The organism is Dyella flagellata, from assembly GCF_030160275.1.
Lineage (GTDB): Bacteria > Pseudomonadota > Gammaproteobacteria > Xanthomonadales > Rhodanobacteraceae > Dyella_B > Dyella_B flagellata.
Map to the genome: position 1 here is coordinate 1 of NZ_BSOA01000014.1, position 57,671 is coordinate 57,671.

Consider the following 57,671-nt stretch of genomic DNA (forward strand, 5'->3'; position numbering starts at 1 on the left):
ACTGGCTGTCTGTCTAGGCACTGGGGCACAGCCAGACGCGCATACAGTGCGGCCCCAACATTTTAAATTTTGATGACGGGGTGACGTCCAGAAGGCCCGCAGGCAGTGCCCCGCGGCTTGAACAGACGGCCAGTCTGCCCTGTGCCGCGCGGCACTGCCTGCGGGCCTTCTGGACGTCATGCCGGGTGCGCAGGAAGGAATCATAGACTCCCTGGCGCCGCAGGATCGGAGAAGCCGTCGCACAGGCGACAACGATCGGCGATGGTTTGGCGCACGCGCGGCGACAGCAGCGCGGCAAGTTCATCGGTATGCCGGTAGTGGGCCATGCTTTCGGTAAGCTGGCCGTGCGAAGCGGGATGCAAATAAACCTCCGACAGGCCGTCCGGCAGCTGTTCGAGTATTTCCAGCATCACCGCTTCGTCCATGCCACCGCTGTGGCGAAGGCCGAACACGTGATCGTTATAGGCGACGCCGGCACGGTCCAGGCGCCAGCGCATCAGAGCCAGCCACGGGCCCAGCCATGGCCCCATGCCCGGTTCCGACGGCAGGCGAATGGCATGGAGACCGTATTCGCGCCCTATGCTCAGCATCAGGCTCAAGATGGTGGGATGGAGATGGAAATGCTTGTGCGCGTTGACGTGATCGAGTCTTAGTCCGGTGCTGGCGAACGCTTCGAACTGCGCACGAATTTCGTCGGCCAGTTGGCGACGCACGTGTGGCAGGAAAAAGAAGCGGAAGCCGTTGCGCACCATGTTCGAATCGAACGTGCCATGGCCATCGACCAGATCGGGGATGCGCACAGGCGGCAGCATCGCTCGACCGTCGGCGAGAACCAGGTGCAAACCCACGGCAAGGCCGGGGTTCTGCTTGGCGCGGGCTACCGCGTCGGCCACTGCGGGCGCGGCCACCATCAGGCTGGCTGCACGCAGGACGCCGTCACGGTAGCCGCGTTCGACGGCTTCGTTCACGGCTTCGTGCAGACCGAAATCGTCGGCGGTGACGATCAGGCGCGGGCGGGGCTGGGAGGGTGATTTCATGCGGGCATTCAAGGGGTTCTATGCGACGCTCAATCTTGCCCGGCCATCAGGCCCGCGCTGGCGGGAAGATGGCCGGGAAAAATTGGGCATTGCGAATGTCATGGCGACACCCATGCCCAAGCAAGCGGGAATCAGGCTTCGTGCGCGCGCAGGAAGCGGAAGAACTCCACCCCTTCGCGCAGACGGCGCTTCATCATGTCCCAGCTCATCAGCATTTCCTTGACGATCTCCCAGATCTTCGACGGGCGGAAGTAGAACGCCCGGTAGAACTTTTCCACGCCGTGGAAAATTTCCTGCTTCGACAGATGCGGGTACTCGATCAGAGCCAGCTGCACGCCCTTGTCGTTGACCAGGTTGACGGCTTCGTTTTCCTTCAGCCAGTTGTTCTCCACCGCCTGCTTGTACAGCGCGGTGCCCGGATAAGGAGCGGCCAGCGACACCTGGATGGTGTGCGGGTTGATTTCCTTGGCGAACTGGATCGTCTTGTCGATCGTTTCCTTGGTTTCGCCCGGCAAGCCCAGGATGAAGGTGCCATGGATGGTGATGCCCAGCTTGCGGCAGTCTTCGGTGAAGCGGCGTGCGATGTCGGTGCGCAGACCTTTCTTGATGTTATGCAGGATCTGGTCGTCGCCCGACTCGTAACCGACCAGCAGCAGGCGCAGGCCGTTTTCCTTCATGATTTTCAGCGATTCGTACGGCACGTTCGCCTTGGCGTTGCACGACCAGGTCCAGCCCATCGCGCCGAGGCCGCGCGCGATCTCGTGCACGCGTTCCATGTTGGAGCTGTCGGTGAAGGTGTCATCGTCGAACATCAGCTCCTTCACTTCCGGCATGTTCTCCTTGATCCACTTCGCTTCGGCCAGCACGTTCGCCGCCGAACGCGTGCGGTAGCGATGACCGCCGACGGTTTGCGGCCACAGGCAGAAGGTGCATTTGGAGCGGCAACCACGGCCCGTGTAGATCGACACGTAGGGATAGTTGAGATAGCCGATGAAGTAGTTGCTGATCTTCAGGTCGCGCTTGTAGATCGGCGCCACGAACGGCAGGTCGTCCATGTTCTCGATCATCGCGCGCGGCGGGTTGTGCTGCACGCTGCCGTCGGCGAGCTTGTAGCTGATGCCGGTGATGCTTTCGAACGGGCGGCCTTCGGCTACTTCCTTGCAGGTGTAGTCGAATTCTTCGCGGGCGACGAAATCGATCGCGGGCGAGGCCGTAAGCGAAGCGGTAGGGTCCACCGCGACCTTCGCGCCGACCAGGCCGATCAGGACGTTCGGCTTGCGCGCCTTGAGCAACTCGGCAAACTTCGCGTCGGTCGGGAACGACGGCGTGCTGGTATGGATGATCACCAGGTCGTAACCCTCGGCGATCTTCAGGCTGTCTTCCACCGAGATATCGTCGGCCGGGGCGTCGAGCACGCGCGAATCGGGCACCATCGCCGCCGGCTGCGCCAGCCAGGTCGGATACCAGAAGCTCTTGATCTCGCGTTTGGCCTGGTAGCGCGAACCCGCGCCGCCATCAAAGCCATCGAAGGAAGGAGCTTGCAGAAAAAGCGTTTTCATTACGAATGACTCCTGCGGGGCGGTCGGTGCCCGTGAACAGCAGATTGTTCAGAAATTCAACCCGATATTATGGTCTACGGCGCTGAACCGTCGCCTCGTGCGTGCAGTACCTGTCCGCGCCATCTTACCTGCCATCCGGCCAGGGCGGCTGCCCATTCCATCAGCAATAAGGTGTCGCGGAGGGGAATCAACAGGGCCTCATGCCAGGCGAAGGCTTGATCACTGATGCGCCGCTGTAAAAAGTGTAGCAAAACCCGCGCTGCGCCACCGAGCAGGGCGAGGCCCAGGCTGACCGGCCCGGGTGCCAGGCACAGGCCCAGTAGCAGCAAGGGTGACGTAAAGCACACAAAAGTCAGGGCAAAACCCGCTGGCGCGATCGAGCGGATGGTGCGCAACCAGCGCAGCTCATGCGACCACAAATCTTTCAAGTGGCTTTCGCCGACATCGGTACCGACCATCACGTCCGAGAGCACCGTGCGCAAACCGGCGCGGCGAGTCAGTTCGCCCAGCCAGAAATCATCGGCCAATGTGTCGCTCAAGGCAGCGAATCCGCCGATCGCTTCGAGCGCGTCGCGGCGCAGGGCAATCGTCGAGCCGAAGGCGAAGCGCGTCGAGCCAAAGGCATGGGAAAGCCGCACGGAAGGCGCGAACCAGTCGTCGATGAAAAGACGGCCAAGCCGCGACCACAACGAAGGTCCTGGCCTGCCGTAGTACAGGCAGGTGACGATGCCCACCTCTGGATCGGCCAGCGGTGCCGTGACGCGCGTCAGGTAATCGGCTTGCACGTGGATGTCGGCATCGGCCAGCACCAGCAGGTCGTGTTGCGCGTGCGGTAGCATGTTCATCAGGTTGCTGACCTTGAAGTTCGCACCATGCACGCGAGGATCGACCGCTAGTGCGATCGAGCGCTGCGGGAATTCTTGGCGCAGGCGCTCGACCACGGCAATAGCCGGGTCATCGGCTTCGCGTACACCGAATACCAGCTGATATGCCGGGTGTGTCTGCAGGCAGAAGCTGCGCAGGTTTTCATACAGCCTGGGCTCGGTACCATGCAGCGGCTTGAGTACACTCGCCGGCTGCGGTGCGCCGACCGGGGCGGAAATCGAGCGAATCTTTCGCGACCCTTTCATCACGGCCCATAGCGCGACGCAGGCATAGCCCGTCGCGGCGAAAGCCAGCGCGATGCCCAATGTCTGGGCCAGGGTGTCGACCAACCAGTAAGAGGACATAGACGTTTATGCTACCGGCAATCAGTCGACACGAAGCGCGCACATATGGGGGCTGCTCCCGGCGCGTGCAAGAGGGCGCTCGATGAAAGGCTGGTGCCGTGCATGGCCAGGTATCCTGGCTGCTTTCCTGTTGTGGGGGCTTACCAGCCAGGCTGCGGCCGCAGGCGCAGCCTCCTATGTACCAGCCTCGTCGGACATTGTCGGCGACTGGCTGGTGGAGAGCCGTGATGCGGTCATTCGCATCGAGCAGGTCGGCGACGAATTTCAGGGGCATATCCTGTGGCAGTTGCATAACACTTATGGTCCTGAGGATGGCCCCGACCTCAACGGCAAGATCGTCACCGACCGGCAAAACCCCGATCCGGCCTTGCGCGACAGGCCGCTGACGGGGCTGAGGCTGCTTACGGGCCTGCGCTTCGAAGCGGAAAAGAAGAAGTGGGAACACGGTCATGTCTATAACTCCGACGATGGCCGCACATATAATTGTTGGGTTCGGCTGCGCGGCCTGAACCGGTTGCAGCTGCATGGCTATATCGGGATCAGTCTGTTCGGCGGCAGTACGGTGTGGAGCCGGGTCACGATGAGAACGCCGGCTCCGGGCCAATTGCCTTACGTGATGGATGCGCCGGTCAAATAGATCGGCCCCGTACCGATCCCCTTTCCTCAGCGAGATGTTATGAATCGCAAACCCAGCACCGATGCATCCGGTGAACTGTGTGCTGCCTCCCAGGCACAGCCCAACATCGCCCTGGTCAAGTACTGGGGCAAGCGCGACCTCGCGCTGAACCTGCCGGTCGTGGGCTCCATCTCCATCACGCTGGAAAGCTTGTGGACGCGCACGTCTGTTCGCTTCGTGCCGGGACAACAAGGCGACCGCGTCAGCCTCAACGGCCGCAGCGACGAAGCGGAAGCCAAGCGCATCAGCAAGTGCCTCGACCTGTTGCGCAAACGCGCCGGGGTCGGCTATGGCGCCGAGGTTGCCAGCCGCAACAACTTTCCCACGGCGGCGGGCTTGGCTTCTTCCGCTTCCGGCTTTGCCGCATTGGTGCATGCCGGCGCGCGTGCGTTGGGTTTGGACTTGAGCCTGGAAGAACAATCCGTGTTGGCGCGCCGTTGCTCGGGCTCGGCGGCGCGTTCGATCTTCGGCGGCTACGTGGAATGGGCGCATGGCAGGTTGGCCGACGGTACCGATTCGGTGGCCATGCCGCTGCTTGACGCCGAGGCATGGCCGCTGCGTGTCGCGGTGGCGATCACGTCCACGGCGGCCAAGCAGGTGGGCTCCACCGAAGGCATGCGCCGCACGGCGGAAACCTCCCCCTATCAGTCTGCATGGATCGACACCCAGGAGGCAGACCTTGGCGTGGCACGTGATGCCATCCGTGCGCGCGATTTCGACGCGCTGGCGAGCATCTCCGAGTACAGCTGTCTGAAGATGCACGCGCTGGCGCTCGCCGCGCAGCCGGGTCTGCTCTATTGGAACGGCGCCACGGTGGAATGCATGCATCGCGTGCGCGCCTTGCGTCAACAAGGCGTGCCGGTGTTCTTCACCGTCGATGCCGGTCCGCAGCTCAAGGCTGTGTGTGCGCCGTCGGCCATCGAGCAGGTGAAGGCGGCCTTGCGCGACGTGCCGGGTGTGCTCGATGTGCTTGACACCGGCCTTGGCGAAGGCGCGCGCGCATTAGCTTCGGACTGGGTGGACGCATGATGGAAGTCACCGCCGAAGCGCCCGCCAAGCTGGTGTTGCTTGGCGACTACGCCGTACTGGAAGGCGCCCGCGCCTTGGTGCTGGCGGTGGATCGTCGCGCCCATGTGCAGATCGTTTCGCGTGCCGATCGCGTGTGCAAGGTCAGTGCGCCGGATCTTGGTATCGGCGAGGCGTGCGCTCTCATCGGTAGCGACGGGCAGTTGCAATGGCAATGCGATGAGGCGATCAGCGCCAAGCTCACGTTGGTCGACCACGTGTGGCACGGCATGCTGCGCGAAGGCCTGGCGCCAGTATCGACCGGCGGTTTCGACCTTGCGCTGGACACGTCCGGCTTCTTTCACGTGGATGGCGGCGTGCGCTCCAAACTGGGGCTCGGGTCCAGCGCGGCGCTGACCGTGGCCCTCGCCTCCGCCTTGGCGACTTATGCCGGCCATGGCGAGGTCATGACCGACCGCACGCAATGGATGCGGCGGCTGCTGCACATGCATGGTGGCTGGCAAGGCGGTCGAGGGAGCGGCGTGGACGTGGCCGCCAGCGTGGCGGGTGGCTTGATCGGCTATCAATTGGTCGGCCCCGTACGCGAGCCCACGTATGAAGCGATGCCGGCCGACGGCCTCAATTGCCTGTTCGTATGGTCGGGGCAGTCGGTTTCCACCAGCGATTCGCTGCAGCGTCTTGCGCTATGGCGCAAGACCCATGCGGCCGATTACATGGCGCACATGAGCGAACTGGGCATCCTTTCCGCTGCCGCGCTCGATGCGCTGAAGCAGGGGCGCATGCCATCTTTCATTGGCCTTACGCGTGAATATGCCCTTGGCTTGCAGCGTTTTGCCGCTGCCTGCGGACTGGAAATCTATTCCCCTGCACAAAAACGGCTCGCGGATATGGCTTCCGGTGGCGATGTCAGCTATAAGCCTTGCGGCGCGGGTGGCGACTTCGGCGTGGTGTTTGCTGAGGAGCCGGAAAGGTTGGCGACATTTGAACGCGCCATTGTGTCGGCCGGTATGCACGTAGTTCCCCTGGGTCTTGATACTCGCGGGGTCAGTTGCCATATGCGCCCAGATGCGACCCCTTCCCCCGCAAGGATTTTGACGTGATCACAGTCCGCTTGACCGTCATGGCTTATGGGCCAGGTGCCAAGTCGTGACGCGGCCTGTGACTTTCGACCTATCACGGAGTGCTTAAGGCTTATGAGCGCCGAATCTTCGAGTGCCGAACGGTCCCGATTTCCCGCTTTCTACAAACTCTCGGTATCGGACCGTGTACGCGTTATCCATGAGCGCGGCTGGGTCTCGGCCGAGGACTATCAGGCGCTGGTCTCCGGCGAGCACACGCTGAAGGTCCACAAAGCCGACAAGATGATCGAAAACGTCGTCGGCGTCATGGGCTTGCCGGTCGGTCTCGGCCTGAACTTCCTGGTCAACGGCCGCGACTACATCGTGCCGCTGGTGGTGGAAGAACCCTCGATCGTCGCGGCGCTGTCGTCGGCGGCCAAGCTGGTGCGTGGTACCGGTGGCTTCACGGTGGAGAGCACCGAGCCGGTGCTGATCGGCCAGGTGCAGGTAGTGGACGTGCCGCATCTGGCGCACGCCAAGGCCACCCTGCTTCAGCGCAAGGACGAACTGCTTAACCTCGCCAACAGTCTGCATCCGCAGATGGTGGCGCGTGGCGGTGGCGCGCAGGATCTGGAAGTGCACGTGCATCCGCGCCCCGAAGGCGGCGACATGCTGGTGTTGCACCTGTTGGTCGATACGCGCGACGCGATGGGTGCCAACCTGGTCAACACCATGTGCGAGGGTATCGCCTCGCTGGTGGAAACGATGACCGGCGGGCGCGTGTTCCTGCGCATTCTTTCCAACCTTACCGATCGCTCGATGGTGCGCGCACGCTGCGTGATCCCCGCCGACCAGCTCACCGGCAAGGGTTTCGAGGGCGAAGAGGTGCGCGATGGCATCGTGCTCGCGAACGAATTCGCCAGCATCGATCCCTATCGTGCGGCCACGCATAACAAGGGCATCATGAATGGCGTCGATGCCGTGGCGCTCGCCACTGGCAACGATTGGCGCGCGATCGAAGCGGCGGCGCATGCCTATGCGGCGCGCGGCGGCCGTTACACCTCGCTTACGCGCTGGTATAAGGGCGAGAAGGGTGAGCTGATCGGCGAGCTGGATATTCCGATGAAGGTCGGCACCGTTGGCGGACCGCTGCAGTCGAACGCGACCGTGGCGCTGAACCTGCGCCTGCTCGGTGTGAAGACGGCCCGCGAGCTGGCCGAGATCATGGGCGCGGTCGGCCTGGCGCAGAATTTCTCGGCCCTGCGCGCGCTGGTCACCGAAGGCATCCAGCAGGGGCACATGACTCTGCATGCACGCAGTGTTGCCGTGGCGGCAGGCGCCACGCCGGAAATTTTCGACACCGTGGTGGAGCGCCTGGTGGAAACTGGCGAGATCAAGATCTGGAAGGCGCAGGAGATCGTCGAGCAGGTGCGCAAGGAGTCGCGCGGCGTGCCGGCGACGACAGCGGAACAGCCTTCGGTCGACCATCGGGCCTGCGGACACGGCAAGATCATTCTGCTCGGCGAGCATGCGGTGGTATACGGCAGCCATGCTGTTGCCGCACCGGTGCCGCTTGCAGTGCGCGCGGTGGCGCAGGACACCAAGTCCGGCGGCGTCGACATGTTCATCCCGCGCTGGGGCGTGGAATACCGCTTGCACCGCGATCCGGCGCATCGCGATTCGTTCCAGCGTTCGCTCGGCATCATTTTCGACGAACTGCAGTTGACCGATCGCTCGATGCGCATCGAAGTGTTCCCGAACGTGCCGCGCGCCATGGGTCTGGGCGGTTCGGCTGCGATGGCGGTAGCGGTGATCCGCGCGCTCGATCAGCACTACAAACTGGGCCTGAGCGACGAAGAGATCAATGCGCTGGCCTTCCGCTGCGAAGAGGTCGCGCATGGCTCGGCTTCCGGCATCGACAATACGGTGGCCACCTACGGCAAGCCGCTGCTGTACAAGCGCGCCGGCAAGAAGGGCGAGCTACCGATGGTGCGCGAACTCCATCTGCCCAAGCGCATTCCGCTGGTGATCGGCATCAGCGGCAAGGAAAGCCTCACCGCCGTAACGGTGGGTAAGGTACGCACTGCATGGCAGCGCAATCCTGCACTGTACGACGGCATCTTCCAGCAGATCGACGCGCTGACGCTGCAGGGTGTGGAAGCCATGCAGCAGTACGACCTGGAGCGCCTTGGCGACTTGATGAACATCTGCCACGGCCTGCTCAACGCGTTGCGCGTGTCAAGCTGGGAAGTGGAAGAACTGGTGCAGATCGCACGTGAACACGGCGCGCTGGGTGCCAAGCTCACCGGTGGCGGTGGCGGCGGCTCGATCGTCGCGCTGTGCCCGCAAAACCGCGAAAAGGTAGCTGCCGCGATTCGCGACGCCGGCTACCAGGCGATGGAGGTCGACATTGGATAACACAGAGCACGAGCGCCAGGAGTGGCGCGATACGAACGAAGTAGTGTCGTTCGACGACGAGCCGTTGATCCTGGTCGATCACGACGACCGCGACATCGGCTTCCTCGACAAGGCCGCCGCGCACGTCGGCAAAGGGACGCTGCATCGCGCGTTCTCGCTGTTCGTGTTCAACGCCAAGGGCGAGCTGCTGCTGCAGCAGCGCGCGCCAGGCAAGCGTTTGTGGCCGGGTTACTGGTCGAACACCTGCTGCAGCCACCCCCGGCGCGGCGAGACGGTGGATTCGGCCATTCACCGCCGCCTGAAGGAAGAGCTGGGCCTGGCCTGCGAGCTGAAGTACCTGTTCAAGTTCGAGTACCAGGCGCAATTCGATGCCGAAGGTGCCGAGCACGAGCTGTGCTGGGTGTATGCCGGTCGTAGCGACGCTGCGCCCACGGTGAATGTGAACGAGATTTCCGGCTTGCGCTACATCGCGCCGGATGCCCTCGACGCGGAGATGGCGGCCAAGCCCGAAGCGTTCACACCCTGGTTCAAGATCGAATGGGAGCGGATTCGCCGCGAACATCCCGACGTGTTCGCGCCGCTTTAGAAGCTAAACGGCCGGACGCGAGCCAAAGCCTTGGCTGGCGTCCGAATGACTTATACTGTACCGAGCAGTTAAGATTTCCAAGCGCCGCGTTGCACAGGCGTACTGACATTCCGGAGAAATCCCTTGGGTATCCCTCTTATTCAACAGACCACGATCGCACAGTACATTCTGAAGAAGAAGCTGACCGGTCAGAAGCGCTACCCGCTGGCGATGATGTTGGAGCCGCTGTTCCAGTGCAATCTGGCCTGCGCCGGTTGCGGCAAGATCGATCAACCGAAGGAAATCCTGCAAAAGCGCATGAGCGTCGAGCAGGCGCTGGCGGCCGTGGATGAGTGCGATGCGCCGGTGGTGTCGATTCCCGGCGGCGAGCCGCTGATCCACAAGGATCTGCCGAAGATCGTCGAGGGCATCGTGGCGCGCAAGAAATTCGTGTACCTGTGCACCAACGCGATCTTGCTGCCCAAGCACATCGACGAATACAAGCCGTCGCCGTACTTCACTTGGTCGGTGCACCTGGATGGGCTGGAAAAGCAGCACGACAAATCCGTGTGCATGGACGGCGTGTTCGAGAAAGCAGTGACTGCGATCAAGCTGGCGCTGTCCAAAGGCTTCCGCGTAACGGTGAACTGCACCTTGTTCAACAGCGAGCCGCCGGAAGAGGTTGCCGATTTCTTCGACTACGCCATGGAACTGGGTGTGGAAGGCATCACGGTGTCGCCGGGCTATAGCTACCAGCATGCGCCGCGCCAGGACGTGTTCCTGGGCCGCACCGAGAGCAAGCAGCTGTTCCGCGACATCTTCAAGATCGGCAAGGAACGCAAGCGCAAGTGGGCGTTCAACCAGTCGGCGATGTTCATGGATTTCATCGCTGGCAACCAGGCCTATCAGTGCACGCCGTGGTCCAACCCCACGTACAACATTTTCGGTTGGCAGAAGCCGTGCTACCTGCTGGTCGACGAAGGCTACGCCAAGACCTACAAGGAGTTGATGGAAGACACCGAGTGGGAAAAGTACGGTGTGGGCATCAATCCGAAGTGCGACAACTGCATGGCGCATTGCGGCTTCGAAGGCACCGCGGTGGACGACATGTTCGCCCATCCGCTGAAGGCGCTGAAGGTGTCGATGTTCGGTCCGCGTACCGATGGCCCGATGGCGCCTGATCTGCCGGTGAAGTATGGCAATCGCGCCGACGCCACGGCGATCCATATTCCGATCAGCTCGATCCAGCGCCGCAGCGCCGAGACCACTAACGAAGCGAATCACTAAGCATCAAAAGCGTCGACAACGATGGGCATACTGGGGTGGATTGCCGCGTTGCTGCCGGCATTGATGTGGGTGGGGTTGCTGCTGACGCCGTGGCGGCCATGGAGCACCCGCGAACGCATCGAAGCCGATCCGCAGGCCGGATCGGCCGATCTCAGCCAGATCACGGTGCTGATTCCGGCGCGCAACGAGGCCGATGTCATCGGCCTCACCCTTGCCGGGCTGCAGGCGCAGGGGCATGACCTGCAGGTCGTGGTGGTCGACGATCAATCCACTGATGACACGGCCAATACCGCCGCATCCTATCCGAACGTACGCGTGATTCGTGGTCAACCATTGCCGGAAGGCTGGGCGGGCAAACTGTGGGCGCTGGAGCAGGGCAAGGCGCAGGTGCAAACGCCGATCACCTTGCTGCTGGATGCCGATATTCAGTTGCAGCCGGGTTTGCTGCCCGCGCTACTGGCGCACAAGCAACGCGAGAATCGGCAATTCGTCTCGCTGATGGCGGACCTCAGGCGCACCAGCTTCTGGGATCGTTTGCTGCTGCCCGCGTTCGTGTACTACTTCAAGCTGATCTATCCCTTCTCAATTTCCAATTCGTCTTCACGCTGGGTAGCGGCGGCGGCAGGCGGCTGCATCCTGGTTGACACCGAAGCGCTCAAGCGCGCGGGTGCCTTTGCCAGCCTGCGCAATGCCTTGATCGACGATTGCACCCTGGCGCGACAGGTGAAAAACGCTGGCTATCGCACCTGGCTGGGCCTCAGCCGTGGCGTGGTCAGCCTGCGCCCCTATGGCAGCCTGGGCTCGATTCACGACATGGTGGCGCGTTCGGCCTTCACCCAGCTCGGTTATTCCACCGTGCTGCTGCTGGTGGTGACGCTGCTGTTCGCGATCTCCTACGGCCTGCCTTTCTTCCTGCTGGCCTCGCCGGCCACCTGGCGCCTGGGCCTGCTAGCGCTCATCGCCATGATGCTGAGCTACCTGCCGATGCTGCGCTACTACCACATGCGGCTGGCTTGGGCGCTGCTACTGCCGTTCGGCGCCGTGCTGTACCTGGGCATGACCTGGAGTTCGGCGATCCGCTATTGGCGGGGTGTCCGTTCGCGCTGGAAAGACCGCACCTACAGCACTTGACAGGTGATCCGGGCAGCCTGTGTCGTCCGGCAGGCTTGGAAGATAGGGAAGCTCTGGCTAGAGTCGGTAGCTAACCTTTCTCATTCCTGCCCCCGGGCAGTCATCTTCGGGAGCCTTCATGCCTCGTTTCCGCCTGCTTGCGATCGCCATGTCCGTAGCGCTTGCCGCGTGCTCACAATCCCCTAACGAAAACCACAGCGCGCCGGCTGCCTCAGCCAGTGCACCGGCCAAGGCTTCCAGCACCGCCGCCGAGGCGCAGGCCAGCAATCCGTTCTTCACCGTCAGCACGCTGCCCTACCAGGCGCCGCCGTTCGACAAGATCAAGGACAGCGACTACCAGCCGGCCATCGAAGAAGGCATGCGGCAGCAATTGGACGAGGTCGAGAAGATCGCCAACAATCCCGAGTCGCCCACGTTCGAAAACACCTACGTGGCGCTGGAAAAGTCCGGTGTGCTGCTCACTCGGGTGATGGCGGTGTTCAACGCGATCACCGCAGCCAACACCGACGACGCCTTGCAAAAGGTGCAAGAGGAGGAGGCGCCCAAACTTGCCGCGCATGCGGATGCGATCCATCTCAACGGCAAGTTGTTCCAGCGCATCCAGGCCGTCTATGACCAGCGTGATTCGCTCAAGCTCGATCCGGAATCGCAGCGCCTGGTCGAGGTGGTGCACCGTCAGTTCTTGATGGCTGGCGCCAAGCTGTCCGATGCCGACAAGGCCAAGCTCAAGGACTACAACAAGGAAGAGGCTGCGCTGCAGGCGCAGTACAACAACAAGCTGCTCGCCGCGGCGAAGAATGGCGCGCTGGTCGTCGATGACAAGGCCAAGCTCGCCGGCCTTTCCGACGAAGATATCGCCGCCGCCGCGCAAGCCGCCAAGGACCGGCATCTCGATGGCAAATGGGTGCTCACGCTGCAGAACACCACGCAGCAGCCGGCCCTGCAGGATCTGACCGACCGTGCCACTCGCAAGGCCCTGTTCGAAGCCTCGTGGACGCGAGCCGAAAAAGGCGACGCCAACGATACCCGCGACATTGTTGCGCGCCTGGCTCAATTGCGCGCGCAGGAAGCCAAATTGCTGGGTTTCCCCAATTACGCGGCATGGACGCTGCAGGACCAGATGGCCAAGACGCCGGATACGGTGATGAGTTTCATGGAGAAACTTGCGCCTGCGGCGGTTGCTCGCGCCAAGACGGAAGCGGCGGATATCCAACAGCAGATCGACAAGGACCAGGCTGCGCTCAAGCAGCCCAGCTTCAAGCTGGAGCCATGGGATTGGGAACACTACGCGGAGGAAGTGCGCAAGGCCAAGTACGACCTGGATGAGTCGCAGATCAAGCCGTACTTCGAGCTCGACAACGTGCTGCAGAGCGGTGTGTTCTACGCGGCAAACCAGCTTTACGGCCTGACCTTCAAGGAGCGCAAGGACATTCCGGTCTACAACCCGGATGTGCGCGTGTTCGAAGTGTTCGACAAGGACGGCAAGTCGATGGCGCTGGCCTACTTCGACTACTTCAAGCGCGACAACAAGAACGGCGGCGCGTGGATGGACAACTTCGTGCAGCAATCCAAGCTGTTCGGCACCAAGCCGGTGATCTACAACGTCGCCAACTTCACCAAGCCCCAGCCCGGCCAGCCGGCGTTGTTGTCGACGGATGACGTGGTCACCATGTTCCATGAATTCGGCCATGGCCTGCACGGCCTGTTCGCCGACGAGCAGTACCCCACCCTGTCAGGTACGCAGACCGCGCGCGACTTCGTCGAATTTCCCTCGCAGTTCAATGAGCACTGGGCATTCGATCCGAAGGTGTTCGCCAACTACGCCAAGCACTACCAGACCCATCAGCCGATGCCGCAGGAATTGGTCGAGAAGATCAAGAAGGCACAGCTGTTCAACAAGGGCTACGACATGACCGAGCTGGTCGCTGCGGCCATGCTCGACATGAACTGGCACATGCTCAGCGCTGACGAGCCGAAGCAGGATGTCGATGCGTTCGAAACCGCCGCGCTCAAGAAGGATGGAGTGGATCTCTCGTACGTGCCGCCACGCTATCGCTCCACCTACTTCCTGCACATCTGGAGCAACGGCTACTCGGCGGGCTATTACGCTTACCTGTGGACGCAGATGCTTGCCGACGATGCGTTCGAAGGCTTCAAGGACAAGGGCGGCTTGACCCGCGAAAATGGCGATCGCTTCCGTGCCATGGTGCTTTCGCGCGGCAATACCGAAGAGCTTGCCAAGCTGTACAAGGATTGGCGTGGTGCGGATCCTAGCATCGAGCCGATGCTCAAGCATCGCGGCTTGAAGCCGGAGCCGACCAAGTAGATTCCCGCGCAAGCGATGCAAAGGGCCGGCTAAATGCCGGCCCTTTGCTTTGCGCAAGACACAGGAATGTGAGCGCTTTACCAGTTCAATTGAGTTGCCATTGCTGCGGCGGCAAGCCGTTGTCGGTCCAGATCTGCAACTGCGTGCCGTGAGTGGTGGAACCGCCGGTGTCGTCCAGCATCAACGAACCGGAAGCCTGGTTCATCAGCTTGTAGGTGCCGTTGCCCAGATCCATGAACTGCCAGGCCTGGTTGGCGTTGCCCACGCAGCCCCATAAGGTGACCTTGTTGCCGGGCGCTGTACTGCCGCCGGTGTTGTCCACGCACAGGCCGGAATACTGGTTCTGGATGCTGTACCAGCCGCCGCCTTCGGCATGCACGGTCCAGTTCTGCACCGACAGGCCGTTGCAGTCCCATAGTTCGGCGCTGGTGTTGTTGGTGGTGCCCCAGCCGGTATCGTCCAGGCATAGCGCGGTGTTTTGCATGTTGTGGAACGCATGCGTCGAGCCATCGGCCGGCAGGTTGTTCCATGATTCGCTGCCGTAATACGTAATGCAGCCACCGTTGTTGTAGTCCGAAGCCAGCTCGAGAATATTCGAGCCATCCGTTGCCGGCAGCAGGGCCGAAGAGTAGTTCGGGCAATAATTGTCGTAAGCAGTGGGAACCTGCACGGGAGCGTTGATGGTGTACCAATTGCCGGCACCGTCGACGTTGGTGTTCACGAACAGCACCTTGCCGTTATAGCTCGACACGCTGCCGTTGGATTCGTACATCACCTGACCCACCAGCAAGATCGCACCGTTGCTGGAAATGACCGAAGGACTCCACACGTTCACCGGCGCGTGTTCCAGGTACTGGCCGCTGGCCGTGACGATCTTCGTGCCGGTGTTGCTGGGATCGCCGAAATTCCAGCCGTCGGTCGAAGTGCGATCGAACACCGAGCAAGAGGCAGGGCCGCACAGTTCATAGCTCATGAAGAAATGACCATTCGGCAATTTGCTGACCGTGGCCATGCCGGGACGATCGGATTGGACGGTGCTGGCGACGGTATTGCTCTGGTCGGCCCAAGTTTGCCCGTCATAGCTGCGGATTTGCGCGAGCTTCTGGCTGCAGCACGGATCGGTCTCGTCGGACCAGAACATCACCAGCGCGCCATCGCTGGCCACCTCGAACTGGGGCTCCCATAGTCCGTGCGAGCTGTCGCCGCGCTGCACGGGCGTGCTGTGATAGCTCCAGCTGACGCCCTGATTGGTGCTGGTGTACACCTCGATCGCCGGCGTAGTGCCGTTGACCGTATAGGTCGCGGCAAATATCAGCGTGCCGGCGCCAAGCGCGCCTACCTGTTGCGGAAGCTCGTATAGCGTTGCACAGCAATGCTCGGTACTGCCGCTGATGGTCGGCACGGGGCCGATCAGATTCCAGTTCGCGCCATTGTCAGCGCTCTGGAAGATGATGCCGTTGGTGCTCGCTACCAACATGCCGTTGAAGCCTGGATTCTGCTGCAAGCGAACAACGCGAGGATAAAGCGTACTGCCGGTAAGCAAGGTGCCGGTGGCGGCATATGCAGGCCGTGTGCCCATGACAAGCAACACGGCCAGCATCAGCAGGCACAAGGAACTCCAAGCCGACCAAAGCTTCGGGTGTTTCATAAAACATCTCCTGTGTCGCGTCAGCGACAACGTGATGTGATTGAAGAAAAAGCCGAATAGTCGTTCTTGTTGTGTTGTTACCGGCCGGCATTGCGCCGGCCGGGAGTTCCCCTCTACGAAGTGGTAGAGCTACTGCCAGGGATCAGCGGCCGATTTCGCGCAACCGCTTGCCGCCCAGCAGATTGCGCTCGATCTGTTCCAGCGTGATGCCCTTGGTTTCCGGCACCAGCCAAAGCGTGAGCATGATAAACACCACGTTGAAGGCGGCGTAGAGCCAAAACGTTGCTGCATTGCCGATGCCGTTGAGTAGGCTCAGGAAGGACACACCTACCAGCCAATTGGCTGCCCAGTTGGTGAAGGTGGAGCAGCCGATGCCGAAGTCGCGGCCCTTGAGCGGCTGGATCTCCGAGCACAGCGTCCAGATCAGTGGGCCGGCGGACATCGCGAAGCCGACGATGAAGACCAGTAGCATGCCCACGGTGAAGGTCTGCTCGCCGTGCGTGTGGATGCCGAGGTGCATCATCGTCCCGACTACGCCCAGGCCCAGCGCCATGACCACGAAACCGATGTACAGGATTGGTTTGCGGCCCAATTTGTCGACCAGGCCGATCGCGATGAAGGTGGCCAGCACATTGACCAGGTCGACGATGACCGTGAACCACATCTGTGCTTCGGTGGCATAGCCCATGCCCTCGAAGATGCGTGGAGCGTAGTACATCACCACGTTCATGCCAGTCAGCTGCTGCATGATCTGCAGCAGTACGCCCAGGCCCACCGAGCGGCGAAAGTTCGCGTTCTGGAAGAACATGTGCACGCCGCGCTGCGGCGTCTTCAGCTGCTCGCGGATCTCGCCGATCTCGCGTGCGATGGCGTCATTGCTACCGAGCAGCCGGTGCAGCACCTGCTCGGCCTCGGACTGGCGGTTGCGCATCATCAGCCAGCGCGGGCTTTCCGGCAGGAAGGCCACGCCGAGCAGGAACAGTGCGCCAGGGATCGCGATGATGCCCAGCATCCAGCGCCAGCTACCGGTGTAGCTTAGGGCGGCATTGGAGAGGGCTGCGGCGAGGATGCCGATGGTGATCATCAGCTGGTACAGCGAGATCATCGCGCCACGGACTGATTCGGGCGCGATCTCAGCCAAGTAAAGAGGTGCGGTGAAACTGGCGATGCCGATCGCCAGTCCAAGCACCAGGCGGCCCGCGATCAATGCGCTGGGTGTCCACGCTACGCCGCACAGCACTGATCCTGCTACGAACAACACCGCTCCAAGAATCAGCGAGCGCTTGCGGCCCAACTGGCTCGACAACCAGCCGGCGCTCAGCGCGCCCAGCGCGGCACCAGCCATCATGATCGAGACAATCCACTCGATGGTATTGTCGTCGATCATGAAATCCTTCTGGATGAACTGCTGCGCGCCGGCGATCACGCCGATGTCCAGGCCGAACATTAGTCCGGCAAGCGCAGCGAGCACGCAGGTGAAAATGGCAGTCGCCTTGGCGTGCGTTGGTGTAGCGGTCGCGGATGTTGAAATGGCACTCATGAATGACTCCCCGGTCGGTCGCATCGTGCGGATGTTTTCATCTTTTTCACGACATATAAATAAAAAAGCCGGCTTATGCAGGCCGGCCGGTGAAACGCGGTTCGGGCATGCCGGTGAAGGGCACCTCGATGGCAAACAGGCCACCGGCCTGCGGCTCTTTCGCCAGTGCTTCGGCGCTGAGTCCGTCCCGCGCGCTGGTGATGTAGAGCATGTTGAGTCTCTCGCCGCCGAAAGCCACGCGCGTCGGCTGGCTGGCTGCTAGGGTGATGACAAGGTCTTCCCTGCCATCAGGCGTATAACGCACCACGCGATTGGCACCCCATTGCGCATTCCACAGGCCGCCTTCGCTATCGACCGCGGAGCCGTCTGGTTCGCCTTGCGCTTGCGACAGGTCGATATGCACCCGGGGCGCCGTGGCATTGTCGCCATAGCTGCAGCAATTGACGATGCGAGTGAACGAGTCGCAGTAATACATCGTGGCGCCGTCGGGACTGAACGCGATGCTATTGCTAATCGCGACCGGCCCAAGCGGCAGCTGTTCCAAGGTCAGATCCTTGTGCAGCCGGTAGAAAGCACCAGCCGCACGTCGCGCTTCGCTGCCGACGGGTTCATGCAGCGTGCCGAACACGAAGCGCCCCTGACGGTCACATGCGCCATCGTTGAGCCGCGTCGGCAGGCCAGTTTCGACTGCGGCCAGGCGGATCAACTCGCTGCTTTCCAAGTGGAAGAATGCCAGACCGCTCGCCAATCCCAACAGCAGCCAGCCATCTTCGTCGCACAATGCAAACGATGCCAGGCGTTCGGGCATCGGCCACTGATGCGTGCTGCCATTGGCCGGGCGATAGCGCCATAGCACCGAGGCATGGATGTCCGTCCAGTACAGCGACTGGCTACGCGCGCACCAGGTTACGCCTTCGCCAAGCGTGTTGTGTGCGTCCAGTACCAGAGCGGCATGCAGGCTCATGCCCAGCCACCGTCGACGATGAAGTCGTGGCCAGTGCACATGCCGCTGTCATCGGAAGCGAGGAACAAGGCTGCACGTGCGAGATCGTCCGCGCCAAGATAACCGGGCAGGCATTGCTTGTTGCGAATTTCTGCTTCGCCCGCTTCATCCAGCCACAGCTCGCGCTGTTTCTCGGTGATTACCCAGCCTGGCACCAGCGCGTTGATGCGGATGCGGTCCTTGCCCAGGTCGCGCGCCAGCCCGTTGACTAGGCCGCGCACGGCTGACTTCGCCATCGCGTACATCGGATAGCCGGCATTCTTGATCATCCAGCCGGTCGAACCCAGGCAGATGATCGAGCCGCCGCCCAGCTCGCGCATCCCCGGCACGACCGCCTGGGTGGCGAAGTACTGGTGGCGCAGGTTGACGGCGATGCTCTGCTCGAATTCCTCCGGCGTGGTGCCCTCCAGGCGATGGCGTCGATCGTTGGCGGCATTGTTGATCAGCACGCCGAAGCTGCCGACGCTCTGGCTCGCCGCTGCGATGGTTTTGCGCAAGGCTGCGATATCGGTGACGTCGCACGGCAGAAACAGCGGTGCATGGCGTACCTGCGGCAAGCTTTCGCGCAGGGCTGTAGCGCCCTGCTCGTCGATGTCGAGAAAGGCCACGCGCGCGCCTTGTTGCGCGAAATGCGACACGAAGGCGGCGCCAATGCCGGTGGCGCCGCCGGTGATCAAGACGGCGCGGTCGACCAGGCTGGGGTAGGTGGCGAACATGGGCATGTTGGATCTCGTCGAGGACATTACCATTCCGCCACGCTGCCGTCGTTATGGCGCCAGATTGGATTGCGCCAGCGGTGGCCCACGACGGCGCGTTCGGCAACATAAGCTTCGTTGACCTCGACACCCAGGCCGGGGCCGTTGGGCATGGATACGAAGCCATTTTCGTAGGCGAACACGCTGCGATCAGTGATGTAGTCGAGCAGGTCGTTGGTGGCGTTGTAGTGGATGCCCAGGCTCTGTTCCTGGATGAAGGCGTTGTGGCACATCGCATCCAGTTGCAGGTTGGCTGCCAGTGCGATCGGTCCCAGCGGGCAGTGCAGCGCCAGCGCGACGTCGTAGGCTTCGGCCATCATCGCAATCTTGTGCGTCTCGGTGATGCCGCCGGCATGCGAAGGATCGGGCTGGATGATGTCCACGCCGCCAATGGCGAATACACGCTTGAAGTCATAGCGGGAATACAGGCGTTCGCCCAGCGCGATCGGTGCGGGCGAAATGCTGGCGAGTTCCGGCATGCATTCCAGGTGATCGGAAAGCACCGGCTCCTCGATGAACATCAGCTTGAACGGCGCCAGTTCGCGCATCAGCACCTTCGCCATCGGCTTGTGCACGCGGCCGTGGAAATCCAGCCCCAGGCCGATTTCCGGCCCCACCGCCTCGCGCACGGCCTGCACATTCTCCAGCACGCGCTGTACCTTGGCGTGTGTATCGACGAAATGCATCTCTTCGGTGGCGTTCATCTTTACCGCGGTAAAGCCACGCGCAACCGCTTCCTTGGCGGCCTGGGCGGTATCGGACGGACGATCACCGCCGATCCATGAATACACGCGGATACGGTCACGTACCGGCCCGCCCAGCAGTGCATGCACGGGAACACCCAGATGCTTGCCCTTTATGTCCCATAGCGCCTGGTCGATGCCGGCGATCGCGCTCATCAGAATTGGGCCGCCGCGATAGAAGCCGCCGCGATACATCACGTTCCAATGATCCTCGATGTGGCGCGGATCCTTGCCGATGAGGTAATCGGACAATTCCTCGACCGCTGCCGCGACCGTGTGCGCGCGGCCCTCCACGACCGGTTCGCCCCAGCCGCTGATGCCTGCGTCGGTATCGATGCGCACGAACAGCCAGCGTGGCGGAACGAGGAAAGTGGTAAGACGGGTGATCTTCATGCGGGGTTTCCTTGAGAACTTGATTTCCAGGCTTGAGCGAAGGCGCGGGCGCGACGAGCGACATCGCTCGCATCGCGGCCAGGTGCGTAGAGCGCGGAGCCGAGGCCAAAGCCGTTGGCGCCTGCAGCGACATAAGGGGCCATGCTTTCGGGCGTGATGCCGCCTACCGGCAGCATCGCCAGGTCACGCGGCATCACCGCTCGCCAAGCCTTGAGCACCGGCGGCGTCAGCGATTCGGCGGGAAACAGCTTGATGGCGTCTGCGCCAGCCTCGATGGCGGCAAACGCCTCGGTAGGCGTAGCCACGCCAGGCACGCAATACATCCCTGCACGCTTGGCCGCCGCGATCACGCGGACGTCGGCGTGCGGCATCACGATCAGACGGCCTCCGGCGTCGGCGACCCTCGTGACTTGTTCGGGCTGCAAAACGGTTCCGGCGCCAATCAGGCACTGCTGGCCAAGCTTGGCCGAGAGCTGTTGAATGCTTTCGTACGGCTCCGGCGAATTCAGCGGCACTTCGATCAGGCGGAAGTCTGCGCCGGCCAGCGCGCCACCGATATCGTCCGCTTCCCGCGGCCGGAGACCGCGAAGAATCGCTACCAGGGGGAGGGCATCGAGCCACGCGCGTATCATGTTGTTACTCCGAAGTAAGAATGAAGTCGGGCTTTGGCGAGCAGCCCGGCGGCGGAAGCCAGATGCCACAGGCCCTGCGCGGCGGCGTCATCGACGACGGCCGGTGGCGCGTAATGGAAGTGTTGCGCCGCCAGGGCGTAGCGCTGGCACAACGTTGCCTCGCCGATCAGGCACAGCGGCGAAAAGCTGCCGTCATCGCGCAGGCGTGCAATACGGAACTCCTCTCCGATCAGCAGGCCGGACAGAAAATCAGGCGCCTGTGCGGGCGCCAGCTCTCCGGCCAGCATCAAGGCCCGCGTGGAAAACAGGCGGCTGAAGATGCCTTCGCCGCCGCTGTCCCTGGCAGCAAGCAGGCCGCGAACGAAAGCATCATGGGCAAACGATGGCGTGGACTCGGCGGGAAGGCCGGCGCCGAGGATGGAGTGCTTGATCAGCAGCGCGTATATCTCGCCGGTCATGACCGTATCGAAGTCGGTGATGCGGCCGTCCACTACCCTGGCCCATTTGCTGTGCGTGCCGGGCAGCACGAAGCGCATGTTCAGTTGCTGGAGCGGCTGCCGCGCAAGAGCGCCGATGATCTGGGTTTCCTCGCCGCGCATGACGTCGGCAGGTTGGCGGCGCTGCAGGCCTGGCGCGATCCATAGCTCATGGCTTGCGCAATCGTCTACGCGCAGCATGCCGCGCGCGATGCCTGCCGCATCGGCCGGCAGCGCCGCGTAAGGCACTTCACGCCAACCCTGCCGGCTACCGACCATGCCGGCGGCCACTGCCACACAGGCGGGCCACTCGGCGGTGATGGCCTCAAACGCGGCTGCGAAGCCGCCTTCAGGCAATTGCCGGACGCCCCAGGCTTGCTGGCGCGAAGCCACCACCTTGCCGTCGGCATCAAAAAGATACGCACGCAGGCTGCTGGTGCCCCAATCCAGTCCGATCAGCTGCGCCTGGGTCGTCATGCGGATTTCCTCGCGCGGCGTTTGCCGGTCATGTTCGCGCTGGAATCGAGAATCATCTGCTGCATTGCGCGTCGGGCCACCTCGGGTTGGCGGCGCCGTATCGCCTCGAACACCTGGCGGTGATACGGCAGGGAATACTTGAAGTCGCCGCGCTTGCGCGCGGACTGTACGAAGAACGAGCCCAGGGCCGTTTCGACCACGGAAAATAGTGAAATCATCAGTTCGTTATGAGTTGCGACCAGCACAGCCTCGTGAAACTGCAAATCCGCGTCGGCCCACTCGTCACTATCGTGGGCCGCTTCCATGGCGAGGTATGCCAGCTCAATCTGTTTCAGTTGTGAGGCATCGCAGCGACGAGCGGCCAGGGCTGCCGCGGCAGGTTCGAAGATTTCACGCATCTGCACCAGCTTTTGCACGAAGTCCGCCGGCGGCATCGAGGCGCAACGCCAGGCCAATACATCCGCATCGAGCTGATGCCAGTAGCGTTCCTCGCGTACCCGCGTACCCACCTTGGGCCGCGCTTCGACCAGGCCCTTGGCGGACAACACGCGCATCGCCTCGCGCAGGGCCGTGCGGCTCACCGCCATTTGCTCGGCCAGCGTCTCTTCTCGCGGCAGCGCTTCCCCGGGCTGAAGTTGGCCACTGACGATCCGCACCCCCAGTTCATGGGTGACATGGCCGTGCAGATTGCGGGTGTCGGCGACTCTCATTGGCGCTCTGAAGGGTGATGGAAACGAGATGTTTGTGTTGCATTGCGAAAGTGCTGGTGCGTACGGATCGTGATCGGCGAGTGCTGGCGGGGGCGTTCCGTTTGTCACGCTGCTCGCTTATAACACTCGTCTTTTCAACGCCGTTGAGGACGCCCTCCACCATGCCCCTGGTTACGATCATGCCCCGGTTCTACTTGCTCGATAGCCATGCTGCAGCGCGTAAAGCCCGGACGGCTACGCGTCTATATAATCATACAATATGCTCAGAAGCGACAGGGTCCATCGCCGGGCGATTTCATAAGGGGAGTTGCTTGAAATCTGTAATGCTGCTCGGCTCCATCTTTACGGCAACCCTGCTGTTGCCGCTTGCCGTGATCGCCGGCCAGGCGACGCGTGCCTCGTTCGGCCATACGGCGGACGGGCAGGAGGTGGAGATCGTGACGCTCACCAATAGCCATGGCATGCGTGCGCGCGTCATGAGCTATGGCGCTTCGGTGCAGTCCTTGCTGGTGCCGGATCGCAACGGCAAGCTCGCTGACGTCGTGCTCGGCTACGACACGCTTGATGGGTATCTGGAGCGTCGCCAGTATTTCGGTGCGACGGTGGGCCGCTATGCGAACCGCATCGCACACGGCAAATTCACGCTGGACGGCAAGAGCTACAGCCTTAGCTTGAACGATGGCGCCAATTCCCTGCATGGCGGCAGCAAAGGCTTCGACCAGCAGGTGTGGAAAGTGCTCGATGTAAAGCCGGGTCCGACACCAAGCGTGACGATGGAATATGTCAGCCCCGATGGCGACCAGGGTTATCCCGGGAACTTGACGGTGAAGGCGACCTACACATTGAGCGACGACAACCAGCTGAAAGTCGCCTACGTTGCGAGCACGGACAAACCCACCATCGTCAATCTTTCCAACCATACCTATTGGAACCTGGGTGGCGAAGGCTCGGGTTCGGTGATGGAGCAAGAGCTGATGATCCCCGGTGATGCAATCACGCCGGTGGGCGATGCGGCGGCGATCCCCACGGGAGCAATCACCCCCGTTGCAGGCACGCCCTATGATTTTCGCATCGCAAAGCCGATCGGCCGCGACATCCGCGATGGTGATTCGCAGCAGCTGTTGTTCGGTCACGGCTACGACATGAACTGGGTACTCAGCCGCAAGGAAATCGAGTCGCGCGTGGTTGCGCGCGTGGAAGATCCGCATTCCGGCCGTGTGATGACCATCTGGTCGGGCAAACCGGGCCTGCAGTTCTATTCGGGCAATTTCCTCGACGGCACCACCGTGGGCAAGGACCACCATATCTATCGCCAGGGCGACGCTTTCGTGCTGGAGCCGCAGCTGTTTCCGGATACGCCCAATCACCCGGACTTCGGCTCGGCACGGCTGGAGCCGGGTCAAACCTATCGCAATACCATCGTTTATCGTTTCGGCATCGACCAAGCCGCGAAGCAGTAGGGAGCCGGGCCGAAGCGGTTGGGAAGCAGTAACGCGCAGGAGCGCTGCAGTACCCATAAACAACCCGCCCTGTACGCAGGGCAGGGATAAAAAAGTTTCATAAGGTGGATGTGACAATGAAGAGCACACGATGGGCAGGGTGCCTCGGTTTGGCGCTGCTGCTTGGTATTTCCGTGGCGCATGCCGCGGAGACGGAGCGTTGGACGGCCGCCCAGGCCAATGCCTGGTATGCGAAGCAGTCATGGCCGGTAGGCAGCAACTACGTGCCTTCCAGTGCGATCAACGAGCTGGAAATGTGGCAGGCCGCCACGTTCGATCCGGCTCGCATCGATCAGGAGTTGGGCTGGGCGCAAGGGCTGGGCATGAACACCATGCGTGTGTTCCTGCACAACCTGTTGTGGGAACAGGATCGCGACGGCTTCAAGCAGCGCATCGACACGTTCCTGAAGATCGCGGCGAAGCACCACATCAAGCCGATTTTCGTACTGTTCGATTCGTGTTGGGACCCTGATCCCGTGCTCGGGCCGCAGCATCCACCCATTCCGGGCGTACACAATTCCGGCTGGGTGCAGGCGCCCGGCACGAAGGTGCTGGATGATCCTTCCCACTATGGGCAGCTCCAGGCCTATGTGAAGGATATCGTCGGCCGGTTTGCCAAGGACGATCGCATTCTGGCTTGGGACGTGTGGAACGAGCCGGACAACGACGGCGGCGGCAACTACGCTGCGGAAGAGCCGAAGGACAAATTCCAGCGCGTGGCGCAGTTGCTGCCGCAGGTTTTCAACTGGGCGCGCAGCCAGCACCCGGTGCAGCCGCTGACCAGCGGCGTGTGGCATGACGGCGACTGGTCGAAACTGGGCGATCTCAATACAGTCGAGCGGACCCAGCTCACGCAGTCGGACATCATCACGTTCCACAACTACGAGTTTCCAGAAGACTTCCTGCGCCGCGTGCAGCAGCTGCGCACGTATGGCCGTCCGATGATCTGCACGGAATACATGGCGCGCAGCGCGGGTTCGACCGTCGATGGCGTGCTTCCGGTGGGCAAGAAGCTCGATGTCGGCATGGTCAATTGGGGTTTCGTGTCCGGCAAGACGCAGACCATCTTCCCGTGGGATTCCTGGCAGAAGCCCTACACGCTGCAGCCGCCGGTGATCTGGTTCCACGATCTGCTGCAGCGGGACGGGACGCCTTATCGCCAGCGTGAAGCGGCCATCTTCCGTGCGTTGAGCGCGGCGCCCAAAGGCGTGGTGCCAGCGGATGCGGTGACGCTGCCTGCAAGTGAAGGCACGCGTGTCGTGAAGACGGCGCACTGAAATTTTTACTGCGACGGTCGCAAGACTGCGACCTTTTGTCTGGCTTGAAGTTTGTAATCATATAGTAGTACTAATAAGGAAATTGCCTCAGAAGAGCCGCATTTCGATATCCATGGATAGCCACCGCGCCAAGGCGGCGTCCAAGCCGAAAGGGGAGAGACCATGAAACGCAACAGCAGCATCACCTTCACCATGAGTTTGCTGGCGGTAGCCATCGCTTCATCGTTGGCGACCGCGCACGCGGATACCACGCCGCCAGCTAGCGTCAGTCAGCCGGCAAATAGCAGCGCGGCGCAGGCTACCGATACTTCGTCGCCAGGCAATACCGGCAGCGGCAAGGATAAGAAGAAAAAGCAGGAAGTCGACGCGAAAACGCTTTCCACCGTGGTGGTGACACCGCTGCGATCGAGCCTGGGGTCCGCCGCCGAAATCAAGCAGGACTCGGATAACATCGTCGATTCGATCGTGTCCGAAGACATCGGCAAGCTGCCGGACAATAGCGTGGCCGATGCGTTGCAGCGCATTACCGGCGTGCAGGTGGCGCAAGGTTTCCAGGGTGAAGCCAGTAGCGTGGTGGTGCGTGGCTTGCCGAACGTGGTCACCACCTTGAATGGCCGCGAGATCGTCAGTGGCGTTGGACGCGCTTATGCGTTCCAGAACCTGCCGGCCACCGCGGTGAAATCGGTGCAGGTGTACAAGACCAGCGATGCAAGCCTGGAAGCGGGTGGCATTGCAGGCTTGGTTGATATGCAACTGTATCGCCCCTTCGACTTCAAAGGGCTGGAAGTGGCCGGCACGGTGACCGGCATCAACAGCGCCAACGCCGGGCGCACCGACGGTACCGGCAGCTTCCTGATCAGCGATCGCTGGAAGACCAGCGCGGGTGAATTCGGTGCCTTGATCAATGCCAGCATCATCACCCAGCACTACGACTACAAGGCCGTGTGGGGCGATTTCCCACGCCTGCTCACGGATTCCTCGGGTAATCCGCTGCGCAGCCCGTCAGGCACGCTGGTGGAGGTGCCCAATGGTTTCGGCGCCGACTACAACCTCGGCTATCGCCGTCGCCCTGAAATGAACTACGCGCTGCAGTGGGCGCCCAATGACCATACCGAGATCTACGCCGAAGGTCTGTACGACTGGGACCACGACAGCTATAGCCAGCCGTTCTTCTTCAGTTTTCCAGTCGGAGCGATTACGCCAAGCTCTTATACCGTGGGCAATCATTGCTATCCGGATCAGCTGGCCGGCCCCTACCACGGCCAGACCATCTGCGATGCAACCAGCGCAACCTGGAGTGGCAACAGCTACGCGGCAACCAGCACGCAAGCCCACGCGCAGCATGGGCATGACATTCAAAATTCGATCGGCGCGAAATGGCATAACGACGTATTGACGCTCTCCACCGATCTGTCGTCCACGCTCAGCTCGTTCATGGACAACACGTTCATCGTCGATACCTTCCTGAAAGGACCGATCACCACGGTGTGGAGCGGCACGTCCGGCAACCGCCAGAACTGGTCGCTGCTGGGCAGTCCGCAGAACGATCCTTCCAATTACTACTTGAACGGTCTGTTCCAGAACTGGTCGGTGCAGCGGGGCAAGGAGCTGGCCTGGCGCGCCGATGGCGTCTATACCTTTGACTCGGGCTTCTTCCAGAACCTGCAGTTCGGCGTGCGCGCGGCGGATCATCGCGCAAATTACGAAGGCAGCGTGACCGTTTCCATCCCGCCGCCGGGCGGCACCGGAGCGATCGCGCTCAATCCCAATCCCGCCAACCAGGTCCTGGCGCGCTTCCCGGCCAATTATTTCTGCGCCATGCCCAGTTCTTCGGCACTGCCGGGGGGCTGGCTGACCGGCTGCTACAACTATCTAAACGGCAATGCCGACGCGATCCGTGCGTTGTACGGCACCAATCTGGGATTGCAACCGGTCAATCCGGGCCGCTTCTACAACATCGACGAAAAGAATTTCGCCGGCTACCTGCAGACCGCCTATGCCACCACGCTGTTCGGCATGCCGCTGGACGGCCTGGTCGGTGTGCGCATCGAGGACGTGAACCGCAATCTCAGCGCCTTTTCGTATAACAGCGCGAGCAACGTCTACACGCCACTGAGTTTGTCGACCAGCGCTCCGGTGTATCTGCCGAACTTGAGCGCCGTGTTGCACATCACCGACGCGTTGCAGGCACGCTTCGTGGCGGCCAAGACGGTGACGTATCCGAACTTCGGCGATCTCAATCCGTCTATCTCGCTAAACCCGGGCACCATCAACCGGGCGGGCGAGGGCAACAGCGGCAACGCGTACCTGACGCCGATCAAGTCCAACAATTACGACCTGTCACTGGAGTGGTATTTCGCACCGGGCAGCTATGCAAGCGCGGGCGGGTTCTATCGCAACATCAAGGGCTACGTGCAGTCCTACGTCACCGACGAAGTGATCGGCGGTCAGCCATACCAGATCAGCAGCCCGCAAAGCGCCGGCAACGGCTTCCTGGATGGCGTGGAACTGGCCTACCAGCAGTTCTTCGACTTCCTGCCCGGTGCCTGGAACGGACTGGGCATGCAGGTCAACTACACCTACATCAATGGTTCGACCAAATCGCCGCAGTTCCTGGGCGGCCCGATGGTGAGCACGCCGCTGCAGAACGTGTCCAAGCACAATGGCAATGCCGTGCTGATGTATGAAAAGTATGGCTGGTCATTGCGCCTGGCCTATAACTACCGCAGCCGCTTCATCGATGGCTTCAATGCCGCGAACGTTGCCAGCATGAACGATGAAATCGCGCCGGCCAACCAGATGGATCTGTCGGTGGCCTACAACCTCAACGATCACAGCACCGTGGTGCTGGGCGCCACCAATCTGCTGGGGGCGAATCTGCACCAGTACTGGGGTGACGGCAGTTCACGTCCGCGCGATATCCGTTACCAGGATCGCACTTTGAGCCTGGGTTTCCGCTTCAAGCTTTGAGTTCCCCCTCGGGAGCATCGCCTCGTGGTGCTCCCTTTTTTTATTCCTGGCGGCCGCATGCGTGCGGCCGCCACTTTTCCCAGGGGATGTTTCATGCGCCGAACGCCATGCTATCCACGTACCGTGTGCCTGCTGCTAGCCATGGCCGCCACGCATGCCGCGTGCGCGCAGGAGCAAGCACCAGACGTGGCCAGCGGCGAGTTTCTCGCCAACGGTACGGGCTACGCTTCGGTCGTACAGCTGTCGCAACTTACCGACGCGGATGCGGGTGGACGTCTATTGCTTACGTTCGAACAGAGCGGCATGGCCGGGCTGCCACTGTACGTAAGCGACGACCATGGCAAGTCCTGGCACTACATGCAAAACGTCGTCGATCAGGAGCACGCCGGCGAGCCGGCCTGGCAGCTGCGCTGGCAGCCGAATATTTCTGAGCTGGACAGGGATAGTGGTGATCTGAAACGCGGCACATTGTTGTTGGCCGCCAACGCCACCCGTAATGATGCCAAGGGACATGTGATTGAGGAGGATCTCCAGCTCTACACCTCCATCGACCAGGGCAAGACCTGGCATTACCGCAGTTCCATCGTGCGCGGTGGCGGCCATCCCGAGGACAAGGACAACCACGGCGTGTGGGAGCCGAATGTCCACGTCCTCGATGACGGCCGGATGATCGTCTATTACTCCAGCGAGCAGCATAAAGACCAGGGCTTCAATCAAATTCTCGCGCACAAGCTGTCCCGTGACGGCGGCAAGACCTGGGGCGCGGAAGCGATGGATGTTGGCGTGCCCGGCGGCGTGGAGCGTCCCGGCATGGCGGTCGTGACGCGCCTGCCAGACCGCCGCTACGTGATGAACTTCGAGGACATCGACGGTCCTGAGAACGGCAAGATCCATCTGAAGTTCAGCGCCGATGGCCTCGACTTCGGCGACCCTGCCAACCGCGGCATCCCGGTGCAGACCGAAGGGAGCGCATGGCCGGCTGCGTGCCCGGTGGTGAGCTGGTTCCCAGTGGGCGGGGCGCAGGGCGTGATCGTGGTATCCGGCGAACGCGCCGGTGGCAATGGCGATGCGGCCGGACGCAGCCTGTACTGGAACAACAACGGTGGCAAGGGACCGTGGTGGGAAGTGCCCGCTCCGGTGCAAAAGATCACCGGCAATATCCACGCGGGATGGACACAGGCGTTGCTGCTGCAGCAGGACGGCAAGTTCCTGCACATCACCTCGTCGTCATCTACCGATTTGCAGCGTGGCTGGAAGGCCGCCTACAACGTGATGCTGTACGCGAGTGCATCGCTCAATTTCAACCGCTATGAAGCTGAGGATGCCGCACGCACGGACGCTGTGGTGGTCGGTAATCCGCGCGCGTCGAATCGGCGCATGGCGCGTATCGCGGCGGGGCCTTACGGCAAGCTGCAGTTTGACATCCACCGCGATCATGGTGGCACGCACGTGTTGCGCTTGCGCTATGAAGACGTGGGATTGACGGCTACGCCGAGGATCAACGTCAATGGAACACCTGTCGCCGCCGGTATCGGCAAGGCGGATGGTGATAGCGGCTGGGAGGTGATGGACGTAAGTGCCGAGCTGAAGGATGGCGACAATACGATTGTGATCGGCGGTGCGGAACATGCTTACGATCTGGATTACGTCGAGATCGATCCGGCACGATAACGCGCCACGTAGGCTGGAATTGTCATCCAAGCCTACGTGTCATCCATTAGCCATCGTTTGCTCAGGCTTTGCGACGCTTGTTGCTCAGGTTTTCCTTGGTGTCCGCGATCACCTTGAGCATGGCCTTGTGCGCCCCGTCCGGATCCTTTTCGCGGATGGCCTGCAGCACCGAACGATGTTGCGGGAGCGAATATTTGAAATTGGCGGCGGTGTGCGCCGACATCGTGAAGTAGCTGCTGAGCGCCGTTTCGATCACCGAGAACAGCGAGATCAGCAGTTCGTTGCCAGTGGCGGCGAGTATCGCCTCGTGGAAGTCGATGTCGGCGGTGGTCCAAGATTCCGGATCGTGTGACGCTTCCATCGCATCGAACGCGACCTGCATCCGCTTCAGTTGCGTGACGGATCGATGCCGTGCAGCGCTCGCGGCGGCGGCTGGCTCGATGATTTCGCGCATTTCCGACAGCTTCTGCACGAAATCGGCGGTGGGCATCGAGGCGCAGCGCCAGGCGAGCACATCGGCGTCCAGTTGGCTCCAGAAGCGCGCATCGCGCACGCGGGTGCCGACCTTGGGGCGGGCTTCCACCAGGCCCTTGGCCGAGAGCACCTTCATCGCCTCGCGCAGCGAGGTGCGGCTCACGTCCATTTCTTCGGCCATGGTCGCTTCGGGCGGTAGCACTTCGCCCTGTTTGATTGCGCCGCTTACGATGCGTTGCCCCAGGACCTGCACCACGTGCCCGTGCAGGTTGCGTGCGGCCATGGGGCCGGCGCCGTTGCGCAAGCGCCGTGAAAGCGTAGGACGGGCGGTCTTGGTGGCGCCATCCCTGCCGCTTCGAAAAGATGCCATGCAGCCGTCTCCTTCAATATCACCCCAAGAAAAGACCCGCCGAATAGAAAACCTGATCGTTCACTAATCGGAGCGGGGCAATGTGGATCTGCGGCGCTCATCAACGCGCTCTGGGAAATGATGCCACGTTTCAGGGAGGTGACTAGAGGTCACGCACAGACAGGGAGGTTTTGCCTCGTGCTAATCGTCGTTGCGACGGCGCCGATCCAGCCCCACGGCCCATGTTCAGGTGTGATGGCTGCCCGCCCGGACACGTCCAGGGCAAATACCGCTTACGCGTTTGAAAAGGCGTCGGAAGGCAGCCTCGCTGCTATAGCCCAGGCGCTCGGCGATCGACGCCACCGACAATTCGGGGTCATGCAGCAGGCGCTCGGCAACGTTGACGCGCCACTGCGTGACGTACTGCATGGGCGGTACGTTCATCAGTTGCGTGAAGCGCTCGGCAAAGGCCGAGCGCGACATGCAGGCCAGCGCAGCCATGTTCTCAATCGTCCATGGGTGTCCAGGCTCCTGGTGCACAGCTTGCAGCGATTTGCAGATGCGGCTGTCAGCCAGGGAGGCGAACAGGCCTTGCTGTTCGGCATGGCGATGGGCGTAATCGCATACGGCGAGGGTGAACAGCGTATCGGCGAGCTTGTTCAGCAATACTTTGCGGCCAGGTACCTCGGATTTTGCGATCTCGACCATCATCGTCGACAGATGGCGGAACAAACTGTGGGCTTGCGCGTCGCGCACTACGAAGCATGCCGGCAGGGCACGGCTGAGCGGGTGGCGGGTATGGCTGGGGTAACGAAGCTCGCCGCAGATCAGGCTGGTGGCGATATCGGCCGTGGTGTCACGGGCGCGCAGCCGATGCGGGTCTCCATGGGCGAACACCACCAGGTCCCCGGCTTGCAGGTGCCAGTTTTCCGTAAGCACCTCGCTTTCGATCAGGCATTCGCCCGAGCCGACCAGATGGAACAGGCCATGGCCATTGCGGGTGGCGTCGGCGAACCAGGAGCCGCAGAACTCGGGCTCCGCCACCACTTCGACGCGCAGCAGCGACTGATTGAGTAGGGCTTCCAGGGCCGGCGCCACGGAAGGTGGATCGACCGCGTTGGGCAGTCTGGCGTAAGCATCGACGTGCATGGATTTCACTTCCTTGGACTGTGCTTTGCCAGTTCTTCGGCGGGAAGTCGACGCCGGTTACATACCCCAGTGCGGTGACGGGACGTGGAATAGATCAGAGCATCCCTAGCGTCCAGCCACGAATCAGTCCTGCTGCCAGCCAAGCCTGCAGCAGCGCGACCATGTGCGGAATGGCGGCCGTGCCGCCGTGATGGGCCGCCATCCATTCGCACAAGGCGGCAAACGTTTCGCCGCGGATGGCGGCACTCAGCACCTGCCATTCCTTTTCGTCCAGGCACCGGTAGTGCACGGTGGTGTCCTTACGCCATACCAAGATCTGTCGCGCCTGAGCGAATTTGCGTAGGCGCGGACGCGGCTGGTCTTGGTCCGCGGCACGGCGAAAGGCCTCGGCGTTGCAGCGGCAGTCCAGCACATGCAGATTCCGCTGCCATGAAAGTTGCAGCCGCGGCCAGGCATCGGGCGGCACGGCGGCAAGATCGGCGGCGCTGACGCTGGCTTCATCGGCGGCGTCGAAGGCCACCGAAATCGCCCAATCCAAGCGTGCCATGTCCGCGAAATGGGGCCGCTCGCGCCAGGGATGGGCGTAGTCGAGAAAAGCGGCAAGACCGGCGCCGTACCAGCGAATGTTGTAGTGCTCCGAAGGGTGCGCGCAGATGTATTTGTCCAGCATGCCCCCGAAACGCGCCCCGGCCATGCTGCGCAGCCCCGCGAATTCGGCTTGCAAGGCATCACGCAGGCGAGCACGGTAGCCGTGTCGGTACACCTCCAGGCGGCTGCGGGCGTCGGCCACGCCGCCGTCGCGAAGGATCGGCGGCGGCTGCGCCTTTTCCGCCAGCACGGCCTGCAGCATCTGCTGCTGCGTGGCTTGCAGCGATCTCATGCAGCGTCTCGCAGTAGCGGTTCGGCTAGCATGCGCGCATGTTCCAGTTCCGCGATCAACTCGGCTAGCGGTGGGAAGTGATCATCGCGTTCGATCATCGTCGATACCAGGCCGAAGCGCCGCACGGCTTCGGCGTAGAGGTCCCACACCGCGTTGGAAACCGGCGCGTCATGGGTATCGATGATCAAGCGTTCACCTTGCTCGTAACCGGCCAGATGAAACTGCTGCACGCGCGAAACCGGAATGCCGCGCAGGTAATCCAGCGCCGAAAAGCCATGGTTCATCGCGCTGACATGCACGTTGTTGATGTCCAGCAAGATCAGGCAATCGGCGCCTGCGGCCACTTCGGCCAGAAACTCCCACTCGCTCAGCTGCGAATCGGCGTAGCTGATGTAGCTAGACACATTTTCGAGCAGGATGCGGCGTTTGAGCCGGTCCTGCACCTGCCGTACGCGGGTCACCACGTGGGCGAGTGCTTCCTCGGTATAGGGCAGAGGCATCAGGTCGTGCAGATTCACACCTTGCACGCCGGTCCAGCAAAGGTGGTCGGAAACCCAGGCCGGTTCGATGCGCCGGGCCAGGGCGGCAAGCCGGGCAAGGTAGTCGTCGTCCAGCGGATCGGTGCTGCCGATCGACATCGACACGCCATGCATCACCAGCGGAAAGCGCTCGCGAAATCGGTCCAGCCAGGTCAGCGGCAAGCCGCCATGCACCATGTAATTTTCAGAAACAATTTCCAGCCAGTCGACACCGGGCGGTTGGGCAAGCAACGCTTCGTAATGTTCAACGCGCAGGCCCAATCCATAGCCTAGGTAGGGCACGGCGTCGGAGCGCTCGGCCGATTGCAGGGCCATGACGAGACTCTCCTGGATAGAAGGTGGGATGCACGCCGTGCGTGCACCCCACGGTTTACATTACTTCGCCTTGGCTTCGGCCTGTGCTTTGGTGCAGTCAGCCTGCGTCTTCTGCATGGTGAAACCCTGGCCCTTGCACGAGTTCTGTCCCTTGCAGGAGTTGCTGGCCTGCTTGCACGCACCCTGGCCTTTGCAAGAGCTGGAATTGACGCACTTGACCTGGGCTTGATCGCCGGCGGGGGCGCCAACAGGCGCGGCGGAAACCGTTGCGGCAGCGAACAAACCGGCGACCAGCACGGCCATGGCGCTTGCATTGACTGTCTTGACGTTCATATCTATCGCTCCAAGTTTTGTGGGGCGCCGCAGGGCGGCACAGGCATACTTGTCCAGTGCCATGGGGCGAATCCGGACAAGGCAATTGTGCTGCTTTGCTCCATGGGTCGCTGCACCCGTGCATCCTGCATTTATGCCCAACAGTCCGGCGGATGCCAGGCAAGAAACTCTGGACGCCTGGACATGGTGGTCATGGATGAGCCCCCGCATCATGCGCTTACTTCACGAGTGGGAATATATGCAATGCGTCATTACCTGGCGACGACTGCCTCGCGTCTGCTTGGCTTCCTGCATGCGGGAAGCTGGCTGGGGCCTCTGGTGATAAGGCTGGTATTCGGCTATTTCTGGCTGGAGACCGGCATCGCCAAGGTGCAGAACCTGGATGGCTTTACCCAGCGCTTCATCGGTTGGGGCATTCCTCATCCCGCGCTCAATGCAGCCTTGTCGGCTTGGACCGAACTGGTCGGCGGCCTGTTGCTGATGCTTGGACTGTTCACGCGCCTGGTCAGCATCCCGATGATCGTCAACATGATCGTGGCCCTGGCGCTGGTGGTATCGAGCCGCTTGATGGGCCTGGATGACTATGTAGAAGCTGACGAAGTGCTCTACATCACGATCTTCTTCTGGTTCCTGATCGCGGGGCCGGGCAAGGTCAGTCTGGATGCTCTGATCGCGCGCTGGCTGGGTATTCGTACGCGCGATTGACTGGCGTGGCCTGAGCTTGGGGCCAGTCCAGGCCTGGAGGCGACCGATATGCCGTTGCGTGGCGCCTAAGGAACAAAAAAGGGCACTGTCGTTCCGCGGCAGTCTTAGGATGCCAAGACCGACTCCACGCGACAGCTTCTGGACGTCACATTGGAGGGGTCTGGCATGTAGGCTGGGATGACAATCCCAGCTTGTCATGCGGCATCCCGATGCTGGGACCCTCATGCCAGCCTACGTGTTGCTCTAGTGCAGCATTCTGGAGTCGGGCGTGGCGAGGTACATGTCGAATTCGCCCTGCATGCTCGCCTGGGTGAAGCCCAGTTTCAGCAGCAGCGGACACATGAAATCCTGCAGCGATTTTTCGGCGCCATGGAAGAATTTTCCGTGGCCCTCCAGCTCCTCCAGCAACTCGTCGCCTCTGCCGCAGTAAAAGCTTTCCGCCCGATCGCGAAAGAATCTTTTGATCAGGAAGTCCCGGCGGGATTTGGCCTGGTCGAGCATGCTTATCAGTGTCGCCGGCACAAACGTGAGTCCGCTCAGGCGTGCAACAAGGTTATGCAGGCCCGCGGTAAAGGGCTCATCCGCCGGCACACAGTCCGCTTCTTCCGCCGCTGCCCGCGGGTGGCCCGGCGCAAGATCGATGCACGTATTGGCGTTCGCGACTTCGTTCTCGAACGCTTGTACGAGATACATGACGGCGCCGTACTGGGCGCACAACTCTCTGAATTGCTCGTCGCGGTTCTCGATCATGGGCATGATCTCTTCGTCAGGTCATCAAACGATCACCGGCGCCTGTGCTTGCGCCGCCCCGTGTCTCGCTTTATGCGAAGCAACCTGCGTGCCAAGTCCTGCCATTCACGCGACGGCGCTCGGCCCGTTCCTCAGTTCTTGCAGGGCGAAGTCAATGCACTAGGGATGCTCTGATCTATTCCGCGTTCCTGGCATGACGTCCAGAAGGCCCGCAGGGCGTGTCGCGCATACAGTGCGGTGACGGGTACGTGGAATAGATCAGAGCATCCCTAGGACCGAAAGCAACAGCTTGCCGGCAATACCCCACATCACCAGCGCGATCAGCACGTCCAGTACGCGCCACGCCAACGGCTTGCGAAACAGCGGCGCGAGCAAGCGCGCCCCATAGGCCAGAGCGAAGAACCAGATGAAGGAAGCCGTCGCCGCGCCGATGGCGAACAGCGTGCGTGGGCCCGGTACCGGCCAGGCCGAGGCGAGGCTGCCGATCAGCAGCACGGTATCCAGATAGACGTGCGGATTGAGCCAGGTGAAGCCGGCGCAGGTGGCCAACACCTTCCACAGGCTGGCGGCGTTGCCGTGCGTATCGGGAGTAAGCACTTCGGGATGGAATGCGCGACGCAGTGCCTTGACGCCATACCACGCCAGCACCAATGCGCCGGCACAAGCCACCACAGCCAGCATATGCGGGTGCTGGCCAATGGCGACGCCTAGCCCTCCCACGCCAGCGGCAATCAGCGCCGCGTCAGAAAGCGCACAGAACAGTGCTACCGGAAAGCGATGTGATTGCAACAGGCCTTGCCGCAGCACGAAAGCGTTCTGCGCGCCGATGGCGATGATCAACGAGGCGCCGAGCAGCAAGCCGGCAAGCAAAGGGGCCTGAGCTGACGTTGTCGCGATCAATAGGCGAACTCCTTGAAGATGGGATCCACGCTGCCTTTCCACGCGCCGTGGAACAGCTCCAGCTTGCGTTCTGCGGGCGTCTGACCAGCTTCGACGATTTCGATCAGCGGTTCAAGGAAGACGCTCTCGTTCGCGCCATTGCGATTGAGCCGGTTGCGGCGCTTCAAGCCGTGCGCGGCAATTTGCAATGCTTCGCGGGCCAGGTCGCGCACGGTGCCATGGCGGAATGGCAGCTTCAGCGCATGCTTGGGTACTCCGTCGCGCAACGCATGGCGCTCTTCGCGACTGAAATCCTTCACCAGATCCCATGCCGCGTTGAGGGCGTCATCGTCGTAGAGCAGCCCGACCCATAGCGCGGGAAGCGCGCACAGGCGATTCCACGGACCGCCGTCAGCACCGCGCATTTCCAGGTATTGCTTCAGCCGCACTTCCGGAAAGGCGGTGGTGAGGTGATCGCCCCAGTCTTTCATCGTGGCACGCGTGCCGGGCAGCTCGTCGAGCGTGCCGGCCATGAAGCGCTTGAAGTCCTTGCCTGCCAGGTCTACGTAGTGGCCGTCCTGGTAGCTGAAATACATGGGCACGTCGAGCATGTAGTCGACGTAGCGCTCGTAGCCGAAGCCCGCGTCGAACACGAAATCGAGCATGCCGGTGCGATCCGCATCGGTGTCCGTCCACACGTTTGAGCGATAGGAGAGATAACCATTGGGCTTGCCGTCCGTGAACGGCGAATCGGCGAACAGCGCGGTGGCGATCGGCTGCAAGGCAAGGCTGGTGCGGAACTTGCGCACCATGTCGCCTTCGCTTTCGAAATCCAGGTTGACCTGCACGGTGCAGGTGCGCGTCATCATGTCCAGGCCGAGCGAGCCGACCTTGGGCATGTATTCGCGCATGATCTTGTAGCGGCCCTTGGGCATCCATGGCATCTCGTCGCGGCGCCATTTGGGCTGGAAGCCCATGCCGAAGAAGCCCAGGCCCAGCTCGTCGGCCACGGAGCGTACTTCTTCCAGGTGGGTGTTCACTTCCAGGCAGGTCTGGTGGATGGTTTCCAGCGGCGCCCCGGACAGCTCCAGCTGACCGGCCGGTTCCAGCGTTATGTTGGCCTTGTCGCGCATCAATGCCACTGGCACTTCGCCTTCCCGGGCCATTTCCCAGCCATGCCGCGTGGCGATGCCCTCCAGCAAGGCGCGTATGCCGTGCTCGCCCTCGAACGCAGGTGGGCGAAGGTCGTCCATGCGAAAGCCGAATTTTTCGTGCTCGGTGCCGATGCGCCAGGCGTCACGCGGCTTCTCGCCGGCGGCCAGGTAGTCGATCAGTTGCTGGCGGCCGTAGATCGGGGTGCTTTTGACGGCACTGGGTATGGACACGGGGCAAGCCTCACGGGGATAGCCCCCGACTATGGAGGCTCAACATCGCCGCGAAAAGGGGGTGTCGGAAAAAAATTGTACGTGACAGTACAGCTACGGCACGGGGCCTGGAAAGAGGGCCGGGACCAGCGCAATCCCCCGCGGCGCGCCGTCAGTCCTTACGGTGGAAACGCCACCCGCATCCGCGCACCTGTCCCTTCCTGCGCATCCAGGATGTCGAACCGCGCGTGGTGGCCGCGCGCGATCTCCTCGACGATCGCCAGTCCCAGGCCACTGCTTTGGCCATCGCTGCCTGCCGCACGATAGAAGCGTTCGCGCACGCGTTCACGTTCGGCCGTAGGAATGCCTGGGCCGCTGTCCTCCACCTCCAGATAAGGCGCGCCGCCGCTCCGTCCGCAGCGCAGCGTGATACGGCCGCTCTCGGGTGTGTGACGGATCGCGTTGTCGACCAGGTTGATCAACAGCTCGTGCAGCAGCCAATGGACACCGTGGACATGCGCCGGCGCGCACTCTGCACCCAGGTCGATGTTGCGGGCGATGGCGCGATCGAGCATGGAATCGGCCACCGAGCCGATCAGTGTTTCCAGCTGCACGTCGGTGAAGTCGCCGGGACTGTGTGCCGAAGGCTCGGCGCGCGCGAGTGCGAGCAATTGGTTGGCGGTATGCGCCAGGCGATCCACACTGTTGTACAGACGGGCAATGCGTTCTTGCTGCGCCTCGTCGCCGGTTTCGCTGGCCAATACTTCCAGTTGCGCTTTCAAGCCCGAGAGCGGCGTGCGCAGTTGGTGTGCGGCGTTGGTAAGGAAGTGCTGCTGAGCCTGTGCGGCGGTACGCACTGTCCCCAGCAGGGTGTTGAGCGATTGCACCAGAGGGCGTACTTCGCTGGGCACGGGCGCCACCGCCAGGGGCTGCAGCGATTGCGGCTGGCGTTGCGCGATCCGCTCGCCCAGGCGATTGATCGGGCGCAAGGCAACGGTGATGCCGAACAGGCATACGCCGAGCACCAACAGCAACTGGATGCCGTCGCTTACGCCGATGACGGTGTCCAGCCGGCGCACCGCGCGATCGCGCCGATGCATGGTCTCGCCTACGCTGACAATCACCGGCTGGCCGCTGACCTGCGTGCGGTAGCTGACGATGCGCAGCGGCAGCTGCTTGTAGACCGCGTCCTCGTAGCTGAAGCCGTTGCCGACGCCGCCCTGGGCGATCGGCAGGCCTTGATCGCCGGCCACGGTGCGCCCATCCGGCAGATTCACCCGATAAACGACGCTTTCCCGTCCACCTGGAAACAGATGCGTCCAGATCGATGGCCGGCCGTCAGGCTCGAAGCGCAGCGGCAGTTTGTCGTGATCACCCGAGTCATCTGCGGAAGGCGGCGGGGGGGGCGCGCCGGGGGGATGCATCGGCAGGAAGCCGGGATCGGGTTTTTCCAGATGAACTTGCCCGTCAGCCCCGCGGTTCAGATGGGCCGCGATGGCCAGCACTGTGTGCGAAAGGGTACGGTCGAAAGCGTTATACAGCGGCGTCACGTAGGTACGATGGTCCGCCCATACGCTGGCCACCAGCAGCAGCACCAGTGGCAGCAGCAGATAGCCAAGCAAGCGCCCACGGATGCTTGGCGCGCGTCGGGGTTTGGAGCCTACGGACATTTGCCGTTTAAGCGTTATGCGTCATCGAGGCGATAGCCCAGGCCACGGATGCCGCGCACTGTGGCCGCCTCGCCGAGTTTTGCGCGCAAGCGCGATACATGCACTTCGATCGCGTTGCCGGAAATCTCCTCGTCCCAGCTCACGATGGCCTGGATCAAACGTTCCTTGCTCACCACCCGACCACTGTGGTGAGCAAGGCATTCGAGAATCGACCATTCGCGCCGGGTGAGTTCCAGTGCGCGCCCCGCGTCGTCGATCGCGCGGCGGCCGGCCAAGTCGATGCGCAGGCGACCCACCAGCATTTCGTTGGCGGTGGCAGCGGTGGCGCGGCGAATCAGCGCACGGCAGCGAGCGGCCAGTTCCGGCAAGGCGAACGGTTTGACCAGGTAATCGTCCGCACCCAGGTCCAGCGCGTTGACGCGATCGTCCAGTCCGTCTCGTGCCGTCACTATCAGCAGCGGCAACGAGCTGCCATCGCGGCGCAAGCGGCGTACCAGCGTAAAGCCGTCTTCGCCCGGCAGGCCCAGATCCACGATGGCGAGGTCGTAATGGGTGGTATCCAGGCGGGATTGGACGGATTCGGCATCGCCCACGGCATCCACCACGTAGCCGGCGCCAGCCAGGCCACGCACGATGGCATCGGAAACCAGCGGATCGTCTTCAACTAGCAGTATGCGCATACGACGGTAAGTGTCCGGGATCGGAAGATCGTATCAGCTAATGCCGTTTTGTTCTGTCATGCAATATGGCCAGATGGAGCCGCCAATAAGCAGCAAGCTACACTTAGGCGCTCCCCATTTTTCAGCGCTGGTTCCCATGTCAGATATCCCCGCCTGCCCCCTTTGCGGCAGGGAACATACCTATCCCGATGGCGAGATCTATATCTGCCCGGACTGCGGGCACGAGTGGCCACAGCGCGAGGCAGCCAGCGAGGAAGCTCGGCTGGTAGTGCGGGATGTGCATGGCAACGCGCTGCAGAACGGCGACAGCGTCATCGTGATCAAGGATCTGAAGGTGAAGGGTGCGTCAATGCCGCTCAAGCAGGGTACGGTGATCCGCAATATCCGCCTGGTCGAGGGTGACGCGGAGCACATCGAAGGCCACTCCGACAAGATCAAGGATCTGGTGCTCAAGGTCTGCTTCTTGAAGAAGACGTAACCCTCCGGCAAGCAGCATCTTCAAGCTGTCCAAACAAGAAGGCCGCCCGGAAGGCGGCCTTCTTGTTGCGTCTTTCGCAACGCTCAACGCTTCATCGAGTTGAAGAACTCATCGTTCGACTTGGTGTTCTTCATCTTGTCGAGCATGAACTCCATTGCAGCCAGTTCATCCATCGGATGCAGCAGCTTGCGCAAGATCCAGATCTTGGCGAGCAGGTCCGGATCGATCAGCAGATCCTCGCGGCGCGTACCGGAGCGGTTGATGTCGATGGCCGGATAGACGCGTTTTTCGGAGATGCGGCGGGACAGGTGCACTTCCATGTTGCCGGTGCCCTTGAACTCTTCGTAGATCACCTCGTCCATCTTGCTGCCGGTATCGATCAGGGCAGTGGCGATGATGGTGAGCGAACCGCCTTCTTCCACGTTGCGCGCGGCGCCGAAAAAGCGCTTCGGACGCTGCAGCGCATTGGCATCCACACCGCCGGTAAGCACCTTGCCGGAGCTGGGCACCACGGTGTTGTAGGCACGGGCCAGGCGCGTGATCGAGTCCAGCAGGATGACCACGTCCTTCTTGTGCTCGACCAGCCGCTTGGCGCGCTCGATCACCATTTCGGCGACCTGCACGTGGCGCACGGCCGGCTCATCGAAGGTGGAGCTGATGACCTCGGCGCGCACGGTGCGCGCGATTTCCGTCACTTCTTCCGGGCGCTCGTCGACCAGCAGGATGATCAGGTGCACGTCCGGATGGTTGTACTGGATCGCATGCGCGACGTTCTGCAGCATCATGGTCTTGCCGGACTTCGGCTGCGACACGATCAGCCCGCGCTGGCCGCGGCCGATCGGCGCGACCAGATCCAGGATGCGCCCAGTGATGTCTTCGGTCGAACCATTGCCGCGTTCGAGTCGGAACGCCTTGCGCGGGAACAGTGGCGTCAGGTTCTCGAACAGCATCTTGTTCTTCGATGCTTCCGGCGGATCGCCGTTGATGTCGTCCACCTTGAGCAGCGCGAAGTAGCGCTCGCCTTCCTTCGGATGACGCACGCGTCCGGTGATGTAGTCGCCGGTGCGCAGGTTGAAGCGGCGGATCTGGCTGGGCGACACGTAGATGTCGTCCGGGCCGGCCAGGTAGGACTCGTCGGCCGAGCGCAGGAAGCCGAAGCCGTCCTGCAGGATTTCCAGCACGCCTTCGGCCCAGATGCCTCCGCCCGAGCGGGCGTGGGCTTTGAGGATGTTGAAGATCACGTCCTGGCGACGCTGGCGGGCGACGCCTTCCTGGATGCCGAGGGACTCGGCGAACTCCAGCAATTGGAGCGGATTCTTGCGCTTCAGCTCAGTGAGATTGATGACGCGATCATTGCTGCCGATATCGGCATTTTCGTCGTCCACCGGCAGGCCGTGCGGATTGCGCGGCTGGCCGCCGCCCTGGCCCGGCGGGCGTTGGCCGCGTTCGTGGCGGCGACGGCGGTTGCGATCGTTGCGGTCATTGCGGCGGTCGTTGCCGCCCTGGTATCCCTGGCCCTGGTTCTGCGACTGGCCACCGCCGTTGCCGTTACCGCCTGGTGTGTTTTCGCGGGCTTCAGGCGCCTCGGCGCCGCTCTGGCCGCCGCCATAGCGCAGCGGCTCCTGGGTAGGCGGCGGCGCTTCGGAGCGTGTTTCGGCAGGAGCCGTGGGGCGCTCGGCGTATTCGGTCCGCCCTTCGGCAGGCCTCTCGGTGGCGGGACGGGCCTCGCCGGCCGCCGCACTGGACCGGCGGGGCGAACGAGTACGGGTAGGCGTTTCACTCACAGGCTTGGAGTCGGCGCGGATGGCGTCGGAAGAATCTTTGCTTTCGATATCGGACACGGGCAAACCTCACGGGGCGCCGTTGATGACAGGAGGGAGGACGAGCGTTGCGCGGAATGCGCGAGAGGGCAGGACAGCCCCAACTGAAGAAGGAATCTAGCACCCGTCGCGCAGCGCCGTAAAGGGCGGCTGCAGCGACGGATTATACAGCAGTTATCAGATCGCTTTGTCGATCAGCAGCTTGAGCTGCCCCTTGCTGACGGCACCGATCTGGGTGGCTTCCACCTTGCCGTTCTTGAACAAAAGCAGGGTGGGAATGCCGCGTACGGCATAGTCACGGGGCTTCTGCTGGTTATGGTCGATGTTCAGCTTTACCACCCGCAGCTTGCCCTGGTAATCCTTGGCCAGTTCATCCAATGCCGGGGCGATGGCCTTGCACGGCCCGCACCATTCGGCCCAGAAATCGACCAGGACGGGGGTTTCGGACTTCAGCACTTCGTGCTCGAAGGTGTCATCGCTCACATGGGTAATCAGTTCGCTCACCGTGGGTCTCCGGGGGTAAGGGGGTGTGGGGGGTAAGACCGCGTGCCGATCATCGGTTACACTAGCGAAGTGCCCAAGGGGCGCGGGGTCGATCCGGTCATGGTTCAGTGCCATTGCGGCATGCGTTCCATTCCAGCTCAAGTCGGGCCTCGATTCAAGCGATTCAAGGGCATCCACGGCAGTCTTAGCTGGCATAGGTGAAGTCGCTTCACCCGCCGTTTCACCTATGCCAGCGGGCTTTGCTGCGCCTTCGGCGCCCGCCATTGCAGCGCGCCGCACCTATCCACCCGTCCCAAGGTTGATCAAGACTAACTGCGGGACCGGGCCCAAGCGCTTGGTCGCCGGTCCTTACCAGATTCCCCTTTCATGTCTCAAACAGTCCTTACCGAAACCTTCTTTACCCAATTCGACTTGCATCCCCTGCTGCAGCAAGGCCTTGATGAGGCCGGCTTTGCACGCTGCACGCCGATCCAGGCGCTGACCCTGCCGATGGCGCTGACCGGCCGCGACGTTGCCGGCCAGGCCCAGACCGGCACCGGCAAGACCTGCGCCTTCCTGGTGGCGATGATGAACCGGCTCCTCACCCAGCCGGCCGTGGCCGAGCGCAAGGACTCCGATCCGCGCGCACTGGTGATCGCCCCCACGCGTGAACTGGCGATCCAGATCGAGAAAGACGCCAAGAACATCGGCCGTTACACCGGCCTGCGCACGGCGCTGATCTATGGCGGGGTCGACTACGACAAGCAGCGCCAATTGTTGAAGGATGGCTGCGACATCATCATCGCCACGCCCGGCCGCCTGCTCGACTATTACAAGCAGAACGTGTTCGGCTTCAACGGCGTGGAAGTCATGGTGATCGACGAAGCCGACCGCATGTTCGACCTCGGCTTCATCAAGGACGTGCGCTTCATCTTCCGCCGCCTGCCGGTACGGGAACAGCGCCAGGTGCTGCTGTTCTCCGCCACGCTTTCGCACCGCGTGCTGGAGCTGGCCTACGAGCACATGCACAACGCCGAAAAGCTGGTGGTGGAAACGGATAACGTCACGGCCGACCGCGTGCGCCAACAGGTGTACTTCCCAGCCAAGGAAGAAAAGATGCCGTTGCTGCTCAACCTGCTTGAGCGCACCAAGGCCGAGCGCAGCATCATCTTCGTCAATACCAAGGCCGCCGCCGAGCGCATTACCGAGCGCGTGAAGCGCCAGGGCTACCGCGTCGGCGCGTTGTCCGGCGACGTGCCGCAGCTCAAGCGCCAGAAGCTGCTGCAGCGCTTCCAGGATGGTCAGCTCGACGTCCTGGTATGCACCGATGTTGCCGCGCGCGGCCTGCATATCCCCGCCGTCAGTCATGTATTCAACTACGACCTGCCGCAGGATGCCGAGGATTATGTCCACCGCATCGGCCGCACCGCGCGCCTCGGCGCGGAAGGCGATGCGATCAGCTTCGCCTGCGATCTCTACGCGATGTCGCTGCCCGAGATCGAGACCTACATCGGCCAGAAGATTCCGGTGGCCAATCTCGAACCGGAACTGCTGGTGATGCCCACACCGAAGCAGATCGATCCTCAGTTCGCCGCCGAGGCCGCGGCGGACAGTGCGGCATTCGGCGACAAGGTGACCCCTCGCGGCGACAGCAAGCCCTCAGGCTCGCGCGGGCGTCGTGGCGGTCGCCAGGGCGAACACGCCGGTTCGTCCGAACAACGGCCGCGCCGTGACGATCGTCCGCGCAAACCGCGTGAGGAGCAGGGGGCGGACGCAAATAGCAGTGCTGCGCCTGTGACTCGGGCGCAAGCCGTCTCTGCAGCAGGGCACGAAGGCGCAAGTGGCGAAGGCAAGCGCCGCCGTCGTCGTGGCGGTCGCGGCCGTCGTCCCGCGGGTGCGGCACCGGCAGCGGAGGTGGCCGTCAATCAGGTCAACGCGACGGGTAGCAGTCGTCCTTCGCGACAAGTGGTGGCGCAGTCGCCGTCGGGCGAGCCGCCGGCGCCGAAGAAAATCGGCTTCTTCCGTCGCCTGGCGCGCCTGTTCACCGGCAGCTGAACGCGTAGGCTGGGATGGCAATCCCAGCATCCGCATGCCGCGTGCAAAGCTGGGATTGTCATCCCAGCCTACGCATCGCTTATCCTTGCGGCCATCCAATCAGGGTGACGGGGAACGCGTGATCCGCTTCGATCAAGTCAGCAAGCGTTATGAAGGGGGACACGAAGCCCTTTCGCAGCTTACGTTCGAAGTCGCCAAGGGCGAGATGGCGTTCGTGACCGGGCATTCCGGCGCGGGCAAGAGCACCTTGCTCAAGTTGCTCGCGCTGATCGAACGTCCCTCGCATGGGGTGGTCTCGCTCGACGGCCAGAATCTCTCCAAGATCGGTTCAAGCGGGATCCCCAGGCTGCGCCGCAGCTTGGGCATGGTGTTCCAGGATCATCGACTGCTGATGGATCGCAGCGTGTTCGCCAATGTCGAATTGCCACTGGTGATAGGCGGCGTTGCGCCGCTGGAGCGCGGCCGCCGGGTGCGCGCGGCGCTGGAAAAAGTCGGCTTGCTCGATTACGAACGGCAGTTGCCCGCCTCGCTGTCCACCGGCGAACAGCAGCGCGTGGGCATCGCGCGCGCCATCGTGGCCAAGCCGAGCGTGCTGATCGCCGACGAACCTACCGGCAATCTCGATCCGCAGCTTGCTTTTGAAATCATGAGCCTGTTCGCCGAGTTCCAGCAGGTAGGTACGACCGTGCTGGTTGCCAGCCACGATCTGCCGCTGATCAAACGCGTGAAGAAGCGTGTGGTGGTGCTCGATCATGGCCGGCTGGTCGCCGACGTTGCGGCGGAGGAAGTGCTATGAGCGCATCGACCGATACGCAGGCCCCGCTGCCCACCCGCAGCGAGCGCAGCCATCGCCGTCCGTTTTCGAGCTGGAGCGAGCATCATGGCTGGAGCGCGAGCGCAAGCTTGCGCCGCCTTGCCGCCAAGCCGGTGGGCAGCTTGCTCACCATCGCGGTGATGGGCTTGGCGCTCGCTTTGCCGCTGGCGTTCTATTTGTTGCTGTCGAACGTGCAATCGCTTGGGCAGGCGTTGGGGCGCAACCAGGTCATCAACGTGTTCCTGAAAACCGACCAGGTGGCAGGCAATGCGCAGCTGCTGGCCAAACAGGTCGGACAGCACGACGGGGTGGCGAGCGTCGCTGTGAAGTCACCGCAGCAGGGCATGGACGAACTCAGCAAGATGCAGGGTTTCTCCGATGCCCTGCATGCGCTGGATGACAATCCGCTGCCGTTCGTGCTCGAAGTACAGCCGCAGGCAGGGATATCCGCCGACGCGGCCAGCCGGCTGGTAGACGACCTGCGTGGCATGCAGGGTGTGGATATGGTGCAGGACAGCGGTACGTGGCGGCAGCGCCTGGACGCGCTGCTGGGCGTAGGCAATCGCGTGGTTCTGCTCCTGGCGGCCTTGTTCGCGCTGGCGGTGCTGCTAGTGGTAGGCAACACGGTGCGCGTGGACATTACCAGCCGCGCCGAAGAGATCGGCGTGCTCAAGCTTATAGGCGCCAGCCGCGCGTTCGTGCGGCGTCCCTACCTGTATGCGGGCATCTGGTATGGCCTGTTCAGCGGGATGCTGGCGGTGGGACTGGCGCTGGTCATTGAATTCGCTTTGGCCGAGCCGGTGGCGAAGCTGAGCCAGGTCTACGCAGGGACGCTGCGCCTGGGCGGTTTGCCGCCCTGGCTGCTGCTGGCGGTGCCGGGGGCTGCCGCCTTCCTGGGCTGGCTGGGGGCACGGCTGGTCAGTGCCTGGCAATTACGCAAGGCCGCCTGAGATCCAACGCGAATACCCCCTGCGGTGAAGCCGGTCGCAGCTCTTTTACAGCTTTATGGGTCACTATATCGGCCATTTCTACGGCACGGATAGAATGGGTGCCCTACAGGCGCAGGGGGTGCCTGCCGAATGCTCATGCAGGGAAGCAATGCTAGACCGGGATGGTGGGGTTCTTTCGATGAGTGCAAGCATCAGCAATCGTGATCTGAGCGCCGCACTGCGCGTGCTGGTGGTGGACGGTTCCAAGGTGGTCCGCCAGCTGATCACACGCGTGCTGCGCAAGGAGTTGCCACAGGCGGAAGTGGTGGACTGCGGTAGCGGCGCCGAAGCGCATAAGCTGCTGGAGAGCGGCGTGTTCGACTTCATCACGATCGCCCTGCGCCTGCCTGATATGGACGGCTTGGAACTGGCGCGCTACGTGCGCGAATCCGCGCCGCAGATCTATGTGCCGATCGTGGTGGTTTCCGGCGACGTCGACGACCGGCTGCACCGCCGCGCACTGGGCGAGCATGTCACCGATTATTTCGACAAGTCGCTCGGTTTCCAGGCGTTGGCGGAATTCATCCGTGGCTACGTGCGTCCGGAAAGCGCTGCCGAGGGCGTGGTGCTGTACGTGGAAGACAGCCGGGTGGTCGCATTGGCGACGCGCCGCATGATGGAAAAGATCGGACTCACCGTCCGCCATGTGGTGAGCGTGGAGGATGCGCTCGCCCTGCTCGAAACCGAGCGTGCGCAAGGAGGAGTTGGTGCGGATGTCGTGCTCACCGACGTGAGCCTCAAGGGCGAATTGACCGGTGGCGACCTGCTCAAGCGGATCCGTAACGAATTCGGTTACGGCAAGGGCAAGTTGCCGGTGCTGGTGATGACTGGCGATGAAAATCCCGACAACCAGGCCGCGCTGATCCGCGCCGGCGCCAACGATCTGGTGGAGAAGCCGGTCGAAGAAAAACTGCTGATTACCAAGCTGCTGTTCCAGTTGCGGGTCGCGCAGCATCTGCGCGCACGGGAGAGCGCGGGAGCGCTCTGATCTCCTATCATGCGGGGATGGCTACTGAACAACCCGCCACCCCGATGAGTGAAGAAACACGGATCAAGCTTGAGCCATCCTGGAAAGGCCGCATCGGCGACTACCTGCAACGTCCGGACATGCGCGCGCTGTCCGAATTCCTGCGCACGGAGAAACGCGCCGGGAAGGTGATCTATCCGCCGGGGCCTGAGATCTTCAACGCCTTCAACCACACGCCGTTCGAAGCGGTGCGCGTGGTGATTCTGGGGCAGGACCCTTACCACGGCCCAGGCCAGGCGCACGGCTTGTGTTTTTCGGTACGGCCAGGCGTGCCGGCGCCGCCGTCGCTGGTCAACATCTTCAAGGAGATCCAGCGCGACCTGGGGTCGCCCCCTCCAGATCATGGCTGCCTCACTCCGTGGGCCGATCGCGGCGTGTTGCTGCTCAACGCCGTGCTTACGGTGGAGCACAGCCTGGCCGCCTCGCACCAGGGCAAGGGTTGGGAGGGCTTCACCGACGCGGTCATCGACGCCCTCAACCGTGAGCGCGAGGGCATCGTGTTCATGCTGTGGGGCTCATACGCCCAGCGCAAAGGCCAGCTTATCGATACCCGCCGCCATGCGGTGCTGAAATCGGTGCATCCTTCGCCGTTGTCCGCGCACCGGGGCTTCCTGGGCTGTGGGCATTTCTCCGCCGCCAACCGCTATCTCCAGGCCAACGGCCAGGCGCCGATCGACTGGTCCCTGCCGCCCCGGGCTGCGTTGGAGGCGGTTTGATGGGGGCGACCAGCCCCCAAACCCGGGATTCACTGCCCACAAGTCACACTTGAAACCGCTAAGCCCGGCATCCACCCCACATGGACAAGCTGCGAGAATTCATGTACTATTGAGTACATAAAAGGTGCCGGAACTTGCTGGTGCCTTTAGCACTCAAAGTACCAGAGTGCTAAGCTCAACCCCACTTTCAGGAGGTTCCAACATGTCTCAAGCCTTGGTGACGGCCAATCTGCCGGTTCCCAGCCTCGTTGGCAGCCTGGACGCCTATATCTCGGCGGTGCACCGCATCCCGGTGCTCAGCCAGGAAGAAGAGCAGGAGCTGTCGCGCCGCTACCAGCAGGACAGTGACCTCGCCTCAGCCCGCAAGCTGGTGATGTCGCACCTGCGTTTCGTGGTGCACGTCGCGCGCGGCTACAACGGTTATGGCCTGCAGTTGTCCGACCTCATCCAGGAAGGCAACATCGGCTTGATGAAGGCCGTCAAGCGCTTCGACCCCGACCAGGGCGTGCGCCTGGTCAGCTTTGCCGTGCATTGGATTCGCGCGGAAATGCACGAATTCATCCTGCGCAACTGGCGCATCGTGAAGGTGGCGACCACCAAGGCGCAGCGCAAGCTGTTTTTCAACCTGCGCAAGAGCAAGAAGCGCCTGGGCTGGATGAACGCCGAGGAAGTGCGCATGGTCGCCAAGGACTTGGGTGTGCCGGAAGCCACCGTCCGCGAGATGGAATCGCGCCTGTCCGGTCGCGACATCGGTTTTGAAGCCCCGGCCGATGCCGAGGAAGAGGCCAAGCCCGCGCCGGAGGCGTTCCTGGTCGACGAGGGCGCCGATCCTTACGACAGCGTGGCGGAGGCCGACCAGACCGACAACCAGCTCGAAACTCTATCGAACGCATTGCAGAAGCTGGACGAGCGTTCGCGCGACATCATCCAGCGCCGTTGGCTGAATGAAGATAAGGCAACGCTGCAAGATCTTGCTGATGAGTACGGCGTATCGGCTGAACGCATCCGTCAGGTCGAGGCCAACGCGATGAAGAAAATGCGCGGGCTGTTCGCTGCCTGAAGCGGTACTGATGCGGTTACCTAAAACGGCCTCCCTGGCGGAGGCCGTTTTGTGTTCGTAGGCTGGGACGAGTCCCAGCATTACCATGCCCATGCCCCGCTGATGCTGGGATTGTCATCCCAGCCTACGCGCAGGCAGACGCGCATACGTGGAATAGATCAAAGCATCTCCAAGGCGGACCGTGCCTCATATCCTGGTCATCGAAGACGACGAGATCACCGCACGCGAAATCGTGCTGGAGCTCGCTGCGCACGGCATCAGTGCCGATCGCGTGCACAATGGCCGACAGGGATTCGAGCGTGCGCTGGAACCGCGCTACGACGCGATTACGTTGGACCTGATGCTGCCCGGCATGGACGGTCTAACGCTGGTGAAGCAACTACGCGAGCAAGGCATCAGCACGCCGGTGTTGATGATCAGTGCGCTCGGCGACGTGGACGAGCGCGTGCGTGGCCTGCGTGCCGGTGGCGACGACTATCTCACCAAGCCCTTCGCGCCGGATGAGATGGCTGCCCGCATCGAAGTTCTGCTGCGTCGGCACCAGCAGAAACATCCCGCACAAACCAGGCTACGCGTGGCGGACCTGGAATTGGACATGATCACGCGAACGGCGTGCCGCGGTGCCCGCGAACTGACGCTGCTGCCCACCGAGTACCGCCTGCTGGAATTCCTGATGCGTTATCCCGGTCAGGTGCTGACCCGGGCAATGATCTTCGAAAGCGTATGGGGCCTGCGTTTCGATCCGGGTACGAACCTCATCGACGTGCATATTGCGCGGCTGCGCCGCAAGGTCGACAACGAGGGCGATCCACCCCTCATCCGCACCGTGCGCGGCTCGGGCTACCGGCTTGGCTAGCCCGGCCAAAGGCTGGTCGATCCACTGGCGCAACACCACCTCGCGCCTGCTGCTGGCCTATGGCGTGTTTTTCGTGATCTGGGGCACGGTGCTATTCGGTTTCATCTATTGGGAAACCCGCCATTACCTGGAAAACCGTACCGGGATGCAGCTCAAGCAGCAGGTGAGCTACCTGCGCAGCCTCGACCAAGAGCACATGATGGTCGCGCTCAACGACTATGTCGTGCTTGAGGCAACCAACTACAACGCCTGGGGTTTGTTCGATGCCGGCGGCAAGTGGCTGTACGGGGACATCCTGCAGATGCCGCCCGGTGTCCAACCCGATCTGGTGACGTTGCGCCTGCCGACCGAACAGGTCGTTAGCGGCCCGCTCGCTCCGAAGACGCCAGCCATCTCGGTGATCGCCGTGCGCCTACATAACGGCCAGATTCTGGTGCTGGCGCACAGCACGCGTATCGCCGCCCGGGTAGGAGGCATCATCTGGCATGCCTTATGGTGGGGGCTTTCGTTCACCCTGGTGCCTGGCCTGATCGGCGGCCTGATCCTCAACCGCGCACCGCGCCGGCGCATCCGGCAGATCGAATCGGCCACGCAGCTGATCATGCAGGGCGATCTGCACCGGCGCCTGCCCGTCAGCAATCGTGGCGACGAGCTGGATCGGCTGGCGGCCATCGTCAACGACATGCTCGACCAGATCGAGCGCCTGATGGGGGAAGTGAAGGGGGTTTGCGACAACATTGCACACGACCTGCGCACGCCGCTCACACGGCTGCGTTCGCAGCTGTATCGCGTCGAACAGCAAATGGGAGAGGAAGATCCGCATGCAGCGCTGATCGAGCGATGCGTCAGCGACATCGATGAAGTGCTGGCGCGCTTCCGGGCACTGTTGCGCATTTCCGAGCTGGAAGACAGGCGGCGGCGCGAGGGCTTCATTGCCGTCGATCTGGGACAGACGCTGGAGCACGTGCATGAGCTTTACGCACCGCTGGCCGAAGATCAGTCATTGCATTTTGCCATGGAAACCGAGCCGGGCCTGTTGGCCCAGGCGGATCCGGATCTGCTGTTCGAGGCCATCGGCAACCTGGTGAGCAACGCCATCAAGTTCACCCCGCAAGGCGGCAGCGTGGCGCTGAGCGCAAAACGCGTCGGACCTGATATGGCGCAGCTGGAAGTGGCGGACAGCGGCCCAGGCATCCCGGAAGAACAACGCCAGGCGGTGTGGCAACGTTTCTATCGCGGCGAGGGCGGACTCGATACGGCTGCAGGCCATGGGCTGGGGCTGAGCATCGTTGCCGCCATCGCGAAATTGCACGACTTCGAGCTGCGTATCGAAGGCGGGCGGGGCGGCACGCGGATGGTGATGACATGTCGCCTGCTATAGGCCGGGGTTTGCACCTCGACCTGGGAACCAGCGCCAGGTTGCAGTGGCATGACAGTTTGCATGAAACTTTTTTCATGCATGAAACAATCTTCATGCCAGCGAAAGGTGCTGCGTCACAGCGATCCGGATAATAGGCGCCATTGTTCTAGCCTGCTGGAAGCCTTGGGATGTTGGGTCTGGTCCGCGTCGCTCTCGCACGTCCCTACACGTTCGTCGTGCTTGCGCTGTTCATCCTGATCGTCGGCCCGCTGGCGGCCTTGCGCACTCCCACCGATATCTTCCCGAACATCGGCATCCCGGTGATCAGCGTGGTGTGGACCTACAACGGCCTATCGCCCAGTGCGATGTCCGGCCGCGTGATCTACTACTACGAGCGTTCGCTCACCTCCACGGTCAGCGACATCGAGCACATGGAATCGCAATCACTGCCTGGCATCGGCGTGGTGAAGATCTTCTTCCAGCCGGGCGTGGACGTGCGCACCGCCACTGCGCAGGTAACCTCGATTTCGCAGACCGTGCTCAAGCAGATGCCGCCGGGCATCACGCCGCCACAGATCATCAACTACAACGCCTCCACCGTGCCGGTGCTGCAGCTGGCGCTGTCCAGCACCAAGCTGGGTGAGCAGAAGATCCGCGACCAGGGGCAGAACTTCCTGCGCCCCACGCTGATTTCCGTGGCCGGCACCGCGATTCCCACGCCGTACGGTGGCAAGCAGCGCCAGGTGATGCTCGATCTGGACCCGCAGGCGTTGGCGGCCAAGGGCTTGTCGGCGCAAGACGTCGGCAACGCCCTGGCAGCGCAGAACCAGATCGTGCCGGTGGGCGACATCAAGATCGGCAGCAACGAATACACCGTCGATCTCAACGACAGTCCGAGCGCGATCGAGGAACTCAACAACCTGCCGATCAAGACGGTGGACGGCGCCACCATCACCATCGGCCAGGTCGCGCACGTGCGCGACGGTTCGCCGCCGCAAAATAACGTAGTCCGGGTGGATGGCCATCGCGCCGTGCTGATGCCGATATTGAAGGGCGGCAACGTATCGACCCTGGATGTGGTGGCTGGCATCAAAAAGCTGCTGCCGCTCGCGGAAGAGACGCTGCCGTCCTCGCTGAAGGTGAAGCTGCTGGGCGATCAGTCGATCTTCGTGCGCAGCGCGATCGCGTCGGTCGCGCGCGAAGGCATTATCGCGGCCTTGCTGACCTCGGTGATGATTCTGGTGTTCCTGGGCAGCTGGCGCTCCACCGTGATCATTGCGGTGTCGATCCCGCTCGCGGTGCTCTCGGCCATTGCCCTGCTTGCCGCTTTCGGGCAAACCCTCAACGTGATGACGCTTGGCGGCCTGGCGCTTGCCGTTGGTATCCTGGTCGACGACGCCACGGTAACCATCGAAAACATCAACTGGCACTTGGAGCAGGGCAAGGATGTGCATACGGCGATCATGGATGGCGCCAAGCAGATCGTGACGCCGGCCTTCGTGTCGCTGTTGTGCATCTGCATCGTGTTCGTGCCGATGTTCATGCTCAACGGCATCGCCGGATTCCTGTTCCGGCCGATGGCGCTGGCGGTGATCTTCGCCATGGCGTCTTCGTTCGTACTGTCGCGCACCCTGGTGCCGACGATGGCGATGTACCTGTTGAAGCCGCACGTCACCGAACCTCCTCCGGGCGACCATCCGGAAGATCCTTACATCAACCACCACGAAGGCGACCAGCATCCTTCCATGCGGCGCGGATGGTTGCGCGGAGCCCTGGTGCGCTTCCAGCAGAATTTCGAGCACCGCTTCGCCGGTCTGCGCGATGCCTACTATGGCAGCCTGTCGCTAGCGCTCACGGCACGCCGCCGGTTCGTGATTGGCTTCCTGGCCGTGGTACTGGTGTCGTTCGCGCTGGCGCCGTTTCTGGGGCGCGATTTCTTTCCCACCACGGACTCCGAGGCGATCGCCATCCATGTGCGCGCGCCGGTCGGCACGCGCATAGAGGACAGCGCCGCCGAGTTCGATCGCGTCGAAGCGGCGATACGGCGTGTGATTCCACCGGGCCAGCTCGACAGCATCATCGACAATATCGGCCTGCCGCTCAGCGGGACCAACATGGTCTACAACAACAGCGGAACCGTCGGCCCTCAAGACGGGGACATCCAGGTGCTGCTGAAGGAAGGGCACGCACCTAGCGCGCAATTCGTGAAGACATTGCGTGGCGTGCTGCCACGTGAATTTCCCGGTACCACCTTCGCTTTCCTGCCGGCCGACATGGTCAGCCAAATCCTCAATTTCGGTGCGCCGGCACCGCTGGACGTGAAAATCTCCGGTCGCAACAACGCGGCCAACGAAGCGTATGCGCTACAGCTGCTGCGCAAAATGCGCGAGATTCCCGGTATCGCCGATGTACGTCTGCAGCAATCCACGGGCGCGCCACAGTTGAATGTTGATGTGGATCGCGTGCGCGCCAACGAGCTGGGCATCACCGAACACGATGTCACCAATAGCATGGTGGCCTCGCTGGCCGGCAGCCTGCAGGTGGCGCCGGTGTTCTGGCTCAATCCTGCCAATGGCGTGTCCTATGCCGTGGTGGCGCAAACGCCGCAATATCGCATCGATTCGCTGTCCCAATTGCAAAGCTTGCCGGTCACTTCCTCGGCCACCGGGGCACGGCAAATCCTTGGTGCGCTGGCAACCATCAAGCGCACGGCGAGCCCGGCGGTGGTGACCCACTACAACATCGCACCGTCGTTCGACGTCTATGCCGCCGTGCAAGGGCGTGACCTGGGCGCGGTGTCCAGCGACATCCAGCAACTGCTGAGAGCGGAGGCCGGAAACCGGCCCAAGGGTTCCCTCGTGCAGTTGCACGGCCAGGTCACCGCCATGAACGATGCCTTCTCCGGCTTGCTGTTCGGACTGTTGGGCGCCATCGTGCTGATCTACTTGCTGATCGTGGTGAATTTCCAGTCGTGGCTGGATCCATTCGTGATCATTACCGCGCTGCCGGCTGCACTCGCCGGTATCGTATGGACGCTGTTCATTACGCATACCACGTTGTCCGTACCAGCTTTGACGGGCGCGATCATGTGCATGGGTGTGGCGACGGCAAACTCGATCCTGGTGGTGAGCTTCGCGCGTGAGCGCCTGGCCGAGCACGGCGATGCGGTCAAGGCCGCCCTGGAAGCGGGCTTCACGCGCTTTCGCCCGGTATGCATGACGGCCTTGGCGATGATCATCGGCATGCTGCCGATGGCGGTGACGCAGGAGCAGAACTCGCCGCTGGGTCGCGCGGTCATCGGCGGCCTGTTGTTCGCTACTTTCGCCACGCTGCTATTCGTGCCGGTGGTCTTCAGCATCGTGCATGGCCGCGAGCAGCCCGCCGCGCGTTTGAACTCCGTTCCGGGAATTCCCCATGTCGCATAACCCCGCCCACGTACAAGTCGCCCAGAAACCCAGGCATCTGAGGGCTGTCGGCATCGGTGGCGCCGCGATAGCATTGCTTGCGGTGGCGCTCGGTCTTGGCATTCGCTTTCGCGAGCATCAGCAGCTGGTGCAATGGACCGATGCGCAGCTCATTCCCAGCGTGCGTATTACGCCCGCGGCAGATCCGGCCAAAGAGCATGTCATCACCTTGCCGGGCCATTTGCAGGCCTGGAACAGCGCACCGATCCATGCGCGCGTCAATGGCTACCTGAAGGCCTGGTACAAGGACATCGGCGACAAAGTGAAGGCAGGCGACGTGCTCGCCGTGATCGACACGCCGGAACTCGACCAGCAGCTTGAGCAGGCCAAGGCCGTGCTGGCCAAGGCACAGGCCGACGCCAACCTGGCCAACATCACGGCCAGGCGCTGGCAGCATTTGCTGGGTTCCGATTCGGTCTCCAAACAGGAGGCCGATGAAAAAGCCGGGGAAGCAGCCGCCGCGCAGGCGACCGTGCTGGCGGCGAAGGCGGATGTGGATCGATTGCAGGCGCTGGAATCGTTCAAGAAGATCGTGGCTCCGTTCGACGGTGTGGTCACCGCGCGCCGTACCGACGTGGGCGACTTGATCACCGCCAACAACGAAAGCGGCCCCGAGTTGTTTACCGTGGCCGACACCGGGCGCATGCGCTTGTATGTGCCGGTACCAGAGGTGGAGGCGAACGAGATCAAGTCGGGCATGAAGGTCACGCTGCACGTGCCCGAACTGCCTGGACGTCCGTTCCAGGCCACGCTGATCGGCAACTCCAACGCCATCAACCAGAGCTCCGGCAGCCTGCTGGCCCAGTTCGTGGCGGACAACGGCGACGGTGCGCTCAAGCCTGGCGATTACGCCGATGTGCAGTTGGGCCTTGCAGTCGATCCGCACATTGTCAGCGTGCCGTCCAGCGCGCTGATCTTCCGGGACAAGGGGGCGCAGGTGGCAGTGTTGGGGCCCGATAGTCGTGCGCATTTGCACGACGTGCACATCGCGGTGGACATGGGCACCAGCTTGCAGATCGACCAGGGCTTGAGCCTGGACGATCGGGTGATCGAGAACCCATCCGATTCGCTGATGGACGGCGACAAGGTAAGCGTGGAAACGGATGCGGACCAGAACCTGGCCGCGAACGACACGGAGAAACATGGTGCATCGGCTCTCTAAGGATGGTCTGAAAAAGTCCGTCACGGACTTTTTCAGACGCGCCGCGTCCGGTACACGCCCGGACGCGGCTACGCCAGATCAGGCACTTGCGTGCCAGATCTGCGGCGGGCCTTCCTTGGCCCGCGGAAACTCTGAACTTATTCAGAGTTTCCCCAATCGCTTGCCCGTGGTCTTCATGCTGGCGATGCTTGGCGGCTGCTCGCTGGCACCTGCCTATCACGCGCCGACGCTGCCGCCGATGCCGACGAATTTCAAAGAGGGCGACACGGCCTGGAAGGTCGCCGCACCCGCCGACGAAACGCCGCATGGAAACTGGTGGACGGTGTATGACGACGCCAGCTTGAGCCAGCTGGAAGCCAAGCTCGATGCCGACAATCCGAGTTTGGCGGCTGCCCTGGCCAGGTATGACGCTGCACGTGCCTTCGAAAGCCAGTTCGCCGCAGGCCTGTTTCCGCATGTGGACGCGATGGCCAATCCGCTGCGCGCACGCCAATCGGACGATCGCCCCTTGCGCGGCAGCCATCAACCCGACGAATACGACAGCGACACGGTCGGGATTGCGGCCAGTTACGATCTGGATCTGTGGGGACGCATCCGCAACGAAGTCAGCGCGGGGCGCGCGCTGGCGCAGGCGGCCCAGGCCGATCTTGCATCGGCCAAGCTGAGCCTGGAGGCGCGGCTTGCCGGCGATTACGTGCGCCTGCGCGGTTACGATATTCAGGTGCGCATTTTGCAGGATGCCTTGAAGGCTTATCAGCGTGCCCTCGTGCTCACCGAGAACCGTCATAGCGGTGGTGTGGCTTCCGGCCTCGATGTATCGCGGGCGCAGGCGCAGCTCGAAGATGCACAGGCTCAGGTGACCGATGTCATGGCGCAGCGTGCGCTGTCTGAGCACGCTATTGCGGCGCTGGTCGGCGAGCCGGCATCGAGCTTCTCGGTTGCATCTGAGCAGGATCAGCTGAAGGTGCCGATGACGCCAGTCGGAGTGCCTTCCGGCTTGCTGGAGCGGCGCCCGGACATCGCCGCTGCGGAGCGGCGCGTGTTTGCCGCCAACGCCAGCATCGGTGTGGCGCGTGCTGCGTTCTTTCCCGATCTGAGCCTGTCAGGCAGCTACGGTTTCCAGAACACCGGCATGAACAACCTGCTCGCGATCGGCAATCGATTCTGGGCACTGGGGCCGCTGGCTACGCTGAA

At 62.4% G+C, this 57,671-nt stretch carries 48 protein-coding genes (1 of these 48 running past the window's edge); 25 read left to right on the plus strand and 23 right to left on the minus strand.

Translation table 11 applies throughout. From position 1 onward, the window contains the following. Positions 1–200: 200 nt before the first annotated feature. The 3 genes from hpnK to hpnI all read right to left on the minus strand — a co-directional run bounded on the left by hpnK (position 201) and on the right by hpnI (position 3,825). On the minus strand, positions 201–1,037 hold the full coding sequence (gene hpnK, locus QQJ96_RS07925) for a hopanoid biosynthesis-associated protein HpnK (RefSeq protein ID WP_284331442.1): 837 nt from the start codon (positions 1,035–1,037) through the stop codon (positions 201–203). Between the two features lie 131 nt (positions 1,038–1,168). Then, entirely contained in the window at positions 1,169–2,596 is a 1,428-nt protein-coding gene (hpnJ, locus tag QQJ96_RS07930) for a hopanoid biosynthesis associated radical SAM protein HpnJ (RefSeq protein ID WP_284331443.1), read from the minus strand. 74 nt (positions 2,597–2,670) lie between these two features. Continuing rightward, complete coding sequence (gene hpnI, locus QQJ96_RS07935; RefSeq protein ID WP_284331444.1) at positions 2,671–3,825, minus strand: bacteriohopanetetrol glucosamine biosynthesis glycosyltransferase HpnI; 1,155 nt, start codon at positions 3,823–3,825, stop codon at positions 2,671–2,673. An 82-nt stretch (positions 3,826–3,907) separates the two neighbouring features. Between hpnI and QQJ96_RS07940 the strand changes: the two genes are divergently transcribed. The 8 genes from QQJ96_RS07940 (at position 3,908) to dcp (ending at position 14,312) form a co-directional block, all read left to right on the plus strand. Further along, a complete protein-coding gene (locus tag QQJ96_RS07940; RefSeq protein ID WP_284331445.1) occupies positions 3,908–4,462 on the plus strand; it encodes a DUF2147 domain-containing protein in 555 nt (184 codons plus the stop codon). A gap of 39 nt (positions 4,463–4,501) precedes the next feature. Beyond that, on the plus strand, positions 4,502–5,530 hold the full coding sequence (gene mvaD / locus QQJ96_RS07945) for a diphosphomevalonate decarboxylase (RefSeq protein WP_284331446.1): 1,029 nt from the start codon (positions 4,502–4,504) through the stop codon (positions 5,528–5,530). Then, a complete protein-coding gene (locus QQJ96_RS07950) occupies positions 5,527–6,627 on the plus strand; it encodes a mevalonate kinase family protein (protein WP_284331447.1) in 1,101 nt (366 codons plus the stop codon). Before mvaD ends, QQJ96_RS07950 begins: the two co-directional genes overlap by 4 nt. A 93-nt stretch (positions 6,628–6,720) precedes the next feature. Beyond that, on the plus strand, positions 6,721–9,003 hold the full coding sequence (locus QQJ96_RS07955; RefSeq protein WP_284331448.1) for a hydroxymethylglutaryl-CoA reductase, degradative: 2,283 nt from the start codon (positions 6,721–6,723) through the stop codon (positions 9,001–9,003). Beyond that, the gene (idi, locus tag QQJ96_RS07960) at positions 8,996–9,589 is read left to right on the plus strand and encodes an isopentenyl-diphosphate Delta-isomerase (protein ID WP_284331449.1); all 594 of its coding nucleotides are present in this window, start codon (positions 8,996–8,998) and stop codon (positions 9,587–9,589) included. The genes QQJ96_RS07955 and idi overlap by 8 nt, the downstream gene beginning before the upstream one ends. A 123-nt stretch (positions 9,590–9,712) precedes the next feature. After that, a complete protein-coding gene (hpnH, locus tag QQJ96_RS07965) occupies positions 9,713–10,855 on the plus strand; it encodes an adenosyl-hopene transferase HpnH (protein WP_284331450.1) in 1,143 nt (380 codons plus the stop codon). A gap of 21 nt (positions 10,856–10,876) precedes the next feature. Continuing rightward, the gene (locus QQJ96_RS07970; protein WP_284331451.1) at positions 10,877–11,986 is read left to right on the plus strand and encodes a glycosyltransferase; all 1,110 of its coding nucleotides are present in this window, start codon (positions 10,877–10,879) and stop codon (positions 11,984–11,986) included. Positions 11,987–12,104: 118 nt separating this feature from the next. After that, entirely contained in the window at positions 12,105–14,312 is a 2,208-nt protein-coding gene (gene dcp, locus QQJ96_RS07975) for a peptidyl-dipeptidase Dcp (protein ID WP_284331452.1), read from the plus strand. Positions 14,313–14,397: 85 nt separating this feature from the next. Here the strand turns inward: dcp and QQJ96_RS07980 are convergent, their stop codons facing one another. The 8 genes from QQJ96_RS07980 to QQJ96_RS08015 all read right to left on the minus strand — a co-directional run bounded on the left by QQJ96_RS07980 (position 14,398) and on the right by QQJ96_RS08015 (position 22,689). Continuing rightward, the gene (locus QQJ96_RS07980; RefSeq protein ID WP_284331453.1) at positions 14,398–15,960 is read right to left on the minus strand and encodes an RICIN domain-containing protein; all 1,563 of its coding nucleotides are present in this window, start codon (positions 15,958–15,960) and stop codon (positions 14,398–14,400) included. A 142-nt stretch (positions 15,961–16,102) separates the two neighbouring features. Then, complete coding sequence (locus tag QQJ96_RS07985) at positions 16,103–17,644, minus strand: sugar porter family MFS transporter (protein WP_284331454.1); 1,542 nt, start codon at positions 17,642–17,644, stop codon at positions 16,103–16,105. Beyond that, complete coding sequence (locus QQJ96_RS07990; protein ID WP_284331455.1) at positions 17,574–18,464, minus strand: SMP-30/gluconolactonase/LRE family protein; 891 nt, start codon at positions 18,462–18,464, stop codon at positions 17,574–17,576. The genes QQJ96_RS07985 and QQJ96_RS07990 overlap by 71 nt, the downstream gene beginning before the upstream one ends. Continuing rightward, a complete protein-coding gene (locus QQJ96_RS07995) occupies positions 18,461–19,225 on the minus strand; it encodes an SDR family NAD(P)-dependent oxidoreductase (RefSeq protein WP_284331456.1) in 765 nt (254 codons plus the stop codon). Before QQJ96_RS07995 ends, QQJ96_RS07990 begins: the two co-directional genes overlap by 4 nt. Before the next feature lie 20 nt (positions 19,226–19,245). Beyond that, the gene (gene dgoD / locus QQJ96_RS08000; protein ID WP_284331457.1) at positions 19,246–20,394 is read right to left on the minus strand and encodes a galactonate dehydratase; all 1,149 of its coding nucleotides are present in this window, start codon (positions 20,392–20,394) and stop codon (positions 19,246–19,248) included. Beyond that, positions 20,391–21,026: a 2-dehydro-3-deoxy-6-phosphogalactonate aldolase gene (locus QQJ96_RS08005; protein ID WP_284331458.1), complete on the minus strand. Its 636-nt coding sequence runs from the start codon at positions 21,024–21,026 to the stop codon at positions 20,391–20,393. The genes dgoD and QQJ96_RS08005 overlap by 4 nt, the downstream gene beginning before the upstream one ends. Beyond that, on the minus strand, positions 21,023–21,979 hold the full coding sequence (locus QQJ96_RS08010; protein ID WP_284331459.1) for a 2-dehydro-3-deoxygalactonokinase: 957 nt from the start codon (positions 21,977–21,979) through the stop codon (positions 21,023–21,025). The genes QQJ96_RS08005 and QQJ96_RS08010 overlap by 4 nt, the downstream gene beginning before the upstream one ends. Further along, complete coding sequence (locus tag QQJ96_RS08015; protein ID WP_284331460.1) at positions 21,976–22,689, minus strand: FadR/GntR family transcriptional regulator; 714 nt, start codon at positions 22,687–22,689, stop codon at positions 21,976–21,978. The genes QQJ96_RS08010 and QQJ96_RS08015 overlap by 4 nt, the downstream gene beginning before the upstream one ends. A 311-nt stretch (positions 22,690–23,000) precedes the next feature. On the opposite strand from QQJ96_RS08015, the gene QQJ96_RS08020 reads away from it, so the two are divergent. From QQJ96_RS08020 to QQJ96_RS08035, 4 genes are all read left to right on the plus strand, one after another. Further along, positions 23,001–24,149 carry an aldose epimerase family protein gene (locus tag QQJ96_RS08020; protein WP_284331461.1) on the plus strand — a complete coding sequence of 383 codons (1,149 nt, stop codon included), beginning with the start codon at positions 23,001–23,003 and terminating at the stop codon, positions 24,147–24,149. Positions 24,150–24,265: 116 nt separating this feature from the next. Continuing rightward, positions 24,266–25,465 (plus strand): glycoside hydrolase 5 family protein, encoded by a 1,200-nt coding sequence (locus tag QQJ96_RS08025; protein WP_284331462.1) that lies wholly within the window; start codon positions 24,266–24,268, stop codon positions 25,463–25,465. Positions 25,466–25,627: 162 nt separating this feature from the next. Further along, a complete protein-coding gene (locus QQJ96_RS08030) occupies positions 25,628–28,435 on the plus strand; it encodes a TonB-dependent receptor (RefSeq protein ID WP_284331463.1) in 2,808 nt (935 codons plus the stop codon). Between the two features lie 93 nt (positions 28,436–28,528). Then, a complete protein-coding gene (locus tag QQJ96_RS08035) occupies positions 28,529–30,106 on the plus strand; it encodes an exo-alpha-sialidase (RefSeq protein ID WP_284331464.1) in 1,578 nt (525 codons plus the stop codon). Positions 30,107–30,167: 61 nt separating this feature from the next. On the opposite strand, the gene QQJ96_RS08040 is transcribed toward QQJ96_RS08035, so the two are convergent. From QQJ96_RS08040 to bufA2, 5 genes are all read right to left on the minus strand, one after another. Then, a complete protein-coding gene (locus QQJ96_RS08040) occupies positions 30,168–30,950 on the minus strand; it encodes a FadR/GntR family transcriptional regulator (protein WP_284331465.1) in 783 nt (260 codons plus the stop codon). Between the two features lie 225 nt (positions 30,951–31,175). Beyond that, the gene (locus QQJ96_RS08045; protein ID WP_284331466.1) at positions 31,176–32,078 is read right to left on the minus strand and encodes an AraC family transcriptional regulator; all 903 of its coding nucleotides are present in this window, start codon (positions 32,076–32,078) and stop codon (positions 31,176–31,178) included. Positions 32,079–32,172: 94 nt separating this feature from the next. Beyond that, a complete protein-coding gene (locus QQJ96_RS08050) occupies positions 32,173–32,958 on the minus strand; it encodes an HvfC/BufC N-terminal domain-containing protein (protein ID WP_284331467.1) in 786 nt (261 codons plus the stop codon). Further along, positions 32,955–33,812, minus strand: coding sequence for an MNIO family bufferin maturase (gene bufB, locus QQJ96_RS08055; RefSeq protein ID WP_284331468.1), 858 nt, complete (start codon positions 33,810–33,812; stop codon positions 32,955–32,957). The genes QQJ96_RS08050 and bufB overlap by 4 nt, the downstream gene beginning before the upstream one ends. A gap of 60 nt (positions 33,813–33,872) precedes the next feature. Continuing rightward, entirely contained in the window at positions 33,873–34,145 is a 273-nt protein-coding gene (bufA2, locus tag QQJ96_RS08060; RefSeq protein WP_284331469.1) for a BufA2 family periplasmic bufferin-type metallophore, read from the minus strand. 243 nt (positions 34,146–34,388) lie between these two features. Between bufA2 and QQJ96_RS08065 the strand changes: the two genes are divergently transcribed. Then, positions 34,389–34,850 (plus strand): DoxX family protein, encoded by a 462-nt coding sequence (locus tag QQJ96_RS08065; protein ID WP_284331470.1) that lies wholly within the window; start codon positions 34,389–34,391, stop codon positions 34,848–34,850. Between the two features lie 243 nt (positions 34,851–35,093). Here QQJ96_RS08065 and QQJ96_RS08070 read toward each other — a convergent pair whose 3' ends face one another. The 5 genes from QQJ96_RS08070 to QQJ96_RS08090 form a co-directional block, all read right to left on the minus strand. Beyond that, positions 35,094–35,606 (minus strand): hypothetical protein, encoded by a 513-nt coding sequence (locus tag QQJ96_RS08070; RefSeq protein WP_284331471.1) that lies wholly within the window; start codon positions 35,604–35,606, stop codon positions 35,094–35,096. Between the two features lie 252 nt (positions 35,607–35,858). Continuing rightward, complete coding sequence (locus tag QQJ96_RS08075; protein ID WP_284331472.1) at positions 35,859–36,500, minus strand: LysE/ArgO family amino acid transporter; 642 nt, start codon at positions 36,498–36,500, stop codon at positions 35,859–35,861. Continuing rightward, positions 36,497–37,864 (minus strand): glutamate--cysteine ligase, encoded by a 1,368-nt coding sequence (locus QQJ96_RS08080; RefSeq protein WP_284331473.1) that lies wholly within the window; start codon positions 37,862–37,864, stop codon positions 36,497–36,499. Before QQJ96_RS08080 ends, QQJ96_RS08075 begins: the two co-directional genes overlap by 4 nt. 158 nt (positions 37,865–38,022) lie before the next feature. After that, positions 38,023–39,513 (minus strand): sensor histidine kinase, encoded by a 1,491-nt coding sequence (locus QQJ96_RS08085; protein WP_284331474.1) that lies wholly within the window; start codon positions 39,511–39,513, stop codon positions 38,023–38,025. A 14-nt stretch (positions 39,514–39,527) separates the two neighbouring features. Continuing rightward, positions 39,528–40,193 (minus strand): response regulator, encoded by a 666-nt coding sequence (locus QQJ96_RS08090; protein ID WP_284331475.1) that lies wholly within the window; start codon positions 40,191–40,193, stop codon positions 39,528–39,530. Between the two features lie 136 nt (positions 40,194–40,329). On the opposite strand from QQJ96_RS08090, the gene QQJ96_RS08095 reads away from it, so the two are divergent. After that, positions 40,330–40,671, plus strand: a complete 342-nt coding sequence (locus QQJ96_RS08095; protein WP_284331476.1) for a zinc ribbon domain-containing protein YjdM — start codon at positions 40,330–40,332, stop codon at positions 40,669–40,671. An 83-nt stretch (positions 40,672–40,754) separates the two neighbouring features. Here QQJ96_RS08095 and rho read toward each other — a convergent pair whose 3' ends face one another. Further along, positions 40,755–42,512, minus strand: coding sequence for a transcription termination factor Rho (rho, locus tag QQJ96_RS08100; RefSeq protein ID WP_284331477.1), 1,758 nt, complete (start codon positions 42,510–42,512; stop codon positions 40,755–40,757). Positions 42,513–42,668: 156 nt separating this feature from the next. Further along, positions 42,669–42,995 carry a thioredoxin TrxA gene (trxA, locus tag QQJ96_RS08105; RefSeq protein ID WP_284331478.1) on the minus strand — a complete coding sequence of 109 codons (327 nt, stop codon included), beginning with the start codon at positions 42,993–42,995 and terminating at the stop codon, positions 42,669–42,671. Positions 42,996–43,361: 366 nt separating this feature from the next. On the opposite strand from trxA, the gene QQJ96_RS08110 reads away from it, so the two are divergent. From QQJ96_RS08110 to QQJ96_RS08160, 11 genes are all read left to right on the plus strand, one after another. Next, complete coding sequence (locus tag QQJ96_RS08110) at positions 43,362–45,029, plus strand: DEAD/DEAH box helicase (RefSeq protein WP_284331479.1); 1,668 nt, start codon at positions 43,362–43,364, stop codon at positions 45,027–45,029. Positions 45,030–45,147: 118 nt separating this feature from the next. Further along, on the plus strand, positions 45,148–45,825 hold the full coding sequence (ftsE, locus tag QQJ96_RS08115) for a cell division ATP-binding protein FtsE (protein WP_284331480.1): 678 nt from the start codon (positions 45,148–45,150) through the stop codon (positions 45,823–45,825). After that, on the plus strand, positions 45,822–46,793 hold the full coding sequence (gene ftsX / locus QQJ96_RS08120; protein ID WP_284331481.1) for a permease-like cell division protein FtsX: 972 nt from the start codon (positions 45,822–45,824) through the stop codon (positions 46,791–46,793). Before ftsE ends, ftsX begins: the two co-directional genes overlap by 4 nt. Positions 46,794–46,971: 178 nt before the next feature. Next, positions 46,972–47,820: a response regulator gene (locus tag QQJ96_RS08125; RefSeq protein WP_284331482.1), complete on the plus strand. Its 849-nt coding sequence runs from the start codon at positions 46,972–46,974 to the stop codon at positions 47,818–47,820. Positions 47,821–47,837: 17 nt separating this feature from the next. After that, on the plus strand, positions 47,838–48,575 hold the full coding sequence (gene ung, locus QQJ96_RS08130) for a uracil-DNA glycosylase (RefSeq protein WP_404649424.1): 738 nt from the start codon (positions 47,838–47,840) through the stop codon (positions 48,573–48,575). A 202-nt stretch (positions 48,576–48,777) separates the two neighbouring features. Beyond that, complete coding sequence (gene rpoH / locus QQJ96_RS08135) at positions 48,778–49,635, plus strand: RNA polymerase sigma factor RpoH (protein WP_284331483.1); 858 nt, start codon at positions 48,778–48,780, stop codon at positions 49,633–49,635. A 181-nt stretch (positions 49,636–49,816) separates the two neighbouring features. Next, positions 49,817–50,491 carry a response regulator transcription factor gene (locus tag QQJ96_RS08140; RefSeq protein WP_284331484.1) on the plus strand — a complete coding sequence of 225 codons (675 nt, stop codon included), beginning with the start codon at positions 49,817–49,819 and terminating at the stop codon, positions 50,489–50,491. After that, the gene (locus QQJ96_RS08145; protein WP_284331485.1) at positions 50,484–51,872 is read left to right on the plus strand and encodes a sensor histidine kinase; all 1,389 of its coding nucleotides are present in this window, start codon (positions 50,484–50,486) and stop codon (positions 51,870–51,872) included. The genes QQJ96_RS08140 and QQJ96_RS08145 overlap by 8 nt, the downstream gene beginning before the upstream one ends. A gap of 167 nt (positions 51,873–52,039) precedes the next feature. Beyond that, positions 52,040–55,276 carry an efflux RND transporter permease subunit gene (locus QQJ96_RS08150; protein ID WP_284331486.1) on the plus strand — a complete coding sequence of 1,079 codons (3,237 nt, stop codon included), beginning with the start codon at positions 52,040–52,042 and terminating at the stop codon, positions 55,274–55,276. After that, the gene (locus QQJ96_RS08155; RefSeq protein WP_284331487.1) at positions 55,266–56,477 is read left to right on the plus strand and encodes an efflux RND transporter periplasmic adaptor subunit; all 1,212 of its coding nucleotides are present in this window, start codon (positions 55,266–55,268) and stop codon (positions 56,475–56,477) included. Before QQJ96_RS08150 ends, QQJ96_RS08155 begins: the two co-directional genes overlap by 11 nt. A gap of 175 nt (positions 56,478–56,652) precedes the next feature. Beyond that, on the plus strand, positions 56,653–57,671 hold the 5' portion of the coding sequence (locus tag QQJ96_RS08160) for an efflux transporter outer membrane subunit (protein ID WP_284331488.1). The gene runs 379 nt beyond the window's last position; 1,019 of the gene's 1,398 nt are visible here — the first part of the coding sequence; its start codon is at positions 56,653–56,655; its stop codon lies off the right edge, out of view.

Bases quoted from the DNA above. Each gene is read 5' to 3' on its own strand.
- QQJ96_RS08110 (WP_284331479.1), top strand. From the start codon at position 43,362: ATGTCTCAAACAGTCCTTACCGAAACCTTCTTTACCCAATTCGACTTG.
- QQJ96_RS08030 (WP_284331463.1), top strand. From the start codon at position 25,628: ATGAAACGCAACAGCAGCATCACCTTCACCATGAGTTTGCTGGCGGTA.
- bufA2 (WP_284331469.1), bottom strand. From the start codon at position 34,145: ATGAACGTCAAGACAGTCAATGCAAGCGCCATGGCCGTGCTGGTCGCC.
- hpnJ (WP_284331443.1), bottom strand. From the start codon at position 2,596: ATGAAAACGCTTTTTCTGCAAGCTCCTTCCTTCGATGGCTTTGATGGC.
- QQJ96_RS08010 (WP_284331459.1), bottom strand. From the start codon at position 21,979: ATGACGACCCAGGCGCAGCTGATCGGACTGGATTGGGGCACCAGCAGC.
- QQJ96_RS08065 (WP_284331470.1), top strand. From the start codon at position 34,389: ATGCGTCATTACCTGGCGACGACTGCCTCGCGTCTGCTTGGCTTCCTG.
- QQJ96_RS08090 (WP_284331475.1), bottom strand. From the start codon at position 40,193: ATGCGCATACTGCTAGTTGAAGACGATCCGCTGGTTTCCGATGCCATC.
- mvaD (WP_284331446.1), top strand. From the start codon at position 4,502: ATGAATCGCAAACCCAGCACCGATGCATCCGGTGAACTGTGTGCTGCC.
- QQJ96_RS08070 (WP_284331471.1), bottom strand. From the start codon at position 35,606: ATGCCCATGATCGAGAACCGCGACGAGCAATTCAGAGAGTTGTGCGCC.
- QQJ96_RS08085 (WP_284331474.1), bottom strand. From the start codon at position 39,513: ATGTCCGTAGGCTCCAAACCCCGACGCGCGCCAAGCATCCGTGGGCGC.
- QQJ96_RS07950 (WP_284331447.1), top strand. From the start codon at position 5,527: ATGATGGAAGTCACCGCCGAAGCGCCCGCCAAGCTGGTGTTGCTTGGC.
- ung (WP_404649424.1), top strand. From the start codon at position 47,838: ATGGCTACTGAACAACCCGCCACCCCGATGAGTGAAGAAACACGGATC.
- QQJ96_RS08155 (WP_284331487.1), top strand. From the start codon at position 55,266: ATGTCGCATAACCCCGCCCACGTACAAGTCGCCCAGAAACCCAGGCAT.
- QQJ96_RS07995 (WP_284331456.1), bottom strand. From the start codon at position 19,225: ATGCCCATGTTCGCCACCTACCCCAGCCTGGTCGACCGCGCCGTCTTG.
- hpnK (WP_284331442.1), bottom strand. From the start codon at position 1,037: ATGAAATCACCCTCCCAGCCCCGCCCGCGCCTGATCGTCACCGCCGAC.
- QQJ96_RS08125 (WP_284331482.1), top strand. From the start codon at position 46,972: ATGAGTGCAAGCATCAGCAATCGTGATCTGAGCGCCGCACTGCGCGTG.
- QQJ96_RS07955 (WP_284331448.1), top strand. From the start codon at position 6,721: ATGAGCGCCGAATCTTCGAGTGCCGAACGGTCCCGATTTCCCGCTTTC.
- dgoD (WP_284331457.1), bottom strand. From the start codon at position 20,394: ATGAAGATCACCCGTCTTACCACTTTCCTCGTTCCGCCACGCTGGCTG.
- QQJ96_RS08050 (WP_284331467.1), bottom strand. From the start codon at position 32,958: ATGAGATCGCTGCAAGCCACGCAGCAGCAGATGCTGCAGGCCGTGCTG.
- QQJ96_RS08095 (WP_284331476.1), top strand. From the start codon at position 40,330: ATGTCAGATATCCCCGCCTGCCCCCTTTGCGGCAGGGAACATACCTAT.
- hpnI (WP_284331444.1), bottom strand. From the start codon at position 3,825: ATGTCCTCTTACTGGTTGGTCGACACCCTGGCCCAGACATTGGGCATC.
- bufB (WP_284331468.1), bottom strand. From the start codon at position 33,812: ATGGCCCTGCAATCGGCCGAGCGCTCCGACGCCGTGCCCTACCTAGGC.
- dcp (WP_284331452.1), top strand. From the start codon at position 12,105: ATGCCTCGTTTCCGCCTGCTTGCGATCGCCATGTCCGTAGCGCTTGCC.
- QQJ96_RS08035 (WP_284331464.1), top strand. From the start codon at position 28,529: ATGCGCCGAACGCCATGCTATCCACGTACCGTGTGCCTGCTGCTAGCC.
- QQJ96_RS07970 (WP_284331451.1), top strand. From the start codon at position 10,877: ATGGGCATACTGGGGTGGATTGCCGCGTTGCTGCCGGCATTGATGTGG.
- QQJ96_RS08150 (WP_284331486.1), top strand. From the start codon at position 52,040: ATGTTGGGTCTGGTCCGCGTCGCTCTCGCACGTCCCTACACGTTCGTC.
- QQJ96_RS08025 (WP_284331462.1), top strand. From the start codon at position 24,266: ATGAAGAGCACACGATGGGCAGGGTGCCTCGGTTTGGCGCTGCTGCTT.
- QQJ96_RS07940 (WP_284331445.1), top strand. From the start codon at position 3,908: ATGAAAGGCTGGTGCCGTGCATGGCCAGGTATCCTGGCTGCTTTCCTG.
- QQJ96_RS08045 (WP_284331466.1), bottom strand. From the start codon at position 32,078: ATGCACGTCGATGCTTACGCCAGACTGCCCAACGCGGTCGATCCACCT.
- rpoH (WP_284331483.1), top strand. From the start codon at position 48,778: ATGTCTCAAGCCTTGGTGACGGCCAATCTGCCGGTTCCCAGCCTCGTT.
- ftsX (WP_284331481.1), top strand. From the start codon at position 45,822: ATGAGCGCATCGACCGATACGCAGGCCCCGCTGCCCACCCGCAGCGAG.
- QQJ96_RS07980 (WP_284331453.1), bottom strand. From the start codon at position 15,960: ATGAAACACCCGAAGCTTTGGTCGGCTTGGAGTTCCTTGTGCCTGCTG.
- QQJ96_RS07990 (WP_284331455.1), bottom strand. From the start codon at position 18,464: ATGAGCCTGCATGCCGCTCTGGTACTGGACGCACACAACACGCTTGGC.
- QQJ96_RS08015 (WP_284331460.1), bottom strand. From the start codon at position 22,689: ATGAGAGTCGCCGACACCCGCAATCTGCACGGCCATGTCACCCATGAA.
- QQJ96_RS08040 (WP_284331465.1), bottom strand. From the start codon at position 30,950: ATGGCATCTTTTCGAAGCGGCAGGGATGGCGCCACCAAGACCGCCCGT.
- QQJ96_RS08005 (WP_284331458.1), bottom strand. From the start codon at position 21,026: ATGATACGCGCGTGGCTCGATGCCCTCCCCCTGGTAGCGATTCTTCGC.